Raw genomic sequence first — 57,671 nt, forward strand, 5'->3', positions numbered from 1 at the left:
GACATCTTCCGGCTTCAGTCGTTCCGGATTTCCTTCGAGCAGGTTCAGTTTTTCGCTGATCGAGGACATGTAGGCCTTGGCGGCTTCAATCCGCTTTTGCACTTCGGCCCGTGCCCGCTGTTCCAGAATCTGTTCGCGCAGCTGCGCCTTGAGCGCGTCGTCGAGCGGCGGAACATTGCTGGTCGGTGCGGGGGGGGGCGTCAACGGCAGCGGATTCTCGGGGGTCCCGAGAGCTGGAGCTCCCGCTTTTTCCGCAGCGGGCATCTTCTCTCCGGCAGCGGGAGCGTCGGCAGCGGGTGCTTCTGCGGCCGGTTTGGCTTCCATCTTGGGCTCGGGAGGAGTTGCGGGAGCGGCCTCCCCCTTGGGTGCTTCGGCCTTCGCGGGCTCTGCAGGCTGCGATGCATCCGCAGGCTTGACCGGGTCATCCGATTTCGGCGCGGGGACACCCGGCTCAGCGGCGGCCGGCGCTGCTGCGTCTGTTGCCGGTTTTTCTTCCACCGTCTCGTTCTGTACGAAGGCAACGGGGATCAGCTGCTCAAAGTTCGGGATAAATGAAGTCTCCTTCTCGGCAGGAGCCGGTTCTGCTTTCGGCTCTTCTGCAGCAGGTGTTTTCTCCTGCTTCTCAGTCGCCGGGGCGGATTCCGTTTTCTCTGTCTTCGGGGCATCTGCAGCGGGTTTGGCGTCTTCTTTGGCCTCCGGGTTGGCAGGAGCCTCGTCAGCAGACGGAGCTTCCATGGCCGGAGACTTTTCCGGAGTCGCCGGAGGTGTCAGTTCCGGTCCGTCCAGCTGCAGATTCTTCAAGTGATCTTCCGTGGTCGGCACAGCCCGGAGGAAGCGATCCTCGTACAGCTTCTGGATCTCTTCCTCGGTCACTTCACCGAGTTGATCCTTGACGTCATCGGCGGTCGCTTCGAAGTAACCGATCTGCACGCGGTGCGGCTGAACGAAGCCGGGTTGTCCTTCAGCGATCCGACCTTCCGGAGTCCGCCCCGGGAAGTTCGTTCGGTACTGTTCGAAGAGGGCCTGCAGTTCCGCCGGAGAAGGTTCGATCGAAGAATCGACGAAGTCGTTCACCGGGACAGCCGCCACTTCCACGGACTGGCGAACGTTCAGCTGTTTGTAGAATTCCCACAGGGTTTCGGGAGTGACCAAATTTCGGGAATAGAGCAATTCAAGTGCGCGGCGGGCTTTCAGTTCGTTGCGGAGGTCGGCCAGAATTTCCGATTCCGGAACCCGCATCTGCTTGCGGACCTTGGTGAACTGTTCGGCCGTCAACTGCTGCCGGGTCAGCTCATTCAAATACTCGATCACCGCTTCTTCTGTAACGACAATTCCCAATTTATCGGCTTCCCGGCGAAGAACTTCACCAAGAGCGATTTCTTCATCAGAGACTTCACCGTTCCGCGAGCCGAAACTGAAGAGGTAACGAGGGAGGTGGTAATAGTAATCGAACTGGTTGTCGCCGGCCGATTCATGAAACGCCAGCTGCATGAACTGATTGGCGACGTGGCGTTGCCGGCGCAGCTGAGAGACCTCGGCGGCAGAGAGGTTTCCTCCCTGCATGTAAATGACGCTGGGTTCACGCGTGTAATATGTGATCACCAGACCCACAGCGGCACCGATGAGTGCACCAGAGAGGCCCCATTCGGTTCCCTTGCCCTTCCCCATGCCCGAAAGCCAGGCGACAACACCGACCGAAGCTGCCAGAAACAGCACGATCATCTTGGTGTTCATCCGGCTGGGGTCAGAGACCGCGTCCCCAAGAACAAAGGTCAGCAACGCCAGGCCGGTGACGACCACCATGAAAACCCGGTCGTATCGCCGAAATACTGTAAACGGTGAACTCATCCCTGTTCCTTTGATTAATGCAGAAACCGTCCCCGCCGACCGAACATCCGTCGCCGAAAAAGTCATGTTCGGGACGCTGCAGAAATCCACCGCTCTCACAATGGACTCTTGACAATTCCGCGAATCATCTCTTAATGACATCTCGCGGTCACGCCGAGGCAGCTTGCTTTTTCCGGATCGACAATCAGGAAAAAACTGGAAAAGTGGGGAACTTTCCCATTCCGCGGCGCCCCATTTTAACCGGGGGGGTGATAGTGGCAAGCCTAGTGACAGCAGGGGATTGTGTGACGCAATTGTCGTCGTTCAGAGAGTTTCGAGCGGTCTAACAGGGACGCTCAACCGCTCGCCGTGGCGGGAATTCAGCAAGATCGATTGGTCGGATGGTGAGCACGCAGAAGAAGAAAAAAGGACTGGTCATCGTCGAATCTCCGTTTAAAGCCCGCAAAATTGCAGGTTTTTTGGGAGGCGATTACGAAGTTCTGGCGAGCATGGGACACGTCCGTGACCTCCCCGAAAAGGCGGCCGACATTCCCCAGGAACTCAAAGCCGAGTCCTGGACCCGCCTGGGGGTGAATGTGGGAAAGGCCTTCGAACCGCTCTACATCATCTCGCCCGAAAAGAAGAAGACGGTCAAAGAGCTCAAAGATTCCCTGAAACAGGTCGACGAACTCATCGTCGCGACCGACGAAGACCGTGAAGGCGAAAGCATTGGCTGGCATCTGGTCGACATCCTGCAGCCGAAGGTTCCCGTCAAACGGATGACCTTCTCGGAAATCACCAAGAAGGCGATTACCGATGCTTTAAAGAATACGCGGCAGCTCGACATGAATCTGGTCGAAGCTCAGGAGACCCGCCGTATTCTGGACCGCCTCTACGGATACACCCTCTCACCGCTGCTGTGGACTAAAATCCGGCGGGGGTTGTCGGCTGGCCGCGTGCAGAGCGTGGCAGTCCGGATTCTCGTGCAGCGCGAACTCGAACGGCTCGCTTTCCGCAGCGGAACCTACTGGGACCTCAAGGCCAATCTACAGACCAAAGCCGGTGAAGGATTCACCGCGCAGCTGACGACCGTCAATGGCCAGCGTGTTGCAACCGGCAAGGACTTCGATGAGGCGACCGGTCGCATTCAGGACGGGGCCAACGTGCTGTTGCTGGGTGAAGCGACCGCCCGCGAACTGCAGGCCCGGCTGAAAGCCGGAAGCTGGAAAGTCGCTGGCGTCGAACATCGTCAGCAGACCCGCAAGCCCCCCGCGCCGTTCACCACGAGTACGCTGCAGCAGGAGGCCAATCGCAAACTCGGCCTCAGCGCCCGGGAAACCATGCAGGTCGCCCAGCGGCTGTATGAAGACGGGAATATCACCTACATGCGTACCGACAGCGTGTCGTTGTCGCAGGAAGCGATCACCGCCGTGCGGTCCCGCATCGAGAACAGCTACACCTCAACATTCCTCAGTCCACAGCCGCGACAGTACACCAACAAGACGAAGAACGCGCAGGAAGCTCACGAAGCCATTCGTCCGGCCGGTACCGACATGAAAACCGCCGACGAACTCGGACTGTCAGGTCGGGAGGCCCGCCTGTACGACATGATCTGGAAGCGGACCATCTCAACGCAAATGGCCGATGCCCAGTTGCGGTTTGACACCGTGACGTTGGCTGTCGGCGACGCCGAGTTCCGGGCCACGGGGCGAAAAGTGGAATTCCCCGGTTACTTCCGGGCGTATGTCGAAGGTTCGGATGATCCGGAAGCAGCGCTGGAAGATCAGGATGCCGTGCTGCCGGAAATGCAGGAAGGACAGTCGGTCGACTGCTCTGAAGTCGATGCCCTGTCGCATGAAACCAAGCCCCCCGCCCGCTACACCGAAGCGACGCTCATTCGCAAGCTGGAACAGGAAGGGGTCGGTCGGCCGAGTACCTATGCGAGCATCATCAGCACGATTCAGGATCGGGGCTATGTGCGCAAGGCCAGCAATCAGCTGATCCCCACGTTCACAGCTCTGGCAGTCACCCGACTGCTGGAAACGTACTTCCCCAAGCTGGTCGATACGCAGTTCACCGCCCAGATGGAGCAGTCGCTGGACGATATCTCAAATGGGGAAGCTCAGCGGCTCCCCTACCTCGAGAATTTCTATAACGGTGACGAGGGGCTGAACCAGCAGGTCGAGTCCAAAAAGGAATCGATTGACCCCCGCGATGCCTGTACCCTGAAACTGGAAGGGTTAGCGCCGGCGGTCCGGGTCGGTCGCTATGGCCCCTATCTGGAAATGGAAGATGGGGGAGAAGTGGTCAACGCTTCTCTGCCGGAAGACATTTCACCGGCCGATCTGAATAATGAACTCGCCCAGAAACTGATCCAGCTGAAAAAGCAGGGGCCACAGTCTCTGGGGATGCATCCGGAAGATGGACTTCCCATCTTTCTCCTGTCTGGGCCGTTTGGCCCCTATCTGCAGCTGGGTGAAGTTCAGGAAGGGGGCCCGAAACCGAAGCGGGTCTCAATTCCCAAAACGCTGGATCCCACGGATGTCGATTTGGACAAGGCCATTCAGCTGCTGGGGCTCCCGCGGCGACTGGGGCATCACCCGGAAGACAACAAGGTCATCAATGCGGGAGTGGGACGATTCGGGCCCTATGTCCAGCATGCCGGGCGGTACAAATCGCTTGGCAAGGAAGACGATGTGTTGACGATCGGACTCGATCGTGCCGTCGAACTCCTGAAGGAAGTCAAAGGCCGTGGCGGTGCGACGCCGCTCAAGGAACTGGGCAGCCACCCGACGGAGGAAAAGCCGGTCGCCATTTTCGAAGGACGCTATGGTCCTTACGTGAAGTGTGGCAAACTGAACGCCACGATTCCCAAGGAGACCGATCCGCAGACAGTCACGCTGGAACAGGCGGTTCAGTTGCTGGCTGAGCGTGAAGCCAAGGGGGGCGGCAAGAAGACAAAGAAGGGGGCCGCCAGGAAAAAGGCCGCTGCCGACGATGCGGCTCCCAAGAAGAAGGCCGCCGCCAAGAAGAAAGCGGCGAAGAAGAAAGCCAAAAAGAGCGCTGAATAGGTCGCCGGTGATTCAGAGCCCGAAACGTCAGTGAGGGCTGAGCTTCCGATCGTTCAACTTGAACTGAAGCGAGTTGCCATGCAGGTCATTATCACTGCCGTCGGACCGGATCACAAAGGACTGGCGGATCCGATCGTGCATACGGTGACGCAGTCGGGCGCCAACATCCACGAAATCCAGATGTACGATCGCGATTCCGAGCAGCTGTTCGCGATGCTGCTGCGGATGGAATGGCCGGCCGATTCGGAACCGGTCGCCTCACTCCGAGCACGCATGACCGAGATCGGCTCTCAAAAGGGGTTGACGATTCGGGTCTGGTCCCGCGATGAGCATGCCCGTCCTCCCCGGATTGCACTCTGCACCACCTATCGACCGGAACCGCCGCTGGCGATCCTCCGCGATATCCGGGACAAGCGGCTGCGGGCGACCCCTGCGGTCGTGATCGGAAACCGCAACTCCTGTCGCGGCGTCGCGGAGCAGTTCGGCGTCGACTTTCACAACATCGGCAACGCTCAGGGGGATCCTGACGACACCCGCTTTGTGCAGCTGCTCGATGAATACGAAGTCGACTATGTGGTGTTAGCGCGGTACATGCGCATCCTTCCACCCCGGCTCTGCTGGGAGTTTGCGGGGGGGAGAATCCTGAATCTCCACCACGGCCTGCTCCCCTCGTTTCCGGGGTTCCGTCCTTATCATGATGCCTATGGGCATCACATGCTGACTTACGGGGCGACGGTCCACTTCATTGTCCCCGAACTGGACGCCGGCAATCAGATCATTCATCAGTCGACGTTCACGGTGACACCGGGAACTCCGCTCCCTGAGATTCTTCGACTCGGCGAAACCGATAACGAGCCGCGATGTCTTTCCGAAGCGGTTCGACGTGTGATCGATCGTGAAGTCGAGCTCCATTTTCACCGTGTGATTCGCACGGCGCGGCAATAGCGGTGGGGCGAATGACGGGCAGCCCTCGCTGACGCTTCGGGCTCTGATACGTTTCGGATTCGGAAACGCGATGGGGGTTTCAATGATCTGAGGCGGTGGCGAGTACGCCCGCTTCCGCCTCAATGTTGATGACGATCGACTTGAACGCCGGCGTCTTCGAGACCGGATCGACCGCCCGGGGGATCAGCACGTTCGACTCGGGGCAATACATCGCTGCGTTCCCCGGATGAATGTCATATGGCCGGACCCGCTGCAATCGCATTTCTCCGGTCGAATTCCAAAGCCGGACCGGCTGGTCTTCCACCAGCCCCATGCGCTCCATGTCTTTCGGACTCATCAGAATGATGTCGCGGCGGGTCTGGTTGCGGTACAGGTCTTCCGTCTCATACACGACCGTGTTGAACTGCCCTTCACTGCGAATCGTCATCAGCCGCAACTGGTTCGGTCCCAGTTCCACCGCAGCGGGGATTGAGACTGCGTGAAATTTTGCTTTCCCGGAGGGTGTCGGAAACGTCGGTGTCGGCAGAGACCGTCCGGGGATATGAAACTCCTGTTTCGTCTTCCCGATGTCGCGAATCGGTTCCAAACCCGGAATCATGTCGGCGATCAGTTCCCGAATCGCCTGATGGCTTTCCAGCTCTTTCCAGTTCACAGGCCCATCTTCACCCAGCACGCGCCGGGCAATTTCCGTCAGCAGTGAGACTTCGCTGCGCGGGCCGGAAAACCGGGCAGGTCCCCCTTCGCTCAGCCGCACGAAGCTGAACATCGATTCCTGCGTGGTCGGCTGCTCTTCTTCATCGCGGGGCCGCACGGGGAAGATCAACGTCTCTTTGGCCCGTCCCCAGGCATGCGTCGTGTTCAACGTCGTCGACATGTAAGCAATCATGTCGAGCTTGCGTAAGGCCTGCTCGGCATACGTCGCATCCGGGTTCGAACCGAACAGGTTTCCGCCCAGGCAGAGAGCGGTCTGCATCTCCCCCCGGTCGGCGGCATCCATGCAGGCCATCGTGTCGAGACCGGGAGTCTTCGGCATCGGGACGCCCAGCCGTTCTTCGAATCGCTTCAGCAACGAAAGCTTCAGCGTCGGTGTGACCCCGACACTGCCGATCCCCTGCACATTGCTGTGGCCACGAATCGGCATGAAGCCCGCGTTCGGTTTGCCCACCATGCCACGGAGCAATGCGAGGTTCGCGATCATCTGCACATTCTCCACACCGTGCAGGTGATGCGTGATCCCCATCGTCCAGCCGAAGATCACATTTTTCGCCTGCTGGTAAAGGTTGGCGAGTTCTTCGATCTCCCGCTTCGCCACACCCGATCGCCTTTCAATCTCCTCCCACGTCGCCTGTCTCACGGTGGCGACAAATTCGTCGAAGCCTTCGGTGGCCGACTCGATAAATTCGCGATTCGCTCCGTTGCGTTCCAGGAGAAGCTTGGCCACGCCGGTCAGCAGCGCGATATCACCACCGATCTGCGGCTGCAGATAAAGGCTGGCGATTTCCGAACCGAAGAGCAGGCTGCGGACGTCACTGGGGACGCTGAAGTTCGTCAGGCCGACTTCTCGAATCGGGTTCACGACCACCACGTGCCCGCCGCGTCGGCGGATTTCCATCAGTGAGCGCATCAGGCGCGGATGATTCGATGCGGGGTTGCCTCCAATCAGGATGTAAAGATCGCAGCCGTTCAGATCTTCGAGCCTGATCGTACCGGTGCCGCTGCCGACAGCGCTGGCGAGCCCGACGCCGCTCGCCTGATGGCAGTAAAATGAGCAGTTGTTGACGTAGTTGGTGCCGAACAGTCGCGAGAACAGCTGCAGCAGGAATCCCGCTTCATTCGAAGAACGACCACTCGCATAAAAGAAGCTGTGCTCCGGGCCGGAGCTGCGGAGCTTGTCCGTCAGCTTTCCGATCGCCTCGTCCCACGAGATTTCCCGATAATTTGTGTCGCCCGGCCCCGCATACATGGGGAAGACGATACGGCCACAATCTTCGAGCTGCTTGGGGGTCAGCGAGCGGAGTTCGTTGAAGCCGTAGCGGGCGATGAATTCGGGCGTGATCCCGGCCTGCATATCCGAAACCATTGCCTGAAATGATTTCTTGCAGACCTCGGGGAAGTGTCCCCCTTCGTTCACCATTCCTCCGGTGACGCCCCCCATCCCAAGAGCGCAGGTCTTGCAGGTGTTCTTGGACCGCATTGCCTTCCAGAGCTTCCACCAGCCGACCCGATTGGCCATGCGAAAGGTGTATGCAATGGCCTTCCAGCCGCCACCACTTCTGACCTTCATCGTCTGCCCCGTAGTTGACGGACACAAATTGCAGTGGGCTGAATGTCGTCTGCCTGTCTGCGGATTGCCCCTGCCCTGCGATTGAGGTCGACTTGCGTGTGCGATCGACCGGTCATCTGTTGAACAGCCTGCAGCCTGTCGTCAGGCCCGGTTGTCAGAGAACGAGTCTAGCGGATTGTCCCCGGATTCGTCAGGTGACCGCAGTCGCCCCTCAAATCCGCGCGGGCACACCTGATGGCTGCTGCTGGGTGACACAGTGGATCGCCCCCAGCCCCCAGACCAGATCGCGGCAGTTGATACCGACGACCTCCCTGCCCGGAAACAGCCGGGAGAGAGTCCGCAGCGCTTCCGCATCGCGCTTCCCCCCATACACCGGCACCAGCACCTTGGTGTTGATGATCAGGAAGTTGGCGTAACTGGCCGGGAGACGAACTGCTTCGCCGTCATCGTCGAAGTAGACCGGTTCGGGCATGGGGATCGTGACGATCTCAAACGGTCGGCCGTCCAGATCGGTCAACGTCTGCAGGCGTTCCAGATTTTCCTGCAGCGGCTGGTGGTTCTCGTCTGTGGTGTCTTCTTCGATGGCGGTGACGATCGTCCGGGGTCCGACGAACCGCGTGATGTCATCGATGTGCCCATCGGTGTCATCGCCGATGATTCCATCGCCCAGCCAGAGAATTTTGCCGACGCCCAGATAATCCTGAAGCCGCAGTTCGATTTCCGCCTTCGACAGCTGGGGATTCCGGTTGGGGTTCAGCAGGCAGGCTTCGCTGGTCAGCAGCAGCCCTGCCCCGTTGACGTCGATCGAGCCCCCCTCAAGGATCATGCCGCCGTTGAAGATCGGCTCGTCGAACTCGCGGGCAATTCTGCCGGGGACTTCGTTGTCGAGATCATAAGGAGGATACTTGTCCCCCCAGGCGTTGTAGCCCCATTTCGTGAGGGCTCGTTCCGTCCGGCCATTCCGGTCACGCACCACATAGATCGGTCCATGATCGCGGACCCAGGCATCGTTGGTCGGGTTGTGATGAAACCGGACCCGGTCCAGGCGGGCCCCGGCAGCGCGCAGCACCGCTTCAGTGGCAGCCTGCATTTCCGGCCCCGAGACGTTGATCCGCACCAGCTGCGAGTCCGTGATGTGCCGGGCCAGCTCGCCGAAGATGGCCGGCACCGGCTCAAACGCTCCGGGCCACGATTCCTCTTTGTGCGGCCATGAGAGCCAGACCGCTTCCTGGGGTTCCCATTCGGCGGGCATGCGAAAACCAAGTTGGGCAGGCGACTGGAGGTTCGACACGATGGCAGGCTGCTGAAGAAAGAGTTTGGTCAACAAACTGCCATTGTAGACTGCCTTTCAGGGGAAGCCAACGAATGTGAATCCATCCGCATCGCCGTAGGGCTTCCCTGTTTCAGCGACTCGCGGTGGGGGTGTCAGGATTCAAGGACTTCAACCGGTACATTTCATTCAGCCAGATGATTTCCGGTAGAGCCAGTTTTCAGATATATGGCTTATCGGCAGTCGCCGTGAATGCGCCGGAGTCTTCCAAAATTTCGAAGTTGAGGACCACAGGGATTAATCGCACATTCCTCTCGCCTGGGGAGATCCCTTGTCCAGTTGAAAGAGGTCGAGCGGCAGTGATATTCATGATTTGATAATCGCCGCTCGTGATTCGGGGAGCCTGGATGGGATTGAATTCGATGACCGTTTGCCCCTCAACTGCACGGAGGGAACTTCTTCCCACGTCGGCAATGATGCTCCCATCTCGTCCGACCAGCAGTTGACTTTGCTTGACGGGATCATTTTTCCTCGGATTCCAGCTTCGCCCTCCCACGGTTCTGCCTCTCTTCTCAAGATCGATCAAATAGTAAAGGGGCTCACTCTGGAGTTCCTTGGGGATATCGATTTGAAAAGTCACCTCCGCCGGTTGTGGAGGTTCGGTCGGCACGACAAGTTTTTCCGCCATGACTGATGATGCCCGCCCCGCACTATCCCATTTGACCTTCCATGCAAGGTATTCCCCCCAGGGCATCTCGACTCCGAACAGGATCTGGTTGCTGGACGGGAGAGGGAACTCGACCTGTGCCTTTCCACTGGCATCGGTGATGAATTCACCGCGATCACCGTCTTTGAACAGTGCGTTATAGGCTGCATCGGACTCGAGTTCTTTCTTGACACCCCCGTTATAAAAAACGGGAAGTCCTGCTGCGGGTGAAGATCCTTCGTCATCCTTGATCGCCTGCAGCTCAAAAGTTCGCGGCACATAACCCTCTTTTCTGGCCTGTTTCCATAGGTCAGACGATTCATCAAAATTCATCTTGAGGGGCTTGCCGGGCCGGAACAGATACGACTTTATGTACTTGAAATCCCGAAGTTGAGGATTGTCGCCCTCTGTTTTGAAAAATTGAATCTGCAGACTCAGCTCCGAAGTGTCCGCGACAGGCAGGACCGCCAGGGCGGTTCCCGGCGAGGTCCCCTGATCCTCAGCCCCGTTATGATCCCCCTCGACTTTCCCATGCTCATCAAAGCGGAATTGGCATTGGCTAGTCGTTTGCCACCACTGCTCGTTTCCGATTTCGATGGCATTGTGGAGTTGAAGCAACACTGCGAAGCCCAGCTCTTTTCGTTGAAAGTCCGGCGGAGGTGTCAGGCTGATTTCAACGGTTTCTGTGGGGACTGTTTTGGGGCAGACAATCGTGAAGGTCCCGTTTTCAGGCCGATTAGAGAAGTTCTTTTCCATCGCGAATCGGACGGTACTTTGATCGGGTAACGGAATCATGACATTGACGAAGAGCCGGTAGGCGCCGAAGCGGAACAGGCCTAGATCTGCGATCCCTTCCGAGTTCGACTGTGCAGTCGCGGACAGCCCAGGAGGATATTCCGCGACTCGTGAGACTGACGTGGCGGGCGAGTCTGGTGGAACGGATCCTCCAGCAGACAACGTCACTTCTCCCTGAACCGGCAATCCCTCCGGATCGACCAGCTTGACGATCACCTTTCCCCAGTCTGAGGGTGTGGCGGATTTCTCTTCCACCGGAACTGGTGCCACAGCGGGAGCAGGCATCTTTTCCACTAAACCAGTCAGGAATGCCTTCTGGTCAGCGAGCATGGCTGCCTGAAACTCACTGGCTCGTTGCTGTGATTGCCAGATCAGGGTGCAGGCCGCCAGCATAGCGACGGTCATGATCCCAGCCAGCAGATACGTAATGCGTTGACTCATGATGGTCTCCTGCATCGCATCCCACCACAGGCGGTTGGCGATCTGGTTGACGTTGCCGAATTTCGTAATGACCTTTTGTCGGGCAGAACCCAGATCCTGGGTGCGAAACTGCTCCCGCTCCAGCGAGCATTGCAGATGGTCTGCCAACTCATCATGAATGTCCTGCCGCAACGAGGCCGGTTCCCCGTCGCGGGGGTCCGGAAAATCAGTAGCCAGGTCATCGAACGAGTCTGGTGTCATGCCCTCGCCACTTGCTGTGGATGCCCAATCAAACCGCAATGAAATCCTGCCCGAACTCGCTCCAACGACTCAGCTCAATCCGTATTGCAAGCCGAGCACACCATCGACGGCGCCGGAAAAGGCCTGCCATTCGGTCCGCTTGGCCTGTAATGCCTTCCTGCCCGCAGCTGTAATGCGATAGTACTTGCGCCGTCGACCGTCGATTTCGGTCCAGTACGATTCGAGTGTCTTCTGGCGCTCCAACCGGTGAAGAGCCGGATACAGGCTCCCCTCCTTCAGCTCGAAGTGCCCTCCCGATCGGTTGAGGACTGTCTGCACAATTTCATAGCCATAGCTGGGGCCTTGTGACACGACCTCCAGCATCAGCATTTCGATTGTTCCCGCGAGGAGTTTTGTATCCATCTCCAGGTCTCTCCGAACTAATGCATTGCACGCCTAGGTATATATGTAGACCCGCGAGGTATGTTCTGTCAAGAGGATAAAGAAAAGCTCGGCGGGCAAGCCGGTGCTTCCAGCACTTGCGAGGGCGTATCAGAAAACCGCCGACGCTCACGAAGGCTCGTGATCCATTACGTGGCCGACCCTGATGTGTTCTTCGGGCGACTTACTCCGCTCATTTTTCTGGCGCAGGTTCCGGCAACGGAACGCGAGCGAGCGCCTTCTGCAGCAGCGCGCGGATCTCGGGGAAGCGATCCGCAGCGAGTGGAGATTTCTCAAGCGGATCGTTCTGAATGTCGTACAGGTTTCCGGTTTGCACTGCCGATGTTTGACCTTTTCCGGGATGGAATTCGTAGAACGAGTAGAGCTTGAAGCGTTGATTTCGGGCGGCGATCGAACGGGGAACAGGTCGGTGGCCGATGCCCGGATGCGTGTAGGCAATCAGCACCGATTCACGTGGCGTGTGCGGTGTTCCGAGCAGCGGTGGAAGAATGCTTTGGCCATCGAGGGGACTCGCGTCTGATGCTTCCGAGGGGGCGAGGCCGGCTGCCTCCAGCAGAGTCGGGAAAAAATCGGTGAGGTCGACCAGTTCCTCGCACACCTGTCCGGGGGAAATGGTTCCCTTCCAGTTCACGATGAGCGGAACGTGGGTTCCACCGTCAGTCGGAAAGCCTTTTTCGCCCGCGATCTGCTCGCCTGAAGCCAACTGCGAGGTGATGCCGACGCCGGTGCCGTTATCGCCGAGAAACAGGATGAGAGTCTGCTCACGAATTCCCAGTGCATCGAGTCTGTCCACAACGCGTCCCACGTTGCGGTCCATGAGTTCGACCATGCCCTTGAAGTATCGCGGATCGGTTTCTGTCCGCTGGGAAGGAGTCTTCCACTCAGGGCTTTGTGGCGTCGGCTGGTAAGGAGCGTGAGGCAGGATCATCGGATAGTAGGCGAGGAACGGCTGGCCACTGCCGTGCGCTTTCGTTATGAAATCGATGAGAAACTCCACGCAGAGATCGGGGCCGTACTGGTCTTCTGCTTTGAGGACGCGAATCTCTCCGTTGGCCGAATCACGTTCCGCGAAATCGGCGTTGGCATGTCCGCTGCCTGCGTGAATCTGACGACCTTCCACGTGGAGGTGCCAGAGCCGGAACGCATCGAAGCCTGCCTCGTGCGGACTTTGGCCCCCTGTCCCCTTCCAGCCATCGAGTTGCCATTTTCCGGTAATCCCGGTGCGATAGCCCGCCTGCCTGAGTTCCTGAGCAAATGTCCGTTCGCCGGGGGGGAGCGCTGCCCAGGCGGTGTAGTTGCGATAGTTGTATTTCCCCGTCAGCAGTTGAACGCGGCTGGGAGTGCAGAGCGGCTGCGAATAGCAATGTGTAAACCGGGCACCGTTGTGAGCGAGTTGGTCCAGATGGGGAGTGCGATAGCTCGCCGCTCCATAGCAGCCCAGGCATTCCTGACCGAGATCGTCAGCCAGAATCAACACGATGTTAGGACGGGTGGCTCCTTGAACATTCGACCATCCGCAGCAGAAAAGCAGGATGCCGAAGAGCAGGCACATTGGACCAGGAATTGGAGATGGGCTGCGAACACCGCCAGCTGTTCCCTTCCCCGGAAGATGCGAGGTTCTGGTGTCGGAGAAAAGGCTCTGGGTTGCTTTATCTCCCGTGATTGGACCAACCCGCGTGCCTGAACTGTGCTTGGAAGATAGCCCTGAATTTCCAATTGACATCGCCTGCCCCGCTCTGAATGAAAGTCATGGAACGCATGCTGAATCACAACGCATCTTTGCCCGGAAAAGCTCAAGGTGTTGTAAAATGTTGCGTCGCCAGACTTCGTTCTTCAGAATCGATGGGTTCGTCCGGAGTGGCCCGACACGCATTTCAGCAGGGTCAAGTTATCCCGGTCCGGAGCAGAGCACAATCGCCGGCTAAACGGTCGTCCAGAAATGCTTCAAGGCCCTCAATCACGAGGGCCTCGAAGTTTGACAGCGTCAGGAGATTCGCGATGTCAGGCTCCGTGGTCGACAATCTTGACCACTTCGACTTTCATGCTGCCGCGGGGGAGGGCGATTTCGACCTGATCCCCGACCTTCTTACCCGTCAGGGCCTGAGCGATCGGGCTGGTGGTCAGAATCTTCATCACCGGGCCATCGTAGTCTTCTTCGCCAGGGCCGACGAATTCGTAGGTCTCTTCCTCATCGAGATCGAGATCCTTGATCGTGACCGTCGAACCGAAGGTGACCTGTCCTTTGGGCATGTCGGCCTTGTCGACGACATAGCAGCTGGCCAGCTTCGATTTCAGCGAGTTGATCTTTGCTTGAACACGACCTTGCTCTTCGCGCTGGCCGTGATATTCGGCGTTTTCTTTCAGATCACCCTCAGCGCGCGCGTCGGCGATATTTTCAGCGATCTGAGGCATCACCACATCTTCGAGGTGGCGAATCTCTTCACGAATCTTTTCATATCCTTCGCGCGTAATCGGTTGCAGGTCCATCTCGGAGTCCGTGTGAAATCCTCGGTGAGTAAAACGAAAACCCACGAGTCCAGAACTCGTGGGATCAGAAACAGTTTGGCCATTCCAAAAATAAGCACGGGAGGCGACTGCCGCGTCCCGCGCTCATAATGACTGTGTTAATGCATCGCCGACCGGTTGTCCATGCCGCTTTTGAAGCCGGATGGATTCGAAAGCGAAACCGGGGCCGTTTGCAGGGCTTTCACGCTGCGTGCTGGCGAAGCGTGCGGAGAATTCTTTCAAATTCCGCGTTGTTGGCGAACGGCACCACGATCTGCCCGCTCTCTTTCGATTTCAGTTTGATTTCAACGGGCACGCCGAGCAGATTCCGCAGCTGTTCTTCCAGCGACTGCACATGGTTGGTGCGGGCCGCGTCTGCCTCGCCGATCGGGATGGTTTCCGGTTCCTGCGTTCCGGTCATCTGGCACGCATCTGCAGCGGGCGGATCGCAGGACACTTGCGACAGTTCCGGAGGACTGGCCTGTTCGCACGAGGTCGAGCCTTCGGTCGACGGGGAGGCGGCCGGCGTTTCGGCCACTTCCGGAGTGGAGTGCTGTTTATTCAGGATCTCGCGGACGGCTGCTTCCGTGGCCCGGACCGAGAGCTGTTCCGCCTGAATCCGGCTGCTCAGCTCCAGCTGGTCCCCCTGGGGCAACGAGAGCAGCGCCCGGGCATGTCCGGCGGAGATCTTCCCGCCGTGCAGGGCATTCTTGACCGGATCGGGGAGCTCGAGCAGTCGCAGAATGTTGCTGACGGCCGAGCGGCTCATGCTCAGCTGCTTGCCGAGTTCTTCGATGGTGCACTCAAAGTGGGTCAGATACTCACGGAAGGCCTGAGCCTTTTCCAGATCGTTGAGGTCTTTCCGCTTCAGATTCTCTTCCAGCGCGAACTCACAGGCGGTCTTGTCGATCACGTCGACCACCCGGCAGGGGACGGTCGGAAGCCCTGCCCGCTGGGCGGCCTGCCAGCGTCGTTCTCCGGCGATCAGCTGAAAGCCGTTGTCGATGGCGCGGACAATCAGCGGCTGGAGAATGCCGTGTTCCTTGATGCTCGAAGCGAGTTCGCCGAGAGCTTCGGGATCGAAGTGCTGCCGCGGTTGAAACGGGTTGCGGACGATCTGCCCCGTCGGGATCTCCCGCAGGTCGGAAGTTACTGCGCGATCGGTCTCTTCGTGCGAGGGGGCTCCCCCGCCAAGAAGGGCGCTCAGACCGCGGCCCAGGCGACGTGTTGCCGGTTGGGATGCAACTTCAATCATGGGGTCTGTCTCCGTACAGACTTGAGGAAAAAGCGACAAATCCTTTGCCGCGCTGATTCAGAGCAATCGAGTCGGTTCCACCAACCCGTGCCTGACTATTCTCGACATGGGGATGCAGAAATCTGAACCACACTCTCTCAGGAAGCGGGGAGTGCACGTTTCCGGAGTCAGGTGTGACAGACAGTCAAAAGGTGGAAACTGGGTAAGCAGCGAGGGGGAAGCCCCGCAGCGGCTCCCTGCCTTCTCGTATCGGACTCCGCTGTTCTCCTCAGGGGAAGTTGCGCCTCGCCCCGCCAGGTTCCCCGAGGACGGACCAAACCAGGCGGTGCACCGACACATTCATCAAAAAGGAAGACACCCACCGTGCTCCGATGGGTGTCTGTCGATTGATGCGAAAACAAGGCGGCGATCGTTGATTACTTCGCCGGCACGGCGACTTTGCTCTTGGCGGCATCTTCCGTAGCGGGAGCTCCCAGCAGCTTCTTGAGTTCTGCGGTCAGGTTTTCACCCCGGGCTTTCATCGAGACCACATTCCCCTTCTGGTCGAGCAGAATCGCCATCGGGATCCCGGTGATGCCGTAATGCTGGACCAGCGGGTTTTCCCAACCCTGCTTTTCCGGATCATTGCTGAACAGGGTGACCCACTCGATGTCCTGATCGTCGAGGAACTTCTCAAGGGCCTGCTTGTTGTCGTCAAGGCTGATGCCGACTACTTCGAAACCCTTGTCGTTATAGGCTTCGTACATTTCCTTGACATGCGGAAGCTCCTGCAGGCAGGGACCGCACCAGGTGGCCCAGAAGTCGACCAGCACGACTTTGCCTTCCAGCGACTTGATATCGAAGGCGTCCCCTTCAATGGTGGTTCCGGAGATTGGCAACGGCTTACCCGGCAGGGACAGCAGCCGGGCTTTGGCTTCGGTCATGGTGATCAGCCGTTTGAACCGTTCATCATTCCGTGGCTTCAGGGCGGCACCGAGCGATTCATAAGCCTTCAAGGCAGAGGCCGTATCGAGATTCTCGAGCTCCTGAGCGGTTTCCATCAGAGTCTGGACCGCAAAGCCGAGGCTTTCGTTGTCGGTCGCCGGAGCGTTCTTGACGGCGCTGACCAGTTCGTCGATGAGCTTGGATCGCTCATCCGGGGACATTCCGGGAATTTTGGCCACGCGGGCGGCGATCTCCTGCTGTGTCACCATCCGCTGGACAGCGGGGCGTTTGTCATTCCGGAGTTCATCCAGAAACTTCTGCTGCCGGGCCACTGCGGCGTTGTCACCAAACTGCGGAAGGATCGAGAGAATCTGCAGACGCAGCGCCGCCGTGTTGATGAACAGCTCCTCTTCGATCTGCCGAGACAGGACGGTCGCGAGTGCTCCATCGAGTTTCGTCAGGTGCGCACGGACACCATCGGGGGTCCGTTCTGCCGGAGGGGTATTGGCCAGCCGCTGAATAAACAGCAGCAGAACTTTGGAATCATTCCCTTCCGGAACCGCGAAAGGATCAGCCTCAGCCTGAGCGGGTTGAGCGGTCGTTGCCGGAGGAGCTTTCTCAGCGGTCTCAGCCTGTGCCCACACCATCGGGGCGGCCGCCAGAAGTCCCGAAAAAACCGACAGGCACAACGCGTGACGCAACATGTTATTCTCCTGGAAACCCAGTGCCCGACCGCCATCTCAGTCGACTCAACTGAGAGAAAAGGCGAGCGGAGGTCGCGCCCGTTCGGCACGAATGGAATGAAATCACATCGGGGACCAGTCTGTCGATCCTGGTTCCCCCACCGGAAACTCTGTTCAATCCTAATGTGCCGTGCGCCATTCGGATATGGGGGAACCGTCCGGCTCCCCCATTTTCCTCAGTTGCAGGCTCAAGCCTCGTCGAGAATGTCGACAGCCTCAAACCGTTTGCCCTCAAGCATTTCCAGGCTTGCCCCGCCCCCCGTGCTGACGTGGGTGACCTGGTCTGCAAATCCGAGCTGCTGGATGGCGGCAGCACTATCGCCACCTCCAATAATGCTGACAGCGCTGGAATCGGCAATCGCCTGAGCGACCGCCTTGGTTCCGGCGTCGAACGGCGGCATTTCGAAGACCCCCATCGGGCCATTCCAGATCACCGTCGCAGCAGAGCGGACGATTTCCGCATAGTTTTCCGCCGTCTTCGGGCCGATGTCCAGCCCTTCGAAGCCATCGGGGATTTCGCCTTTGGCGACAATCTGCTTGTTGCAGCTGGCCTTGAAATCGTCTCCGCAATGGGTGTCGACGGGCAGCACCAGTTTGTCTTTGCCGCTGGCGATCAGTTCGTTGGCCAGCTCCACCTTGTCCGGTTCGACAAGACTTTTGCCCACCTTGCCACCCTGAGCGAGCGAAAACGTGTACGCCATCGCTCCACCGATCAGCACTTTGTCGCAGATTCCCAACAGGTTCTTGATGACCTTGATTTTATCAGAGACCTTGGCGCCCCCCAGAATCGCGACGAAGGGCCGCTTCGGATTGGCCAGCGTGTCGCTGAGGTACTGGATTTCTTTCTGCACCAGAAAGCCGGAGACCTTGGGCTTGTTCCCCATGGCGAGCGGGACGGCGTACATGCTCGCGTGCGGGCGATGGCAGGTGCCGAAGGCGTCGTTGCAATAGATGTCGCCAAAGCTTGCCAGTGTTGCCGCGAACTGTTTCTTGGATTCGAGCTGCTCCGGGGTCGCCTTTTCGTCCTTGAGTTCTTCTTCGGGGTAGAACCGGACGTTTTCCAGCACGACCACACCCCCGGCCGGCAGGGCAGCCACTTTGGCTTTCGCGTCCGCGCCGACCGTGTCACTGGCGAAGGCAACCGGTTTGCCCAGCAGCTTGCCGAGCCGTTCGGCCGCCGGCTTGAGGCTCATTGCGGGAACGACCTTCCCCTTCGGGCGGTCGAGATGGCTCATGAGGACGAGCTTTCCCCCGCGGTCCAGTACGGAGCGGATCGACGGCAGGGCCATTTCGATCCGGCGATCGTCTGTGATTGCCTGATTGTCATCGAGCGGGACATTGAAGTCGACCCGCATCAGCACGGTCTTGCCTGCCACATCAACGTCGGCGATGGATTTTTTTGCCATCCTGAGTCTGTCCTTACCGTTCCAATCGCGGCCGAGTGCAGGGCCGCATTTTTTCCTGATGAACTGCCGACGACGAGGTGCGACCAGCCCATCTGGCGGTCGGATTCGAATTGCCGGTCCTCCGCGAATCGTATTGCACTACGCCGGGAGTGCCAAGTTCACCGTAAACTGGCCCTCATCCCCGTCGGGCAAGCCCTTCCCCTTCCCGAGGATCTTCTCTTTCCGTGAGTAACTGCGCATACTGTCCGCCAACGCGTTCTGTTACCGACCGCCTGATCAATTACAGGTTTTTCTCTCCATGCCCGCAACCGCCGTTCAGACTTCGACTCTTCCCCTGTCTCAGATTGCCGCCGACTGGCTGATTGTGGGTGTGACGACCGACGCGGAGTTTTCTCCCCGGCTTCAGGAACTCGACGGGGCGCTGGAGGGGGTACTCACCCGGCTCAAAGAACGGGGAGACATCAAGGGGAAGCTGGGGGAGCGGACCTATCTCCCCGCGCCGACCGGTCTCGCGGCGGACCGCCTCCTCCTGATCGGCATCGGTCCCAGTTCGGAAATCACACTCGCCCGGTTTGAACAGGCCCTCATGATCGCCTGTCGGAAAGCGGCCGGACCCACTGAGACATCGATTGCCATTTCGATTCCGGAAACGGCGCAGAAGCATCTCGGTTTGCATCGCGCTGCGGAACTGGCGGTTTTCTGTGCGATCGTCGGTTCGACGACGGCTGCCCTCTATAAAGGTGAGCGGGACAAGCAGCCGTTCACGTCCATCACCCTGGCAACGACCGCCGAAGATCCCATCGAAAATGAAACCCTGCAGCGGGGAGCGGTCCTCGCCGAGTCCGTCAATCTGACCCGCGAACTGGTGAATCGTCATCCGGAAGACATTTACCCCGATTCGTTCGCGACCGTGGCCGCCAATGCCGCAGCCAGTCACGGGATCAAGGGCGAGATTCTCGATCACCATCGTCTCGCTCAGGAGCGGATGAATTCGCTGCTGGCCGTGGCCCGTGGCAGCAAACATGAAGCCCGGCTGGTCGTTCTGGAATATCAGGGGGCTGGCCCGGATGCTCCGTGGCTCGGCCTGTGTGGCAAGGGGGTCACCTTCGACAGCGGGGGACTCTCGCTGAAGCCTTCTCCCAGCATGCTGTCCATGAAGGGGGACATGGCCGGAGCTTCGACGGTGCTCGGAGCGATGATTGCGATTGCCCGGCTGAAGCTTCCCGTCAATGTCTTTGGAATGATGGGACTGGTTGAAAACATGATCGGTCCTCACGCATTCAAGCTGGGTGAAGTCCTCACCGCCCGCAACGGAACCACGATTGAAGTTCACAACACCGATGCCGAAGGTCGGCTGGTACTGGCGGATGTCCTCTGCTACGCCGCTGAGCGGCAGCCGAAGGCGCTGGTCGATCTGGCTACGCTGACGGGAGCTTGTCTCGTGGCCCTCGGTGAAGAGATCGCCGGCGCATTTACGAATCAGCAGGCATGGTGTGACGAAGTTCTGTCGGCCGCCAAACGGGCGGGCGAAGAAGTCTGGCAGCTGCCGATGCATGACAGCTTTGCCGACCAGCTCAAGGGGGACTTCGCCGACATCCGGAACATCGGCGGCAAGTGGGGCGGGGCCATTACCGCAGCCAAATTTCTCGAGAAGTTTGTCAACGAGATTCCGTGGGTCCATCTCGATATTGCGGGTCCCAGCTTCGCCGAAAGCGGCAAGGCCTCGCGCGATATCGGAGCGACCGGATCATCGGTGCGAACGCTCGTGGAACTGGCCGAGCACTTCTCGGAATGGCGGGGCGTCTGAGCAGCGATGACAGTCAGTTGACACCCTGCAGGGGAATTGGAGAATGAATCCGGGTGATTCATCCTCTTCTGCTGCGGGGGCGGTAATGCTGCAATGGGTGATGCGAGCGATCTGGGGCCTGGTCTTTGGCCTGTTACTGTTTCCCTCCTCGTCCGGTGCCGGAGAGATCCGCAAGTGGAAGGACAGTACCGGTAAGAACACGATCGAGGCTGAGTTGGTTTCCCGCACAGAGACCAAGGTCAAACTGCGCGGCACCAACGGCAAAACCTACGAGATTGAGATCAGTAAGCTGAGTGAAGCGGATCAGGAGTTCCTCAAGGCGGGGGAAGCGAATCCGTTTCAGGAAGTTCCGGATGACGCCTTGAAGGCCCGGGTCAGGTCCCGTCTGCCGGCGTCCGTTCAGAACAGGATGCAGGCCGGGAATAGTAGCAGTGGCGCCGAGAGTGTGGTCAGCGAGCCAATCAATTGGCTCAGCGTGAAGAAACTCAGCCTCAAGTCGAGCCCGGACTGGAATTATGCCCCACAGCCGGTGAAGCTGAATTTCAAACCCAAGGGGTTTCCGCTCCCCAAGCTCCCCTTCCCCCACAGTCTCTTCGACCTGGTCATTAATGCCAAAGCGCAGCGAGGGGTACTGTGTTCTCAGGGGGGAGGACCGAACTGGAACACGGTGATCACCGTTGTTGATCTGTCTGCGGGACGGGTGATGACTAGTGCGACCTTACCGGAAAATCTCGTCGTCCTTTCCATTGATGACACCGGGCGATCCCTGCTGGTCAAGCCTGGGGCGTTTTACCAGGCTGACAAGTCAGAACTGCTGCTGTACACCCTCTCCGGCAACGAACTCACTCTGAAGCATCGGGCCTCGATTGCTCCGCCTGATCAGCCGGGGTTTTCCCACGTGGAGTTCGCCGAGTTCGCCGGAACCGACCGGATTGCGGTGTTGAGTTCGAACGGCCAGCTCAGCCTGTGGGACGTCAATTCCTTTTCTCCCGTGGCCGAGCTCCCATTGGGGATTGTGGCCCGGGCCGCCTTGAGTCCGGACCGGCAGACCGTCGCCTTTACCGACAACAAGGTGCTGGGGCTGCTGGATGTGAATACGGCCGAGCTGCTCGGGACGGCGCCGATGGCAGACGGAATGCTCCCTCAATCGCTGTCGTTCGGGCCATCGGGAGATCGTCTGGCGGGAATCGGCGGGGAACGGACGGTGATCTGGAACCTGAGCGACGCGAGTGTCATCAGCGATTTTCCGCTGCTCCGTGCGGGGGGCGAGGCTGCGCTCGTCAAGGATGACTTTCTGCTGGTGGGGCACCAGAAACTCTACGACATCTCAAATCAGATTGCGTTGTGGAACTACCTGGGGGGGCAGAAAGCTGCTTCGGCCGGGGGGACCACATTCTTCGCGGTGCAGAATTCCGGCGAAAACGGGATGCTGATGGTCGGCGAGTTGCCGCATCAGAAAGCGGTCGACGCCCTTGAGCAGGCCCAACAGCGGAGTGATCTGTTTGCCCTCAAACCGGGAGGGGAGATCGCTCTGGACCTCTCTGGCCTCCCTGCAGATCTCCGCGACACTGTTCAGCAGGATTTCACCAGCAAGTTGGCCAAATACCGGATCTCGATTCGCGAAGGAGCCCCCGCCACACTCAAGGCGGGCATCCGGCAGCAGAACAAACAGCAGGACTACATCATATTCGGGAAAGGGCGCGAGTCCTTCAGTGTGAACGAGCAGATCTCGTTTGCGCAGATTATGGTCGATGGCAAGATCGCCTGGGGCCAGCAGGCGAGTAATGTGCCGGCGGGGGTGAGGACCAAGGAAGGCGAGAGTTTTCAGGATGCTCTGAACCGGATCACGGAAAAGCCGAACGTCAAATTCTTTGAGAACGTGAGGTTGCCGCAGGTCGTGCAGCGCAACAGCGGGGGGCCGACCGACAGCCAGTTTCTCGGAAGCTCGCGGGTTTCCGCCAAGGGTGTGCAATAGGCCGAGTTGCGACAATCGGCACTTCGTTGAAATCTTCCGGTCTGGGGGCGGGCTGGAAATCTGCAGTCAGACCGCCTAATTTTCGCGTTTCAGCCCCTATCGGCGCATTTTTGGTTCACGATCCAGGAGTCCAGTGGTGTCTCAGCTCGGCCTCGACAGTTTCAAGAAGCAGCACGATTTTCTGATCGGCATCGACTCCGATGGTTGTGCGTTCGACTCGATGGAAATCAAGCACAAAGAGTGCTTTATTCCTCCGTTCATCAAGTACATGAACCTGCAGGCGGCCTCGAAGTACGCCCGTGAAGCGGCCGAGTTCGTCAACCTGTACTCCAAGGACCGGGGAGCCAATCGCTTCCCCGCCTACCTGAAGGCGCTCGACCTGCTGGCGGCCCGCAAGGAAGTTCAGGCCCGTGGCGTGAAGATTCCGAAGCTGCAGGGGGTCCGCGACTGGATTCAGCGTGAGACGAAACTCGGGACTAAGACCGTTGTCCCCGAAGCCGAACGGACGGGCGATCCGGACCTCAAGCAGGCTGCGGAATGGTCGGTTGCCGTCGACAAGGCTGTGGCCGATCTGGTGCACGGCGTCCCCCCCTTCCCCGGCGTGGTGGAAGCCCTCAAAACCATGCAGAAGCAGGCGGACCTGATCGTCTGCTCCGCGACTCCCAATGCCGCGCTGCAGAAGGAATGGGCCGAGCACGATATCGATCAGTACGTGCAGGTCATCTGCGGACAGGAAGTGGGCAGCAAGAAAGAATCACTCTCCGCCTGCCAGAAGTTCGGTTACGTCGGCGACAAGATGCTGATGATCGGCGATGCCCCCGGCGATCAGAAAGCAGCCGAAGCGGTCGGTGCCCTGTTCTACCCGATCAACCCCGGACATGAAGAAGACAGCTGGGCCCGCTTCAATCAGGAAGCCTGTGCCAAATTCTTCGCCGGGACGTTCAAGGGTGAATATCAGGCCAAGCTGATCAAGGAATTCGAGAAATACCTCCCCGAGCATCCTTCCTGGTAATGCTGCGGACGGAAACGAAAGAACGGAGCGCCCCTGGCAATCGTCAGGGGCGTTTTTTTGCGCTACGATAGGAAGATGGATTCCAACGAACGTTATCGCAAGCAGATCCTGTTCTCCGGGTTGGGAGAAGCAGGCCAGCTCCGGCTGCAGTCGGGCCGTGTGGCGGTCCTCGGCTGCGGGGCCCTCGGCTCGGTCATCGCCGAAACACTGGTCCGCGCGGGTGTGGGGGCGGTCCGGCTGCTCGATCGGGATTTTGTCGAACTCTCCAACCTGCAGCGACAGGTCCTCTACGATGAAGAGGACATCGCGCAGAAGCTGCCCAAAGCAATCGCTGCAGCCCGCCAGCTGGAACGGATCAATACCGGCATCCGGCTGGAACCAATCGTGGCCGATGTGACGGCCGCGAATATTCTGGAGCTGATTCGCGATGTCGACCTGGTTCTGGACGGCACCGACAATTTTGAAGTCCGCTTTTTGCTGAACGATGCCGCACAGGAGACCGGCACCCCCTGGGTGCATGGCGGCTGCGTGGGGAGTCAGGGTCAGGTGATGGCCGTCATTCCGGGCAGACCCCCCTGTCTGCGGTGCCTGATGCCCGAGATTCCCCCTCCCGGGGCGAGCGAGACGTGTGACACCGCCGGTGTGATCGGACCTGCGGTTCAGATCGTGGCGTCGCTGCAGTGTGTGGCAGCATTCAAGATTCTTTCCGGGCAGGCGGAGTTGATCCGTCCCGAGTTGACCATTGTCGATGTCTGGGAAGGAACGCTGCGTCAGATCAAGCTGCAGTCGCTGGTCGGGAACGCGAGTTGTCCCTGCTGTGCTGGAGGGGAACGTCTCTGGTTGCGGGGAGAGCGGGGTTCACAGACGACAGTGCTGTGCGGCCGCAATTCGGTCCAGGTCTCCGCGCCGGCCGGGACAAGGCTGCAGCTCACGGAGCTGGGGGAGCGATGGAAGCTGGCGGGGGAGGTGCGGAGTAATCCGTTTCTGGTCTCGTTCCGTCCGCGCGACTCGCAGCATGAGCTCACCGTCTTTGCGGACGGTCGCATGATTGTGAGTGGGACGGAAGAGGCCGCTGAAGCCCGCGCGCTGTACGCTCGCTGGGTCGGGCAGTAGGAACGTCGAGGCGATCAGTGAGAGGAATCGACCGGAAGAGCTGGAGCGCCGTGGGCACCCAAACTCAGTCGGCTCTATTCAGAGAAATCCAGCACCTGTTTGGGCTTGTTGTCGAGCTCCGGTGTGGCGGCTTTTTCAGCACTGCGCTGGACCGTTCCCATTCCCAGAATGGTCAGCAGGAGAAACGCACCGACTCCGAGTCCGAGCAGAAGGAAGCCGACACTGCGGTCGACGCTGCCGTTGGTGAGGGTGTCACTTTGCATGGCTCAACTCCGGAGGCACAGCAGCGCTGTTGTTTCCAAGGTCAGGAGGAAATTTCCGCAGCAGCGCCCGGAATCGCACATCGCGGAAGTTTGCTTTGCGAGGCCCAAGACACAACCGGGATTCGATGGGCGTCCCAGCCGAGAGTCGAAAATCCTGGAAGTTCAAGTCCATCGCAATTGAGATGCCGAATCAGAACGCATCGGCTGAAAACTCGACCACGACTGGACTTTTGCAGAGTTTCAAGCAGTTTTCGTGCGGCGGCGTGTTTCACCTGGGAAACACTTTCCGTCCGTCTTGTTCCGGAAAGACAACAAACTGTTACGAACACGTTGCGGTCTGTTTGGGGTCGGCAAGTGTTAAAATCGATGCCGTTGACCATGACACCGCCGCAATAGAACAGTTGGGGATCCAATGAAAAGGTCGCTCCTTGCAGGACTTTGTGCCCTGACGTTACTGGCCTTCCGTCCTCTGTGTCTCACCGACGCCAGTTTCTCGGCGGACCCCGCCGAACCGCCTGCCGCCGGAGCGCCGCAGACCACAGCGCTCGAACGATTGAACGGGGTCATTGGGAAGTGGCGGGGAATCGCTCAACCGCGACGGGGATCAGCACAGGGAATCTGGAAGCAGGAGAGCGAATTCGTCTGGGACTTCTCGGACCCCGCCGATCCGGCGATCCGCTATGTGGTCAGCGGAGGCCAGTTGGTGACCGCAGCTCGCCTGCGGTGGCTTCCGGCTGCTGACAACTATGAGCTACGCGTCACGGATCCGCAGGGGGGAGAATCCGTTTATCAGGGGAACTGGGAGGGAGAACGACTCCCCCTCACCACACAGCCGGATGCCGACGGAACGCGGTGGCGCATCACCCTCTGGCCGTTGAATGAGAAGCGGACCCTGGTGCTCCACGAGAAGTCCCTCCGCAACGGCGATCAGTTCGTGCGGATCGCCGAGGTCGGCTACACCCGCGAAGGGACGCGACTCGCCGAGCGGGAAGGAGGCGGGCGGGAATGTCTTGTCACCGGTGGGACCGCGACGATCGCGGTGACGTATCAGGGAGAAACCTATTATGTCTGCTGCTCCGGGTGTCGACAGGCGTTCGATGAAGATCCCGCCCGCGCCATTGCGCGCTATCAGGAGCGTCTGAAAAAGCGAACGGGGTCCACCGCCAGTCAGAAATAAATTCGCTCACACTGACCGGGCTGAGTCGATATAATTTTTCCTGCTATGAGCCGCCGCCCCCGCATTCTGATCATCGAAGATGAAGAGGCCATCGCCAATGGCCTGCGCTTCAATTTCGAAGCGGAGGGCTATGATCCGGTCGTCATGGGAGACGGCCCCTCTGCACTCAATTATTTTGACGAACACCCGCGCGAAGTCGATCTGGCGATTGTCGATCTCATGCTGCCGGGAATGAGCGGCTACGAGATCTGCCGGGCGCTCCGCGATCGTGATCAGCGGGTTCCGATTCTGGTCCTGAGTGCCCGGACGCTGAGTGAGGACAAATCACACGCGTTCGATTGCGGCACCGACCAGTACATGACAAAACCCTTCGCACTTCCGGAACTGCTGAGCCGGGTGCGAAATCTGCTGTTGCGGCATCGCCAGATTGAGCAGGTTTATACTTCCAGCCAGCGCGACGACTTCAACTTCGGCACCGTGCATGTGAACTTCCGGACGTTTGAAGTCTCCCGCGGAGACGATGTCAATTCGCTCACCACGATGGAATTGCAGCTGCTGCGCTACTTCATCGAGCACGAAGGAGCTGTGCTCTCCCGGACCCGCATTCTGAAAGATGTCTGGGATCAGGGGGCGGAAGTGACTTCCCGCACGATCGACAATTTCGTGCTCAGGCTGCGGAAGTACATCGAAGAGGATCCGGCCAACCCGCGGCATCTGCTGTCGGTACGCGGTACCGGGTACCGTTTCGTTGCGGAGCCGTAGCAGGCCCGGTGCAGGCGACGCCGACCCGTACAGGAATCGTCCGCCGCACGGGACGTTGCGGCGGGTGCATCCGTCAAACTCTCTCTGGTAAGAGCACTTTTCCCGCACGGCATGTCAGGTGGCAATTCCCGCTCTCTGCAGGATCTTGAGCCAATCACACTTCCCCGGTACAGGATTTGATATCACTCTTCCGAAACAACTGTTACAATCAACCAGCGACGGGCAGGAGAATCTCCAATGATGTGGCGTGTCAGTCTTCTGTGCTGCGCGGTCGCTGGTGCGCAGCTTGCGGATGGAGCCTGGGCTCAGAATCCTGCCAGCGGGGGGGGATGGCGGACCAACACCGGCAGCGGCTATCGCGGCGGTGGCGGCTGGAACCAATCCGTTCCCGAAGTCTACGGGCCCACCGGTCGACGCTACGGACCGACGCAGGCCGCTTATCAGTATCAACTGCAATATGGTCGCCCCTGGAATGGTGGTCAGGGGCTGCAATACGTCAACGGGTTCCCCGGCGGCGGGGGTGGGCACGGCGGCTATGGTGGTTTCAGCCCGATCATCGCCCCTTACTTCGATTTCCCGCTGGGGGGAGCTCAGCCCTATTTCAATTACTTCCCGTCAAATGCCTATTACGGCACTGTGCCGCCACCTCCACCGGTGCTACCGAATGGACCATTGAACCCGACGTGGCCGGTCAATCCGCAGCTGCAACCGATTCCCTCGGAAGCGCAGATCAATAGCCCCCCCCTGAATGCGGGGAACATGGGCAGCCTGCCGGCGCCGACTCCGATCATTGAACCGTCAACGCCGGCCGCTCAGCAACAGAGCCTCCAGCTGCAGGCTCAGGGGGACCAGCAACTGCAGCAGCTCAGTTATCTGGCAGCTTCGGAACGCTATCGTCGGGCGATTGACGCAGCCCGGGACCGCGTGGAACCTCGCTATCGTCTGGCGGTGACGCTGCTGGGGAGAGGCCGTTATCTGGAAGCAGCCGACCAGCTCAAGCTGGTGCTGGCAATCAATCCTCATTGGCCGAAACAGGCGGAATCTTTCGATCAGGTGCTGGGGCATCAGAACGCGCTTGAGAAGCTGCGAATCCAGCAACGGGTTTCGGAATGGGTCCGGCAGGATGTTCGTGATCCGAATCGCCTCTTCCTGCTGGCGGTGGTGATGTATCTCGAAGGGGATCCGCAGTTCAAGATTCCGGTCGATTCCGCCATCCAGATTGCCGGGCCGGAGCCTCATCTCGTTGCCTTGCAGATCCCCCCACGGGGGCCTGCCGATATTCAGCCGTTGGCGGCGCAGCCGACGCCGCACCACCCGCATCAGCAACCGACTCAGCAGCACCCGATACAACAGCCCGCACCACAAGCGCAGCCGCAGGGGATGCCGCAGCAGATGATTCCCGTACCGCCGCCGCAGTCGCCAACCGGAACCCCGCCGGGGGCAAATCCCGTCTTGCCACCCCTTCCTCCACCACCCGAGTTCCAGAAGCCCAAGCTGGAGCCGGCGCAGCCCGCAGGACAGCAGGTCTCGACCCCTGCCCCCTCGGAAGCGCCGAACGCGACAGAGCCCGAGCCGACACCTGCGGGCCCCCCTCCGGCGAAGCCTGCAGCTCCGTCGAAACCGCTGAGTCCCCCCGCGGCAGACGCCGCCAAAGAGGACCTGCCGGGGCCGATTCTGCCGCCACGAACGTAGTCAGTTCACCAGAATACAATCCTTGGCAGTCCGGGCTGAGGGTCCCCGTTTCGGCTTCCCCTCTCTACGGTCGTCATGTCCATTCCCGAAATTCGCGTCCGGACATTGACGACTGCAGCGCTCAATGACGCGGGGAAGTTTGTCCTCTACTGGATGAACGCCCAGCGACGAACCGCATGGAATTTTGCTTTGCAACGGGCGGTCGACTGGGCTAAGGAACTCCAACGACCGCTGGTGGTCCTGGAAACCCTGACCATTGACCCGCGCTGGTCGAGTGATCGTCGACACGGCTTCGTTCTGCAGGGCATGGCTGACAATGCCGCCGCATTGGCCAACAAGCCGGTGCTGTACTACCCGTTCGTCGAGCCTCGTCGCCATGAGGCACAGAAGCTTCTGGAAACGCTTGCACAGCAGGCCTGCGTGGTGCTGACCGATGACTTCCCCTGTTCTCCGATCTCCGATCAGGTGACCGCTGCATCGGAGCATCTCCTGGTGAAGTTTGAGGCAATCGACTCCAACGGACTGTTACCGTTGCGGGCCACGGACCGCGACTTCCCGACCGCCTACGCCTTTCGCCGATTCCTGCAGAAGCGGTTGCCGGAGCACCTGCGGCAATTCCCGAAACCCGATCCCTTCCAGCGCGTCCAGCTGCCTCGGCTCAATGCGTTGCCGGAACAGGTGCTGCAGCGCTGGCCCGCCGCAACCTCTGAGCAATTGACGGGACGTGCAGACATTCTGTCAAAGCTCGATCTGGAAGGCACGATTGGTCCCGCTGCAAGCACCGGTGGAGCCGCAGCGGCGTCACGCCTGTTAAGCAAGTTTCTTGCTGAGAAGCTGCACCGGTACCACGAGCACCGCAACGATGTGGACGATCCCGTGGCCAGCGGCCTGTCACCCTTCCTGCACTTTGGCCATCTCTCTGCGCATGAGATTTTCGATCGATTGAGTCGTGCAGAGGAATGGACTGCGGATCAGCTTGAGCAGACATCACGCGGTGCGAAAGAGGGGTGGTGGGGAATGAGCCCCGGCGCCGAGAGTTTTCTCGATCAACTGACCACATGGCGGGAACTCGGCTACAACATGTGCGTGCACCGCCCGGACTACGATCAGTACGAGTCGCTCCCCCTCTGGGCTCGTCAGACTCTGGCAGACCATGAGAATGATCCCCAACAGCCACGTTATTCCCCGCAGCAACTGGAGGGTGCCCGAACGGGTGATGAAATCTGGAATGCCGCGCAGCGACAACTGGTGCGTGACGGACTCATGCACAATTACCTGCGGATGTTGTGGGGGAAGAAGATTCTGGAATGGACCTCATCCCCCCGCGAGGCACTCGACGTCATGGTCGAGCTGAATAACAGGTATGCGATCGATGGCTGCAATCCCAACTCGTACTCCGGAATCTTCTGGGTGCTGGGACGCTACGATCGGGCCTGGGGACCGGAGCGTCCGGTCTTTGGCAAGATTCGCTACATGTCGTCCGACAGCACGCGTCGCAAACTGAAGCTCAAAAACTATCTGCACAAGTATGCGGAATAGGCTCGTCGACGAAGGCAGCATTGGTCGTCAGCGGCGGGCGATTGTCAGCACCTTGGCCCCCTGCACGGCCCCCTGCTTCAGTTCGACCAGCGCGCGATTTGCCTGTTCCAGCGGGTAGCGTTCAATCTGCGGCTGAATCGGGATGCGGGCGGCGATCGGCAGAAACTCTTCGAGGTCGAAGTGTGTCACGTTCGCCACGGTCTTGATCTCACGTTCCATCCACAGATGTTTGTGATAGCTGAGCTGCAGCAGCGCGGACTGGTCGTGGTCCTCTTTCCGAATTGCGTTGATGACCAGTCGGCCCCCGGGTTTCAGAATCGCGAGTGCTGCCAGGACAGGAGTCCACGCAGGGGTCGTGTCAATGATGGCGTCGAGCGGTTCGGGAGGAGTGTCGTTGATGTCGCCGGCCCAGTCCGCTCCCAGGGAGCGGGCAAAATCCCTCACGGAGTCCTGCCGTGCGAAGGCCACAATGGGGGAATGAGGGAACAGAAAGCGGGCGACCTGCAGCACCAGATGGGCAGACCCTCCAAACCCCATCAGCCCTAGCGACTGGCCATCTCGCAGCCCCGTGAGCTTCAGGGCCCGGTAGCCAACCGCCCCCGCACACAGCAGCGGGGCGGCAGCGTCGTCGGAAAACACCTCGGGAATGCGGCAGGCATAGTTTTCATGAACGACCATCCGCTCGGCATAGCCACCGTTCGCATCGCGGCCCGTCGCCCGGAAGCCGGGGCTGAGGTTCTCGTCCGGCCGACCTGTCGAGTGAAAGATCCACCCGACACCGACGCGGTCACCCAGTTGAAAACGCTCCGCTTGAGCCCCCCTTTGAATCACGCGGCCGATGACCTGATGGCCCGGGATGATGGGGAGTCGCGGAGGAGGGGTGCGACCTTCGATCTCATCGAGTTCGGTGTGGCAGACTCCACAGGTCGAGACCTGAATCAGAATTTCCTGTTCCCCGGGAACCGGATCAGGAACCTCTTCCAGCTGCAGCGGGGCAGGTTCTGAAATGAGCGAAGCGAGCCGGTGCAGCCGCATGGCTTTCATGTCGACTCCTCTGTCAGCAGACCCTGCAGACGATCCAGCAGTTCCGCCTGCGCTGGATTGATCTTCGTGCGGGCGGTCACGACATCAAAAAAATCAGCGCGATCCACTTCGGGAAATGTCAGCTGGCGTCCTGATCGAGTGGGCCACTCCAGGGTGACTTCGTTGCTGCGGAGGGTATGGGGGTCGCAGTCGCCGCTGAACGCCCAGGCATGAACATGCTTCCCTCCTTTCTGAACCACATGACCCAGCTCGAGGAAGGGCGGGACAGGCAGGAAGCCGGTTTCTTCCTGAAATTCACGCTGGGCAGCGGCCAGTAATGTTTCGTCTTCGGCGGGCTCTCCTTTGGGAATCGTCCACGCTCCGAGATCTTTCTTCTGAAAGAAGGGGCCCCCCGGATGGACGAGCAGGACTTCCAGCAGTCCCCTCGGCTGGCGGTACATCATCAGCCCTGCGCTCAGTTTGCCTGCGGGCACGTTATGTCTCCAATGGACGGGGAATCACTTGAAGGTCATCGGGTCGAGAGCGTGTTCTGCTTGCTCCGGAATTCGGAGAATAGGCCTTCACACCACGGGACAACCGACCGGCCGTGTGCCGGACTATTCAAACAGTCGCTGCGACCCGCGTGGCTCCAGCCGCTTGGTCAGGTCCTGCCTCCAGGCGTCCGCCAATTCCGGCAGATCGGCGAGATCCCACGCCTCGTTGTTCGGAAAGTCTCGGTCGAACAGTGCCCGATTGGCTCTGGCGATGGTCCAATCGGGGTGCAGTCTTTGAACCAGTTGGCAGGACATTCCCGCCTCGAGCTCGCCCGGCTGCAGCACGCGCAGATACCATCCCGTGCGGCCATTGCCGGCGACAAGTTTTGGAAGATCGATCCGGTCCCATTTTCTCGAGAGCTTCCAGCAGGGTTGCCGTGGCTGCGACACCTGCAACAGCACGGTGCCGACCGACCAGAGGTCGCCGACACAGACGGTTTCTTCCGTGATCCCTGAGAACGTCAGATTCTCTCCAAATCCTCCGCCCGACATTTCCGGCCGTCCCAGGAGGTCCCGCCATTCCGGATAGTGGTCCGCCGAGTAGGCCAGAACCGCCTTATCAATTCCGCCGTGAAACCGTCGATCCGCCTGTTCGTCCCCTTCCAGTCCGAGCGGTTGAACCGCGACCGGTCCTTCGACCGGGGTCTTGAAAATGGCGCTCGTCCAGGGCTTGAGGGGCTGCTGTGCCGGATCGGCGTACGTCTCGGCGCGGCCACGTTGAACAGAGACAAGTGTCGGCATTTGAAATCCTGCTTTCCCACAGTCAGCACGCCCGGCGTCCCCAGAGCCGGTGATCTCGACATTAGAGCAGGTTGCCCAAGCCGGTGCCCGCGCAGCTCCCCTCAGCCGCGTGAATTCTGTCGTGGGAAGAGGCCACTCCCCCGGTTGTTGACCACCAGGCATGATCTGGAATCAGCAGGAACCGATGCCAGCGGTGAGTGTCCTGCTGTGGAAACGGATTCCCGCAGTAGGCATTCCAGCCGGAATCACTGGAGACAGAATTTCGGGCAGGCAGAAGCTGTTCCGATCTTGCCCGCCGGGAGCGACCGGTTATTGTTCCATGTTCCTGATTCTGCACCGTTTCAGGCATTCCCCCGGACAACGTTTGAAGAATTCGCGTGAGCACGTCGCCCCTGAATCTGACGCCCGCCGACGAGTCCCCACTGGCGGAGCGCTATCGGCTGGCGCTGGAGTTCCTCTACAGCCGACTGAATTTCGAACGGGCTCCGGACACCGCCAAATCGCTCTATGATTTCAAGCTCAACCGAATGGTGCGGCTGCTGGAGGCCTTGGGCAATCCGCAGCAGCAGGTGAAGACGGTTCACGTCGCCGGGTCCAAGGGGAAGGGGTCGACCTCGACCATGATCGCCCGCATCATGGAACAGACCGGAGCGAGGGTGGGACTCTTCACCTCTCCTCACGTGACACATTTTGAGGAACGGTTTACAGTCAATGGAGAGCGTCCATCGCAGGCGGCCGTGCTGGGCCTCTATGATCAGGTGCGAGTTCTTGTAGACCGCTTTGATCAGCAGGACCCCGAAGACCGACTGACATTTTTCGAGTTGGTCACCGCGATGGGGTGGCTTCACTTTCTGCAGCAGCGTGTCGATCTGGCGGTGATCGAAGTTGGCCTCGGCGGCCGACTCGATTCCACCAATATCTGTTCTCCGCTGGTGACGCTGATTACGAGCATCAGCCGTGATCATATGCGTCTGCTGGGGGACACGGTCGAACTGATTGCCCGGGAGAAGGGGGGCATTATCAAGCCGGGAATCCCGATGGTCACTGCTGTGATGGAAGCGGGGCCGGCTGCCGTGATCGATGAGATCGCCGCCGAAAAGGGAGCACCCGTCGACAGACTGGGAGTGCAATTTCGCATTCATGCGGAGCCGCTCACTCCTCCGCCGCATCCAGTCCCCCCGCTCTTCTGCTTCGATTATGCCGATGACCAAGTTGCGTTTCAGCGGCTTGAATTGAACATGCCGGGTGACCATCAGGCCCGGAATGCAGCCTTGGCTGTCCGGACCGCAGTGCGGCTGCGGGAGTCAGGTTTTGTGGTCAAGGAGGCTGCCATTCGTGCCGGGTTGAAAGCGGCCCATTGCCCGGTGCGGGTGGAGGTTGTTTCCTCCGACCCGCTGATGATTGTTGACGCGGCGCATAACCCCGCCTCGATGGAGGCTCTCTGTGCAACACTGCGAGAGGTCGCTGCTACGAAGAAGATTGTGATCTTTGCCTCTTCCAGAGATAAAGAAATCGGGGCACTGCTCCGGGTACTGGATCAGCACTTCGATGAAATCTGGCTGACACGCTACGTGAACAACGCACGTTCTGCCCAGTTGCCGGAACTGGAAAAGCTGGCGACAACGCATCTCACGCGACCCTGGCGGAGCTTCGAAACTCCGGGAGAAGCTCTTGCGTTTGCCAGAACACATCACGCCCCGGGTGATCTTGTCTGCATCACCGGGTCATTCTTTCTGGCTGCGGAAGTGCAGGAGATTCTGGAAGTGGACAGGTCTCAGCACCGTGCCGGAGTCTGAGTGGGGAGGCCCCGCACGTCGAGCTGTGTCGCACACCCGCCTCCCGCAGCGCGTTCGGACGGAAGGCCGAAGCTTTACCGCGCTTCATCATGAAGGTGGAAGTCGTCGATCTTCTTATGCAGCGTGTTCCGGTTGATGCCGAGCCGAGTGGCCGCCTTGGTCTGCGTTCCCTGGCAACCGCGGAGTACCTGCAGAATCAGCTCGCGTTCCACAAGGTTCATGACCGCCTCGTGGCATTTCCCCTCTTCCGCGACCTCGCTCAGGCCCCGCGCCACGAGTTCGGTGCAGAGTGACTGCAGTTCCGAGCGTTCGATCCGGCCGAGTCGAATGGGAGCCTCTCCCCGGACGTGCGAGGGAAGAAGTTCAGAACCGAGTTCGTTTCCATCGGCGAGCACGATGGCCCGCTCAATGTAGTTCTGCAACTCCCGGACATTGCCCGGCCACAGGTACGACTTGAGATAGGTCAAAGCCTCGCTGGCGACGGTCGGTGTGGGACGCTTGTTCGCTGCCGCGTAGCGGGCCACAAAGAAGCTGACGAGTTCCGCGATGTCTTCCCGACGCTCGCGGAGTGGTGGAACGTAGATGGGGAGGACGTTCAGCCGGTAGTAGAGGTCTTCGCGAAACGCGGAAGTCTCTACCATTTCCGCCAAGTCCCGATTGGTCGCGGCGATGATACGGCAGTCTACGCTGATCGTTTTGGTATCGCCGACTCGCTCGAACTGATGCTCCTGCAGCACCCGCAACAGCTTGACCTGCAGCGTATGACTGACGGAGTTGATCTCATCGAGGAAGATCGTGCCTCCATGCCCCGCTTCAAACCGACCAGTGCGATTTTCGATGGCGTTTGTGAACGCCCCTTTGACGTGTCCAAAGAGTTCGCTCTCGAGGAGGCTCTCGCTGAGGGCACCGCAGTTGACCCGCACGAAGGGACCGGAGGCCCGCGGACTCAGTTCGTGAACCGCCCGAGCGACGAGCTCCTTGCCGGAGCCGGTTTCACCGAGGAGTAAAACGGTGGCGGAACTGTTGGCGATTTTCCGGACATGGCGAAACAGGTCGCGCATGACCTGACTGGAGCCAATAAAGCCCTCAAACGGAGGGGCATCCTGGTGAGGAGGGAGTTCAGGCATTTTGAACGCTCTGCGAGAAAATGTCGCAATGTGTGCGCTGATTGTAGGCATGGATTGTACTTTTTTCCAGCGAACAACTCGTGCATCTCTGTAGATGTGAAGTTCAGCCTGGATTGGCTCGGTGTTGCGCGCACGTCGGGCACGTCGTGCGTAGAAGGGGGGCGAATTGAGCACGCGAAGGGGCGTTCACCCAGCCCGCAGCAGCCCAGCCCGCAGCAGACGGAGCAGAGGCAGACGGAGCAGGGGCAGTCGGAGCAGGGGCAGTCGGAGCAGGGGCAGTCGGAGCAGGGGCAATGGTTGCTGCGAAAGAACAATCAGTCTGCCAGGGTCGGTGTATCGCAAGAGATTTTGTGGCCGACATCCAGTCTGCCTGGTTGAGAAGGGCTCTCTGAAGCGATGGCCCTGTGAAAGCGATGAGGCCGGCGGGCGACCGATGTTGAGGGCAGTCGCACGCCGGCACTCACATATTCAATCCGCAATCTGGCAAAACCGACCTAGTTCGAAACGAGATCGAAGTTGTACTCGTTTCGACTCGGTTCGACGGTCACGCTGAGTTCGGTGTCGTCGTTATAGCGCTTCGGCACGACCTCCTTCTGCTCGGGAGTGACGTGCACTTTGTCGTTCTCGTCCGTCGTCAGGTTGGCGGCGATGAACGTCGTAATACGAACTTCATGGTCTCCCAGTAATGCTCCCTTTGTATTTCCGTGATATTTCAGCTCGTACTTTCCTTCGTTGTTGGTTCGGCTGAATGCAGGACGACCGCCTGCTTTGGGGAAGAAGGCGACACCCGCGCGGGGAAGCGGTTTCCCATCCATCGTGACCGTCCCCTTCACGACCCCCAGATCCGGACCCTTTTTCCAGCAACCAACATTCAGACAGAGTACCGGCAAGCACGACAAAGCCATCAGTAAACGACTGCGGGACATTAGCGTACTACTCCTGAAGGATCTGAAACGAAAAAGCGGTTCGCAATTCTCGTAAATAACGCTGGGATACCGGCAGATTCGCCTGCCGGTCCGGGCCATTGCCACGAATTGTCATCAATCGGGACAGATTTCCAATGTGATGGAGGGGCCTGCTCCGAAAGATGAAAAATGAGGCAACTGCATTCACCTTGTGGTTAAATTGGCTGCAGAGCGATCGGCCCTCTTTCGCCTCTCATTCGGCGAGAGTGCCGGGGAGAAATTCTTAGAAGTCTCCGACGACTTGTCCGTCCCCTCGGGCCAGCAGTCGCTGGAAGGTTGCGTTGACAGCTTCGTTATTTCGTCCGGAAGACCCACGCAGGATGTCAGGTCGCTGGTCGATATTGTTGCTGATAAAGCGGACGGAACCATCGCCTAGCAGGAACTGTGCGCCAGCGTCGTGTTCGCTGCTGAATCCGTAACGGCAGTCGGCATTCTGATACGCCCCCTCATCGGTGGTAATACAGGAGGCATTGATCACGACATACCCCCCGCCTCCCACCTGCACATAGCCCTGATCGGTCGCAGCGGAACTGCTCCGGCACCCGGCCCAGGTTGTTCCCATCTGTCGTAAGCCGTTGGAGCTGTAGGGCGTATTGAAGGCTTTTTCCCCGACGAAGATGGTGTTGGAGAGGCCGTCGGTAATGTCCCGCAGAGGAGCTCCGTAGTTCCGCCACATCGGGCCATTCGTAAGAGGTCCGGCGCTTCCATTCAATGACGCCCAGCCACTCCCCCAGCTGGCAGCGTAGTTGGAGTTTCCCAGCACGTAGGCAGGGTTTCCGCTTCCTGCGTTCCCGAAATTGTAGCCGTCTCCGGCAGCGGGGGCGACGCTGCTGGGGCAGCGATACGAGCTGATCGGCGTCCCCAGCAGAGAGTACTTTGTCGCATGGCGAGCGACAGCCCGGTCTTTGTAAAAGCCGTCCCGATCCTGACCGACCCAGTTGTTGGGGTCGAGTGCGGTATACAGCCCGCTCTGATCCATGTAGGGGAGAATGTACGTCTGCCAGCCCCAGTTCCCGAGATTCGACCCGTTGCCGGGCCAGTTAATGAACAGCATGGGGAGTTGCTTGTGGACATCCGCGTAATTGTGCAGCGCCAAACCGACCTGTTTCAGATTGTTTTTGCATTGCGATCTTCTCGCCGCTTCTCGCGCCTGCTGCACGGCAGGGAGCAGCAGGCTGATCAGCACTGCGATGATGGCAATGACGACCAGCAGTTCAATCAATGTGAATCCCGACCTGTGGCGCGTACGCATAATGGTCTCCTAGGGGGCAATTGATCACAGAAAGAAGAACTAGAGATTTCAAGACTTGTGGAATATCTGGGTTCGAATGACCCAGCGCAGAACTGCGCTTGGGATGATTTGCCTGGCTTCGGAACTGATGTGTTTGTGTAGTATCATCGCGGATTGACCACTTATGTATTGAAGTTCACTGATGTTGCTTGGAGGGAAATCGCGAAAAAGTGTGAAAATGTTTCTGGGTTTTGATTCGAAGCTGTGGTGTGGCTGCATTTCTGGCCGGATTCAGCTGAAAACTCCGGAATTTCTTCCAGCCTGGCCCCCTGAGCCTCAATTGGTATTTTGGACTTCATTCAAGCAGCTGCACTGAAACCTGATGCCGACCGATCCTCGTCAGAGTCAGTTTGTCTCCCTGTACGTCGACAGCCAGCGGACAATTCGGCGCGTGATTCGACTGATGGTGCAGGATCCCAAGATGTTTGATGACGTGGTGCAGGCCGTGGCGCTCCGTCTGTGGGAGCTGTTTGATACGTATGATCCGGATCGTCCCTTTGAGGCCTGGGCGCGCGGCGTGACTTCCCGGGTGGTGCGGGAGCTGAACCGCTCCGAGCGACGGGCTGGTCCTGTCTTTTCGCCGGAAGCGGTGGCGTCGATTCTGGATGCGTTTGATCGAAATGAAATCAGTGGTAATCGGCCTGCGGAGCAGATGGAAATGCTGGAGCAGTGCCTGAGGAGATTGTCGCGAGATGATCGGCAGTTAGTGATTCAGCGATTCCATCAGGCTTTGCCTGTCGCGGAAATCTCAGTCCAAATTGGAAAGTCGGTCGAGAATACTTACAAGATTTTGCAGTCCATCAACCGTCGACTCGGGGAATGTGTGAGGCGTCGCCTGCTCACACCGGCTGTCGACCTGCAGGGCCCACGACAATGACAGCCAACACTGGAGACGATGCCGTGCGCGTGGGGCGTCTGCTCGACGGGACTCTGTCCCTGGCTGAGCATCAGCAACTGGTCGATGAGATTGCGAAAAGCCCGTCGCTGGCTGATGAAGTCGTCCGGAGTCTGATTGTCGACGATCTGCTGGCGGAGCATGCTGAGGCTCGTCACGACTCCGCGCATGCCAGTTGGATGACGGCGTTTGTCGCGGGCGAAAACGTTCCCTACAGCAACGCTTCCGCGGCACCCCGGGTGTCGCGAAGGAGTCGCTGGGTGGGGGGAATTGCGCTCGCCCTGGTGTTGTTGGGGCTGTGGGGGGTGCGGAGATTTTCTGCCGAAATTCGAGACGGGATGGTGAAGTTTTCCGTGGCTTATTTCGGCGGAAAAGTGCAGACCAACTATGTTCCCGTCGCACGGGTGGCCCGTTCCGTCAATGTGGAGTGGGGGAAAGATCAGCGTCGCTGGTCGGTCGGGGACCGGATCTATTCCGGCGAAGAACTGGTGCTGAATGCGGGGCGGCTGGAAGTGATTTTTGATTCCGGCGCTGTGATGACGCTGGTCGGCCCGGCAGGGCTGCGTCTGCGGTCGCCCACCTTCGTCGAGTTGAGCCACGGGACCACAACAACCCGTGCGGATTATACCGTCAGGCGGGAGTTCCGGATTGTCACTCCTGTTGCGGAAGTGGTGGATCTCGGGACCGAGTTCGGTGTAAGGATGCAGCCCGATGAAGGGGCAGAAATCGTCGTTTTCGAAGGGATTGTCGAGCTGATTCCTGTCTCCAGGGATGGAGAGCGGAAAGATTACTCGCGCCGGCTGATGGCGGGACAGGCGGTCAAGGTCGACCGGAGTGGAAAGGTCGAGCGGCTGGTTGCAGTCACGCGTGACACTTACCCTGCCGGTGACGGGATGTATCACGTGCAGCTTTCCCGTCCCCCTGTGATTGCGGGAATCTCCGATAATCTCCGGTCCCCTTCGAGTAAGAAGTTCTATCAGATCCAGCATGGCGCCTTGCGTGAAGACGCCAAGACGCATGTGGACCGCACCTTTGAGTGGAACGGTGTGACGACGGAAGGAATCCCCCGTTTTCTTCTCGGGGCGGATTACGTCATGACGTTTAACGATGACAAGGATCAGGAGTGCCCGTTAATTACCGTGAATGTTTCCTGTCCCTGTGATCTTTACGTGCTGTACGACAACAGGATGGAGATTCCCGAGTGGCTGCAGCGGGATTTCAGTGACACCGGGGCCGTCATTGGCATTGATGAAGGCCAGCTGTCGCTGGAAAAAGGCCCCGGGCGGGGGATCGACCGGATCTGCATGGTGTGGCGTCGGCGACTCTATGAAGCCGGTAGCTACACACTGGGACCTGTGGGAGAAGAACTGGTCCCTTCCAGTGATGACTCCCAGCCCTCTCAGCGGACGATGTTCGGAATTGCCGCGCAGCCTGTTTTGGCTGACTGATCTCGGTTTCCGACGTAATTCTTCCCCGATTCTCTTCCAATCCGGGGACCGGAAACATCAATAGAGGATGATAAGACCCGGCGGATCTCGTGAATTCACTTCGACGTGGGTTCTCAGAAAGTCGGTGATGCCGCCCGGGTTACTGCAAGTTCAATCTCCCGCAGGTTTTGCGAGTTCCTTCCTCAATCTCTGCCAGCTGTGCGCCGGTGCAGTGGGAATTGCCATGCCTCAAAAATTCTCCTTGAAGAACATGCTTCAGGACGTCAGTCGCTGTTTCCGCAATCGGCTGGGACGGTTCGTACCGGGACTGCTGGTGGGAGCAGGGCTGGTCGCATGTGGTGGTCTGTCGGGAGCGATCGCGGCTGATGCCACGCGTCCCTTGAGCTTTGAACGGGACATTCGCCCGATCTTTCGGGCCCATTGCTTCATGTGCCACGGAGAGGCGGGACATACCGAGGGCTCGCTGGATGTGCGCCTCCGTCGACTGCTGGTGACAGGCGGTGACTCCGGAGCCGCCATTGTCCCGGGTAAACCCGATGAGAGTCTGCTGATTGAGCGGGTTCGCAGTGGGGAGATGCCACCGGGAAAGGAAACAGCCAAAGTCACGCCGGCTGAACTCGCAACTTTGGAACGCTGGATTGCTGAAGGGGCCCTGACTGCACGGGCCGAACCGGACAGCCCGGACAAGATTTCCTTCGTGACGGAAGAGGACCGCGAGCATTGGGCCTATCAGCCGATTGTTCAGCCTGATGTCCCCAAGGTCCAGAATGCCGCACGTGTCCGAAATGAAATTGACGCATTTGTGCTTACGCAGCTGGAGGGAAAATCGCTGACGTTTTCCCCCGAGGCGGACCGGGTCTCTTTGGCCCGTCGGGCGGCTTACGATCTCACGGGGCTGCCACCAACCCCCGAACAGCTTCAGGCATTTGTCAAAGATCAGCGGCCCGATGCGTATGAGCGATTTCTCGACGGACTGCTGGAATCCCCCCGTTACGGGGAACGGTGGGGGCGGCACTGGTTGGATGTCGCCGGGTATGCGGATAGCGAAGGCTATAATGAATCCGACCTGGTTCGCGCCGATGCCTTCCGCTATCGCGATTACGTGATCCGCGCGTTCAATGCCGACAAGCCGTTTGATCAGTTTATTACCGAGCAGTTAGCCGGCGATGAGCTGATTGATCCGATCCAGGGTGACCTGACTCCGGAGCAGATTGAAAAGCTGACCGCCACCGGCTTCCTGCGGATGGCTCCCGACGGGACTGGGACAAAAAACGACAACACAGAGCTGGGCCGCAATGCGGTCATCACGGAAACAATCAAGATTGTTTCCAGTTCCCTGCTGGGGCTGACGGTTGGGTGCGCGGAATGCCATGATCATCGTTTTGACCCAATTCCGACCGCAGATTACTACCGGATGCGGGCCATCTTCGAACCAGCCTTCAATCCTGAGAAGTGGCAGCGGCCGGAGCAGCGGCAAATCGTTCTGTCGACTCAGGCGGAACTCGAAGAGATCAAGCGTCTCGACCGGGTGGCCAAGGGGATCGAAGAGGCGTACAAGCCGGTCTACAAGGAATACCGCGACTGGTTGTTTGCCCGGGAACTCGAAAAGGCCAAGCCAGAGGTGCGCGAGGCGCTCATTGCGTGGGACAAGGATCCGGCGTCATTGACCGAGGAGCAGAAGCAGCTGCTTGATAATTACCCGGCTCTCAAGCTGGCAAAGGAATACACCGAAGGTTACTCAAACAAAGTCCGCGACCTTCTTGCGGGGTATCAACGCAAGGTTGAATACGTTGAGGTGCTGCGAGGCATTGCCGCCCAGGCCGCCAGTGTCCGGAAGCTCGCTCCTCCGAAAGCGTTCATTCGGGCGCTGACAGAGCCGGCGAATACTCCGCCTCCTCCGACATTTATCTTCATCCGTGGCAATTATGCAAGCAAAGGGGAGCAGGTCCAACCGGCTGGTTTGACCATCGCCTCTCAGGGTGATCCTGTCCAGTTCCCCATTGACGATCCGGCGTTGCGAACCACGGGTCGACGGCTTGCGTTTGCCCGTTCGCTCACGACGGGCGAGCATCCGCTGGTCACGCGTGTTCTGGTCAACCGCTTCTGGATGCATCACTTCGGCCGGGGACTGGTGAACACACCGAGCGACTTCGGGAGTCAAGGAGACAAGCCGACACATCCTGAACTCCTCGACTGGCTGGCCCGCAGGTTTGTGGCGGATGGCTGGAGTCTGAAAAAGTTCCATCGGCTGGTGATGACTTCCGAAACCTACCGGCAGTCCTCCCTGCAGAATGAGCAGGGAATGCTGGTGGATGCCGAGAATTCGCTCTACTGGCGGATGCCACTTCGCCGGCTTGAGGCGGAAGCGGTGCGGGATTCGATTCTGGCGGTGTGTGGCAATCTGAATCTGAAAGAGTACGGCCCGCCGACGCCCGTGGTCCTCGATGGCGACGGACAGGTCGTGGTGGGGACAGGGAAACTGACAGATCCTGAGGAGCTGCGGCGAAGTGTGTATGTGCAGGTGCGACGCTCCACTCCGACGTCGATGCTCGACGCTTTCGATTCTCCTTCAATGGATCCCAACTGCGAGGCGCGTCGCACTTCGACCGTCGCGCTGCAGTCGCTGGTGCTGATGAACAGTGAATTTGTGCTGCAGCAATCAGAGCGTTTCGCCCAGCGGGTGATGAATGAGGGAGGGGGCTCCCAGCAAGAACGAGTGAAGTACGCCTGGAAGCTTGCCTTTGGAAGCGATCCGCGACCGGACGAGGTGCAACTGGTCAGCAAATTCCTTGAGGAGCAGACCGCAGCCTTGCAGGAGAGGAAGCAGATTCTCGGCGCGAAAGATCCGGCTGAAGTGGCGCTGGCGAATTACTGTCAGGTGCTCCTGAATTCCAACCAGCTGCTGTACGTCGATTGATGCAGCAACTGTCGATTCGTCTGCGGCCGATTTGTTTGGGGAGAAGAAATGTCGGGTCTAAACGATACACATGCGAACTGCTGTCTGAACCGCCGCCATTTTCTGGGAGCGGGGGCCTTTGGGCTGGGGGGAGTCGCGCTCGCGAGTCTGTTGCAGAGCGAAGGACTGGCTGCCGACGGACCAGAAAAACCTCCATTAGAGCCGGTCAAATTCGATTTGACGCCGAAGAAGCCGCACCATGATCCGAAGGCGACGGCGATGATCTCGCTGTTCATGGGGGGCGGGCCGAGTCATATCGATCTGTTTGACCCCAAGCCGCTGCTGAAGAAGTATCACGCCCAGTTCATGCCCTCCGATGTCGAAATCAAGTTCGATAGCGCCGGCGGAGCGTCCAAGGTGGTAATGGCTTCCCCGTACAAGTTTGAAAAGTATGGTCGGGCGGGAATCGACTTTTCCGAGCTGCTGCCCGAGACAGCCAAGATCGCCGACGAGATGACGCTCGTCCGGTCGATGAACCTGAAAGGAATCCGCAACCACGTCGCCGGGATGCAGGCGATGACATTCGGGCGAAACAGCTCGACCCGTCCCTCGCTGGGGAGCTGGTTGACGTATGGACTCGGTGCCGAGACGCAGGATCTTCCCGCCTTTGTCGCCATCATGGCGGACAAACCGCCGGGACCGCCGATGTGGAACAGTGCCGGCATGCTCCCTGCGATCTATCAGGGGACGACGGTCCGGAATACCGAGCCCCGGATTCTGAATCTGAATCCCCCGCCGGCGTTGCAGGGCCGTCCACAGCAGTTGCAGCTTTCACTGCTGGAACAGCTGAATCGCGAACATGCTGAGTCGCGTCCGGGAGAGCATGACCTGCAGGCGCGGATCGCGAGCTATGAGCTGGCAGCCCGCATGCAGACGGCAGCGACCGATGCGTTTGACCTGTCGAAGGAGACGAAGGAGACGCGTGAGCTGTATGGGATCGATGAGCCGCAGACCAAGCTGCTGGGTGAAGCCTGTCTGGTCGCCCGGCGTCTGGTTGAGCGGGGAGTCCGTTTCGTCCAGATCTGGTGGTACGAATGGGATATGCACGAGGACATCTACAATGTGCTCCCGAAACGCTGCCGCCAGTCCGATCGCCCCTCATCCGCCCTGGTGCAGGATCTGAAGCGTCGCGGAATGCTCGATTCCACGCTCGTCCATTGGGGTGGAGAAATGGGTCGGCTCCCGGTGATTCAGGATCGTGGCGAGGGGATGAAGACCGCCGGCCGCGACCACAACACCGATGGATTCAGCATGTGGCTGGCGGGTGGTGGGGTCAAGCAGGGGCACATTCACGGAGCGACCGACGACTTCGGCTTGTACGCTGTTGAGGGAATCGCCCATCACTATGACTATCTGTCGACGGTGCTGCATCTGTTTGGACTGGACGTCAACAAACTCACCTACAAGCAGGGCTTCCGCAATGAAACTCTGCTGGATGGACAGCCAGGTCGCGTGATGCACGAGTGGCTGGCCTGAACGGGCGCGTGTAATTAGCGTTGAATCCGGGCGTTGACCGTGATCTCGGCGAGGGGAGCAGGACAGGTTGGCACCGGCTGCACTTCCCTGCCCGCAGCGCGTATTCGTGTGTTGAAAGTCTCCTCTTTACTCGTTAAGGAGCGCGCGTCGATTATCCAATCGGTTTGCTCTCAAATCACGAAGACCCTCCAGAACGAAATGTTGTGGAGGGTCTCGTCGTTGATCAAGTTGTCTCTTCGGATCACACCGTTCACAGTAAGAAGCTGGAGAGCAACTGGCGATTAGTGGACACACCAGCTGAAGTGGTGGTTGTGTCCGTACACAAATTCCTGCGAGACCAGGTCTCCATCTTCACAGATCGCCTGCAGGACGTTGGGGTTGCGGTGTGAGTGCACCGGGAAGGTCGTGCTGTAACCTTCATGCACGGTTCCGAGGTACCGCCCGTCAAGAAAAATCTTGAGGCATTCGCTGCTGTGGTTGGAGACCGTCAGCGAATTCAGGATATCGCGAGTCGTCTCTCCCGCAGCCAGTGCGGCAGCGGTATCTTTCTCCCGCTTTTCAGCAGCGGCCGCTTCTTTGTTCAGCTCTTTCACTGTGGCCGGATCTTTGGTGATCAGGGCCAGCGCTTTCAACTCGGTGGAAATTCCGCGCATCTTGGCCAGCTCCAGCGCCTCCTTTGAGACATCATCCGCTGTCACGGCGGCTTTCTTTCCGGAGACCGCTTCCGCGACAGCCAGACTCTGGGCAGCGAGCGCCAGTTCCACGGGGTCCGGTGTCAGGCGGGCCCGGTGAATCCGGTGTCCAATGTCATTCAGAAAGTCGAGCGGAACTCCCAGATCCTTGGGGAAATTCACGGTACAGGCCCGGCAGCTGCAGGCTGTCCGGTCCTTGATGGACGAATGAACTTCCGGTCCCGCCTCCTTGGCTTCAGCCGGAGCGTTGGCCGGCTTCGCATCGTCCGAGCGGACAATGTCACTGAAGAAAACTCCGGCGGTACACAGAGTCGCAGCCAACATCGCAAACTTTTTCATGGCAGTTATCCCAGTTTTGGTGAAGTCGGTGCGCACCTGAATGACCCGCGAAGGGTGCCACCAGTGATGTGAAATGCAATTGGCCCTCGAAACTCTGAACGGCACCCAGCTGATCGTCGGACAGGATTTTCCGGAGAGATCATTAATGTGGGTTCGCCCTCATCAACTGGTCACTGGCCCCGGGCCATTGAGAGCAGGTTGCTCTTTCCAGTCCCCGCGCAGCAAGCGTTTCGTGTGGTGAAACGCTGATATCCGCGTGGCAAGGAGGGAGCAATCCAAAATCAAAATGCTCTCGAAGTGATGTGCGCATTAAAGCCCGGCTGCCAGACGGACGCAAGGATCAGTCAGTCGGAATGTGATAGGGGGTCGTCGGATATCGAAGGATTGAATCGCGTGCGATTCAATTGGCGATGGGACATCACGATGGGGAGCCCAGCGCAGGTGACTCTTTCCCGTCCCCGAGCAGCTTCATGTGGGGAACGGCGCACTCCCATAGCGCGAGAGCGGGGCAATCCACAGTCAAAATGCTCTATTGAGGAACATCAGCCCCGTTCAGCCCTTTCACAGCGAATGTGTCTCGAAATTTCAGGTACACAAACGAGCCCGCGAGGATCAGCACTCCCAATATCAGAAACGCGATGATGCGATAGAACTGATCCAGATGTGCCAGATCGAGCAGGAAGATCTTGCCTGCCACAATCGCGAACAGTCCCAGGCCCACAAGCCTCAGGTTCTTCTGATTTTGGATCAGACCAGCCAGCACCAGTCCCAGCGCGAATGTGGCCCATAAAATCGAAACCCCTCCGTGGCGCAGGCCATCGACATAGGTCTTCAAAAACGAACTCCACTCCAGCGTGGTGAACAGAAACGTCATGGCGAGCGTACACCAGCCGAAGATCTTGCGTGCTTCCTGTAAGGAGTTGCTGCGTGACAGCAGCCAGTATCCCCCGGACAAGAACACGATCACCGATCCGAAATCGAGAAGCCGGAGCGCTGCATCCCGCGCGGAGTAGTTCCCCTCATAGGCCAGACCGTGTGACAGATTTGGGATCCACAGGGGGAGGTCGTAGCGGAACAGTTTCCACAACAGGCAGACGGCAAAGATGCTGAGAACCGCCAGGGAGATATCGCTCTTGCGGCGGACCGCATTGAACAGCAGGACGCCCCCCATGCCTGTCCACAACACGGTTAGCAGCGGTTGTGTCAGCGGGGTATAGAGTTCGCCGACCGTCCGCAGGAACTCGCAGTGAAGAAAGACGAACAGCGTGCCGAACATCGTCCAGCCTGCCACCTGCCCGGCCAGCTCTCCGGAAATCCCGCTTGAAAGATCATTCTCCGGGTGGATGAGCTTTGCCGCTGCGCTGGTCGGTCGACTCAATAACCAGCCTGCACCACCGAAAGTGGCAATCGTCGTCCCGTAGGCCACGATCCGCTCCAGCAACTGCTTGAGGAAATCATGCCATTCCAGCGGTTGAGTCGGTCCTGATTGCAGATAATCGGAAGGAAGGTCCAGCAGTCCAAACCGGAACAGCACGATTCCGTAAAGGAGATAGGAGATCTGCCGGAGAAACTCGCTCCCCACTTTTCCTCCGATCCAGAGCAGGACGAGGGCCAGCACCCCCCAGGTCATCGTGATCCAGCTGGCTGACAGCAGGAGCGGGACGGTGATAATCAGAAAGAACGCCGACAGTCCGCTGAAACTGAACAGCAACTCACGGTCGACCAGTTGTCGTTTCACAAAAATGGCGACATGCAGAGCATAAAAAAGTGCGAGTGAAATCGTCACCACCGCGACCCATTCGGATGAGTAGCTGCGGGTAATCAGCCGATGTGAAACCAGATAGAAGAAGCCCGCGTTCGTCAGCAAGGCCAGCAGATCGAGGAGATTTGATTTTGTCCTGTTGACGACCTTGTACAGGAAGGTCATCGATGAGAAGAGAACGAAGAAGGCCACCGCAAAGGGCATGAACTCCCAGAAGCGGTCATGCGTGTCGGTCTGCAGCGAAACAAGAAACAGGGCTGAGGTACAGAAGAAGGCGAGATAATTGACAATCGGCCAGTTTTTCCAAGAGCAGGTAGCGAGGACTCCCAGCCCCAGAATCATGAGATAGCCGAACAGGACCGGTTCATTGACGTTGGCGGACGAAAGCATGACGGGAGTGCCGTAGCCTCCCAGCACCCCCAGTACCGCCACCAGAACCGAGCTGAAATGAATCGAGATTCCACCCGCCAGCGCGGTAATCAGTGCCATCAATACAAATGCCAGCGGCACGGGAATGAGATGGTAGAAGTTCGCCGCCGCAAAGACGGAGAAGTACAGCGTCGCCAGTCCACCCCCCATGAGCCCCTGGCCGAACAGATGGTACTTCCGGCCGAGTAATCGCGTCCCGGCCCCCAGCAATCCCAGGCCGGTCAGCGCGGCGACAATGACTCGAGCTGTCTCACTGATCAATTGCCGGTCAACCGAATACTTCACGAAGAAGCCGATCCCGACCACGAGGATCAGGATGCCGATTCGCAACAGCCATTGGCTGGCGACTGCAAACTCGACGGACACTCCTGCCGGAAGATGCTCTTCTCCCACGATGATCCAGTTCCAGATGCGCCGGAGCGCTGCCCGCCCGGCCTGTTCAAAGCGGCTCGGAGCTGCATGCGGGCGGCTGGCCGGACCCGGTGCGATCGGTGCCGGAGTGAAGGAACTCCACGGTTTCGACTCGGTCGAACACGCCGCGGTGGGGACGGGAGGGGGGATCTCTACGGGCCGTTGGACAACCGGAGGTGCGACCGGGGGCGGAGCGACTATCGGATGAGAATGTCCGGGAACGGGAGCGGAAGTGGACGTGATGATCGGCGACTCGGCGGCTCGAGGTGTCTCAGCGACGGGCAGTGGAGAGACCTCTCTGTTGCGGCCCCCTGCCCCCGTCAACGTACGGATTTCTGCTTTCAGTTCGTTCACTCCCGTCTCGTGATCCCGCCGCAAACGCTCCAGTTTGAAGTAGTTCAGGATGGGGAGAATCAAGGTAACGGCAACGGACGCAACCAGGAACAGAAATCCGAAAAGGAGTTCCAAGGGAACCTCCATCTGGCAGGGGATGAGCTGTGGTGGCTGACCTGATGTCTGTCGACCGACGTCCGCAGGGGCCATTCAACAGGCGTTCTCCTGGTAAGAAGCTCACGCCAGAATCTGGAATTTTTCAGGGAGTGGAGCGGCTGCCGTTCGTGTTCGTGTGGCTTGTTGTATCAACACTGCCAGTCGACGCTTGCGACGAGAACGTTTTTACCGTTGCTGGGCACGTTCCCGCCGCGCGGATGTGGGACGTTCACCTGACAAACCGCGGACGGTGTGGGTCATGGAAAGAGCAACCTCCGTTAGGAAGCGGGCCCGGTAGCGCTCTCTCCTCGGGTATAAAACCGCTTCCGGTAGGCTGCCGGTGTCATGCCAGTCACTTCGCGAAACCGCTTGGTCAGGTGACTCTGATCGGAATAGCCGACATCGACTGCAATTTCGGCAAGTGATTTCGAGGTGGTGGTCAGCAACCGCTCCGCAGCCTGCACCCGCACCTTTCGCAGGTATTGCATGGGAGTCATGCGGAGCAGCTGCTGGAACCGTCTGTTGAAATGCGTCGATGAGAGGCCGGCGAGGATCGCGGCATCGTGCATCGAAATCGATTCGGCGTATCGTTCTTCGATCAATTTGACGACCGGCAGGAGTTCGTAGACATAATTCTCCAGTTGCTTCTGATCCTGAATGCGGTACATCGCGCCGGCAATGCCAACGACTTCCCCGCTGGAACTGAATAACGGGGTCTTCGTCGAGACATACCAGCGGGGAAGGTGGCGTCGGTGCGGGACCAGCCAGATTTGCCCCGGCAGCTGGCAGCGGGATTCCATCACTCTGCGGTCTTCGCTGACATATGCTTCCGCCAGCAGGGGAGGATGGAAGTCCCGATCGGATTTTCCAATCGCCTCGGATTCATCGGTCAGGCCATGATTCTCAAGGAACAGATGATTCACCCGGACGAAGCGGCTGTAGCGATCTTTGGCGAAAAAGTAGACATCTGGCAACGCCCCGAACAAATCCATGACAGAAACTGCCAGCGGATGAGATTGAAAAAAATTCTGCTGAAATTCTGTGGTCTGTTGAGAGTTCATGGTCAAAACGTACCAAGCAAATCGATGATGATTCAAGAATGATCGAGGCTTCCACCTTATAATGGGGTCGGTTGCTCTGGCCCTGTGTCTGCACCACGAGATGGTCGATCGATCAAATTGACCGCAGCGCGTGGCGAAACAGGAGAGAGCGGCAGGGGGATGCTCTACCAAGACTGTCCCGTTTTCGCCTAGGGTCGCTGCTCGAGAGGATGCCGGCATCGTGAAAGTTTTTTTGCGAATCGTGCTCATTGTTCTCATGGCGGGGGCGAGTTCCGCAGCGGAGCCTGTGCGGTTCAGTCGCGACATTCTGCCGCTTCTGTCGGACCGCTGTTTCCATTGTCACGGCCCCGACGGGTCGCATCGGGAAGCCGATCTCAGGCTCGACCTGCGGGAAGAAGCACTTGCGGATCGCGACGGCTCTCCGGTCATCGTGCCGGGTGATCCGGCTGCCGGGGAATTGCTGAATCGGATCACCAGCACCGATCCCGATGTGCAGATGCCACCCCCCAGCTCTCATCGCAAGCCGTTTACTTCGGAAGAGGTCGAGCTCCTGAAGCGCTGGATTGCCGAAGGGGCCCCCTGGGGAAAACATTGGGCCTTCGAGCCCCCCACCCGTCCTGAAGTCCCCGCCGGGGCGAGCCATCCCATTGACGCGTTCGTGGAACAGTCGTTGGCCGCTCATCAACTGCAACCGGCACCGGAAGCCCCTCGGCACGTGCTGCTCCGGCGACTCTCCTTCGACCTGAATGGATTGCCCCCCACGGCGGCCGAAGTGGACGCTTTTTCCAGAGACACCCGTGCGGAAGCCTATTCGGAAGTCGTGGACCGGCTGTTGGGGTCTCGACGCTACGGTGAGCGGATGGCGATGTGGTGGCTCGATGCCGCCCGCTATTCGGACACCGACGGCTTTCAGGCTGATGCGACCCGGCAGAATTGGCCCTGGCGGGACTGGGTGATCGACGCCTTCAACCGCAATCAGCCGTTCGATCAATTTACGATCGAGCAGTTCGCTGGAGATCTCTTGCCGGATGCCAAGCCGGAACAGATTCTCGCCACCTGCTTTCACCGGAATCATATGACCAATGGGGAAGGGGGACGCGAACCTGAAGAGTCCCGCATCGATTATGTGATCGATCGCGTGAATACGACTGGAACAGTCTGGCTCGGTCTGACTTTGGGCTGCGCTCAATGTCACACCCACAAATTCGATCCCATTTCCCATCAGGATTACTACAGCCTGTTCGCTTTCTTCAACAGCATCGACGAGGACGGCAGAGCGGGAGTGAATGCCAAGCCGTATTTGAAATACCGGTCTCCCTACACGGCGGAGACATGGTCATTCTCCCAAGCCTTGGTCAGCCAGCGTCAGCAGAAGCTTGATGCCGTGCTCAAACAGGCGGAGGTGGAGTTTGAAGGCTGGCTGCTTGAGAAAATTGCTGAAACACGTCCGGGATTTCAGCCTTGGCACATGCTGCGACCACACGAACTGCGTTCCACCGAGGGAACCATTCTCACAGAGGAGGGGGAAGCGATCATTCAGGCGTCCGGCCCGAATCCCAGCCGGGATGACTATCTCATTGCCGCGCGGAGTGACCTGCCGCGGATCACAGCGCTGAAGCTGGAAATCTTCCCGCATGCGTCGCATGTCGACGGCAAATTGTCACGCGGAGGCGATGGGGAATTCGTGCTGACCGATGTCAAGCTGCAGGTTCGTCGACGAGGACAGTCTCAGGTTCAGGATCTGGAAATTGCCTCGGCCATTGCCGACGCCGAGGCGGAGCTCAAGCCGAAAGAGCCCGGAAAAATCGTCGACACCCTCGATGATGATCCTCGCAATGGCTGGACGACCCGCTCACATGATCCGCATCAGCCGCATGTGGGAATCTTCGCCCTGGCGGAGCCGCTGATTCTGGATGAGGATCAGGAGCTTGTGTTCGTGATGTTGCAGCGGTCCACCGTTGGTGATGCGAATATCGGAAGGTTCCGGCTTTCGGCAACCGATCAGCCGGCACCGGGAATTCATTCGCTGAAACCGATGCCGCTGGAGCAGCTGGTGTCGGCCCAAATTCAAAGTGTGCAGGATCTTCCACAACCCTTGCGAAAGCGGCTGAAGGAGCAGTTCCTCAGCGATTACGAGCCCTATCAGGTTGCAAAAAAAGAGCTCGATCTGGCGACCTCGCAGCATTCCAGCCTCAAGAAAATTCAGGATGAGTTGAACGTGATGGTCCTCGCGGAACGCGAGAACGCTCGCAAAACCTTCATCCTGCAGCGCGGCGTCTGGGATCAGCGGGGCGAAGAGGTGAGTCGAGCCGTCCCGGCGGCGATCCTCCCCTGGGAGCCTGCACAGACACAAACCCGTCTCGACCTCGCGAACTGGATCCTGTCGCCCGAAAATCCGTTGACTGCCCGCGTGATCGTGAATCAGCTGTGGCAGCTCTGCTTCGGAAAAGGGCTCGTCAGAACACCGGAAGACTTTGGATTGCAGGGAGAGCGGCCGACGCATCCGGAACTGCTCGACTGGCTGGCGGTCGAACTCGTCGAGAAAGACTGGGACATCAAGCACATGCTCAGACTGATCGTGACCAGCCGGACCTATCGTCAGGACAGCCGGTTGACCCCCGAACTTCTCGAACGGGATCCGGATAATCGTCTGCTGGCCCGCGGGGCGCGCTATCGGCTTCCCAGCTGGATGATTCGGGATGCGGCTCTGAGTACCAGTGGACTGCTGACCGACATTCTCGGAGGGCCACCGATGATGCCCTATCAACCGGAAGGTGTCTGGGAAGAAATGTCGATGGGGAAGTTCAGTTACAAACCGACGCAGGGAGCCACGCAGTACCGTCGAACACTGTATGCCTTCTGGCGCAGGTCGTCTGCCCCGACATTCCTCTTCGATTCCGCACAGCGTCGCGTCTGCGAAGTCCGCCCTCAGTTAACGAATACTCCTCTGCAGGCACTCACGCTTCTGAATGACCAGACGTTGCTCGAAGCGAGTCGACGGTTGGCACAGCAGTCGGTCCGGCTGGGCCACAACGCAGATCAGCAGATTGAATATCTCGTAACGGCCATTCTCTCGCGCAAGCCGGAGCCTGGGGAACGGGCTGTCCTTTCGCGGGCGTTGCAGCAGGCGGCAGATTATTACACCCGGAATCCTGAAGAGGCCCGGAAGCTGCTCGAATTTGGTCAACCCGAGCGTGAGCCGGAATGTCATCCGGAACGTGTCGCCCCCTGCCTGATTCTGGCGAGCATGATTTACAATCTTGACGAGGCCATCACCCATGAATGAATCGTGCGAGTCACATCGGCTGCCGGAAACTCTGAGTGAGCAGACGCGGCGCTATTTTCTGGGTCGCGGTATGGGAGTCAGCCTGGGGGCCGTAGCGCTCAGTCTGCTTGATCAAACTGGCGCCGCAGTCGCCAGCCCCGGTGAACAGGGGCCCGGTTTGCCGACACTCCCACATCGTCCACCCCGTGCGAAGAACGTGATTTTCCTGACGCAGTCGGGCGGACCGTCGCAGATTGAACTGTTCGATGAAAAGCCGGGACTGATGAAATGGGCCGGACAGGAGCTCCCGGAAAGTGTGCGGCAGGGGCAGCGTGTCACCACCATGACTGCCAAGCAGCAGCAACTGGTGATGCCCTCGCGGACGTCGTTCGGCCGCTATGGACAGTCGGGCGCCACGCTCGGAGAGTGGCTGCCATATCATACGCAGGTGGCGGATGATCTCTGCTTCATCAAGTCGATGGTGACGGACGAAATCAACCACGCTCCCGCGATGACGAAGTTTCTGACAGGTCATCAGCTGGCGGGGCGGCCATCGCTGGGAGCCTGGACGAGCTATGGTCTGGGGAGCGAAAACCGGAATCTGCCCGACTACCTCGTGCTTCTGTCCCGGATGAAGCGGGCCAGCGATCAGCCCCTCTACGAACACTACTGGGGAAGCGGATTTCTGCCGTCACGCTACCAGGGGGTGAAGCTCCGTAACGCGAAAGACCCTGTGCTGTATCTCCGCGATCCGGAGGGGCTCCCCCGGGAGGTTCGTCGTGGGATGCTCGATCAGCTGCAGGAGATGAATCAGCTGCGACTGGAGCAGACAGGGGATCCGGAGATCGAGACCCGCATCCGACAGTATGAGATGGCCTGGCGCATGCAGACGAGCGTTCCCGAACTGACGGATCTCAGTGACGAGCCGGAATCGACGTTCGAACTCTACGGGAGCGACTCCCGTCGCCCGGGGAGTTACGCGGCGAACTGCATTCTCGCCCGCCGGTTGATTGAACGGGGCGTCCGCTTCGTGCAGCTGTTTCACCCGGACTGGGATCATCACAGCCGACTGAGTTCCTGGTGCGTCTCCCGTTGCCGGGATACCGATCAGGCGAGCGCAGCCCTGGTGACCGATTTGAAACAGCGTGGTCTGCTGGATGACACCTTGGTCATCTGGGGGGGTGAGTTCGGCCGCAGCGTCGTCGGGCAAGGGAAATGGGACAGTCCCGAAGGGGGCCGTGATCACCATCCTCGTTGCTTCACCATGTGGATGGCGGGAGGTGGGACGAAGGCGGGTCTGACGTACGGGGCAACCGACGACTTCAGCTTCAACGTTGTGGAAAATCCAGTCCATGTGCGGGACCTGCATGCCACGATCCTGCACCTGCTGGGGATTGACCACGAGCGGTTCACGTTCCGCTTTCAGGGACTCGATTATCGCCTGACAGGTGTCGAAGAAGCGCATGTCGTCCATGACATTCTGGCATAGCCTTGTTGCCGTCGACAATAAAAAGGCTCTGATCACGCGTGGATCAGAGCCTTTTGGCTTTCAGTCGGAGTCTCATGTTTGCAGGGGCGTTCAGAGCTGTTGGCGCCCTGCTCTGAATGCAGAGCCCCCTTGCTCGTGATCCTTTCCGTGGCTGCTGCGCAGGGATTGGAGCGAGCAGTCCTCGCTATGGCTCTCAGCGCCCGTTTTTATGGCGTGGCCTTGGCCTTTTTCTGGCGGGAACGCTGCTCAGAGCGGTCGGCACGTTGCTGGGGATGATCGAGTTCCTCCTGCAGATCTTTGAGGACGGTTCCCTCCTGCTGTTTCAGCCAGGATTCGTAACCCTTGTTGCGACCCCCGGTATAGCGGTAGGCGTCAAACTCCTGAAACGTTCCGAGAATGCGGGGGTCTCCCTCTTCCTTCAGCAGTGCAATCATCTGGCTCCGCAGCTCTTTCAGCACATCCTGATAGGCGAGTTCGTGAGCGAGGTTCTGGACGCAGTCCGGATCCTCCGCGAGCGAATACAGTTCGTCGGGCAGACGTTTGCCGAAGGAGAGGTCAAAGTAGTATCCCCCGAGGGCCTTGAGGACTTCTTTCGTCGGACTGGGGTCAACGTTCCCGAAATCGGTTTCGGGGTCCCCTGCCGGCCAGCGCTCCGGATGGAAGTTGTGGACGTAGAGGTAATCTTTCGTCCGGATGGCCCGCACGGGGTAGCCCTGGTCGTGCACGCGGCCGATGTCATGCCGTTCCTTGCCGACCAGCATGACGTCCCGATTTTCGATCCAGCCCGAGTCTTTCGACCGCAGGATGTTGACGAAACTGCGACCGGTGATCTGCTCGTGCTGTGGCAGGCCCGCGAGTTCGAGGAAGGTCGGTGCAAAATCGCGGACGTTGATAAAGTCCTCTACCACCCGTCCCGGCGACACTTCTTTGCCCCAGCGGATCGCCAGCGGCAGATGGAATGCGTCTTCGTGAATCTGTCCCTTCACGTAGGGGAACGGCATCCCATGGTCCGACGTGACCACGACGACGGTGTTGTCGAGCTCGCCTGCTGCTTCCAGTGAGGCCAACACCTTGCCGATCTGGGCATCGCCCCATTCGACCTCGACCGCGTAATCCAGGAGATCACGACGAACGATTTCGGTATCAGGCAGATAAGCGGGGACTGTGACCGACGCCAGCTGCTTGCCAAGACGCTCGCCGGAATTCCATTCATATTTTCGATGCGGCTCCTGAAACCCGATCCAGAAGAAGAAGGGTTTGTCGGTGGGACGCTGTTTCAGGAAGTGGGCGAAATTGGAGGCGTAGTCTTTGTTCGAAATGCTGTTGGTGGGAACGTCGGTCGTGAATTGGTCAAAAGACGGACCGGCCGGGTTACGAGTGCGTCCGCTGGTCTGGAAATCACCCGGTCCCCACCCCTTGCCAGTCAACCCAATGCTGTAGCCTCCTTTTTCGAGGAGATCCGGGAACGTTTCGAAACCGGAAGGGAACAGGCCGTTGTGTGAGACTGCCTCGCGCAGCTGCCACGTATTTCGACCCGTCAGGATACTTGCCCGGCACGGGCTGCACTTGGGGTTCGAAGTGAACGCGTTCCTGAAGTACACCCCTTCCCGGGCGACTCGGTCGTAGTTCGGCGTCTGGATCCAGGGACAGCCGGCAATGCTGGAATGGCGGGCACCTCCCCAGTCGTCAAAAATAATAAACAGAATATTGGGCCGCGCTGCAGCTTCGGCGGCGTGCAGGGAATTGCACAGACCGCAGAGCAGGAGCAGGCTTGCGAGCATTCTTGTCATGGGGCAATCTTTCTCAACGCTGAGCTGCTTTATCCCAGGGGGCAGCGATTGGAGGTGTTTCAAAGTAACGTCCGTCATCGACCAGTCGCGGATCTCCTGTCCGCTGCAGTTCATCGAGGAGCTGTTTTTCGAGTGCAGCACGAGCTTCCGCGTACGCCGGATCGCCCGCCAGATTCTTTGTCTGATGCGGATCGGCCTTCAGGTCGTAGAGTTCTTCCCGGGGACGCTTCCCATAGACCCAGTTGAAGTGCTGCTTCCAGAGCGGATCGTTCCGTACTCCAACCAGCCACGCTTTCATGGGGCCAGCATCTTCATCGGGGAGAGTGACGACGGTCACCTCAGTCAGTTCTTCGGCTGTCGGTTCATTGCTACCATCCAGACGATAAGGGTCGCCCAGCGGCCAGCGATCGGGACGGAAGTTGATGATGTACAGAAAGTCGTGGGTTCGCAGAGCACGTTGCGGATAGGGAGCATAATCGGCGCGGGCATTGCCGACGTGACGTTCCCGTCCGGTGAAGACCGCGGTCCGCTGCGGGTCGATCTGGCCGGACTGCTGCGATTTCAGAAGCGGGACGAGGCTGCGGCCGGTCGTTCGCTCGGGAATCGGGAGTCCAGCGAGTTCCAGCAGTGTCGGGGCCACATCGGTCAGACTGACGAGATCGTCCACAACCCGTCCGCCGTTGGCTCCTCCCCAGCGGATGGCGAGGGGCACACGGACTCCGAAGTCGTACAGATTGCACTTTCCGTGTGGGAATCCTCCCGCTCCATGGTCGCCGCTGATCACGATCACGGTGTTGTCGAGTTCCCCGATCTCTTCCAGTCGCTGGACAATCAGGCCCAGGCTCGCATCGAGTGCAGCCACTTCACCGAAATTATCAGCCAGATCCTGCCGTACCTCGGGCACGTCAGGGAGGAACGCGGGCATTTTGCCCTGCAGTTGATCGGGATCAATTCCCCAGAGAGCGAGTCCCGAGCCTTTCACCCATTTCCGGTGAACATTGGTGGGGCCGTACCAGTAGAAGAACGGCTGGTCTGCCTTGCGGTCGGCCAGAAAGTCATTGAAGTTCTGGCGGACCTCCTGATAGATCTCTTCCTTGGCAGCTTCGAGGGGCTTGCCAGCGGCCACCATTTCAGTGACATGCTGCGAGAAATGATTGATCCGCCGCCCGGCGTTTTCATAGGCGTGATCCTTCCCGCCGATGGGAGCATCGACCGGGTTTCCCGGGCCCCAGACCTTGTACGACTTACCGATGTGATACCCGGCATCCCGCAGCAGTAACGGAAACGCGGGGAGTGTGCCGTCCCATTGGCCCCGCAGAACGGAACCACGTCCGGTTCGCCAGAAGTGCTGCCCGGAGATCAAAGCGCTCCGGCTCGGTGTGCAACTGGGGGACGACACAAAGGCGTCACGAAAGAGGACACCTTCGCGGGCAACCCGGTCGAAGTGGGGTGTCCGCACGACATCATTGACGGTACCGG

At 59.1% G+C, this 57,671-nt stretch carries 39 protein-coding genes (2 of these 39 running past the window's edge); 17 read left to right on the forward strand and 22 right to left on the reverse strand.

Annotated features, from left to right (window positions below):
* Positions 1-1,848 carry the 5' portion of a hypothetical protein gene (locus SH664x_RS05215; protein WP_437205638.1) on the reverse strand. 858 nt of this gene lie to the left of the window's left edge, so the window shows 1,848 of its 2,706 coding nt (coding positions 1-1,848); it begins with the start codon at positions 1,846-1,848; its stop codon lies beyond the left edge, outside the window.
* A gap of 380 nt (positions 1,849-2,228) precedes the next feature.
* Here SH664x_RS05215 and topA point away from each other — a divergent pair, with 380 nt between their 5' ends.
* Both topA and SH664x_RS05225 read left to right on the forward strand, forming a co-directional pair.
* Complete coding sequence (topA, locus tag SH664x_RS05220; RefSeq protein WP_437205640.1) at positions 2,229-4,898, forward strand: type I DNA topoisomerase; 2,670 nt, start codon at positions 2,229-2,231, stop codon at positions 4,896-4,898.
* A 78-nt stretch (positions 4,899-4,976) separates the two neighbouring features.
* Complete coding sequence (locus SH664x_RS05225) at positions 4,977-5,843, forward strand: formyltetrahydrofolate deformylase (protein WP_437205642.1); 867 nt, start codon at positions 4,977-4,979, stop codon at positions 5,841-5,843.
* 79 nt (positions 5,844-5,922) lie between these two features.
* On the opposite strand, the gene SH664x_RS05230 is transcribed toward SH664x_RS05225, so the two are convergent.
* From SH664x_RS05230 to SH664x_RS05270, 9 genes are all read right to left on the reverse strand, one after another.
* Positions 5,923-8,127, reverse strand: a complete 2,205-nt coding sequence (locus SH664x_RS05230) for an FdhF/YdeP family oxidoreductase (protein WP_437205643.1) — start codon at positions 8,125-8,127, stop codon at positions 5,923-5,925.
* A gap of 211 nt (positions 8,128-8,338) precedes the next feature.
* Complete coding sequence (locus SH664x_RS05235) at positions 8,339-9,379, reverse strand: agmatine deiminase family protein (protein WP_437205645.1); 1,041 nt, start codon at positions 9,377-9,379, stop codon at positions 8,339-8,341.
* A gap of 238 nt (positions 9,380-9,617) precedes the next feature.
* Positions 9,618-11,579, reverse strand: coding sequence for a hypothetical protein (locus SH664x_RS05240; protein ID WP_437205647.1), 1,962 nt, complete (start codon positions 11,577-11,579; stop codon positions 9,618-9,620).
* A 69-nt stretch (positions 11,580-11,648) separates the two neighbouring features.
* Positions 11,649-11,981: a PadR family transcriptional regulator gene (locus SH664x_RS05245; RefSeq protein WP_437205649.1), complete on the reverse strand. Its 333-nt coding sequence runs from the start codon at positions 11,979-11,981 to the stop codon at positions 11,649-11,651.
* A 211-nt stretch (positions 11,982-12,192) separates the two neighbouring features.
* Positions 12,193-13,497, reverse strand: coding sequence for a sulfatase-like hydrolase/transferase (locus SH664x_RS05250; RefSeq protein WP_437205651.1), 1,305 nt, complete (start codon positions 13,495-13,497; stop codon positions 12,193-12,195).
* 524 nt (positions 13,498-14,021) lie between these two features.
* Entirely contained in the window at positions 14,022-14,507 is a 486-nt protein-coding gene (gene greA / locus SH664x_RS05255) for a transcription elongation factor GreA (RefSeq protein WP_437205653.1), read from the reverse strand.
* Between the two features lie 220 nt (positions 14,508-14,727).
* On the reverse strand, positions 14,728-15,780 hold the full coding sequence (locus tag SH664x_RS05260) for a ParB/RepB/Spo0J family partition protein (protein ID WP_437205655.1): 1,053 nt from the start codon (positions 15,778-15,780) through the stop codon (positions 14,728-14,730).
* 416 nt (positions 15,781-16,196) lie between these two features.
* The gene (locus SH664x_RS05265) at positions 16,197-17,408 is read right to left on the reverse strand and encodes a TlpA family protein disulfide reductase (RefSeq protein ID WP_437205657.1); all 1,212 of its coding nucleotides are present in this window, start codon (positions 17,406-17,408) and stop codon (positions 16,197-16,199) included.
* A 227-nt stretch (positions 17,409-17,635) separates the two neighbouring features.
* Positions 17,636-18,853: a phosphoglycerate kinase gene (locus tag SH664x_RS05270; protein ID WP_437205658.1), complete on the reverse strand. Its 1,218-nt coding sequence runs from the start codon at positions 18,851-18,853 to the stop codon at positions 17,636-17,638.
* Between the two features lie 298 nt (positions 18,854-19,151).
* Here SH664x_RS05270 and SH664x_RS05275 point away from each other — a divergent pair, with 298 nt between their 5' ends.
* From SH664x_RS05275 to SH664x_RS05290, 4 genes are all read left to right on the forward strand, one after another.
* Complete coding sequence (locus SH664x_RS05275; RefSeq protein ID WP_437205660.1) at positions 19,152-20,660, forward strand: leucyl aminopeptidase; 1,509 nt, start codon at positions 19,152-19,154, stop codon at positions 20,658-20,660.
* A 43-nt stretch (positions 20,661-20,703) separates the two neighbouring features.
* Positions 20,704-22,635 (forward strand): SHD1 domain-containing protein, encoded by a 1,932-nt coding sequence (locus SH664x_RS05280; RefSeq protein WP_437205662.1) that lies wholly within the window; start codon positions 20,704-20,706, stop codon positions 22,633-22,635.
* Positions 22,636-22,771: 136 nt separating this feature from the next.
* Entirely contained in the window at positions 22,772-23,647 is an 876-nt protein-coding gene (locus SH664x_RS05285; RefSeq protein ID WP_437205664.1) for an HAD family hydrolase, read from the forward strand.
* Positions 23,648-23,722: 75 nt separating this feature from the next.
* On the forward strand, positions 23,723-24,760 hold the full coding sequence (locus SH664x_RS05290) for a ThiF family adenylyltransferase (protein ID WP_437205666.1): 1,038 nt from the start codon (positions 23,723-23,725) through the stop codon (positions 24,758-24,760).
* Positions 24,761-24,834: 74 nt separating this feature from the next.
* Here SH664x_RS05290 and SH664x_RS05295 read toward each other — a convergent pair whose 3' ends face one another.
* The gene (locus SH664x_RS05295) at positions 24,835-25,023 is read right to left on the reverse strand and encodes a hypothetical protein (RefSeq protein ID WP_437205668.1); all 189 of its coding nucleotides are present in this window, start codon (positions 25,021-25,023) and stop codon (positions 24,835-24,837) included.
* 412 nt (positions 25,024-25,435) lie between these two features.
* Here SH664x_RS05295 and SH664x_RS05300 point away from each other — a divergent pair, with 412 nt between their 5' ends.
* The 4 genes from SH664x_RS05300 to SH664x_RS05315 all read left to right on the forward strand — a co-directional run bounded on the left by SH664x_RS05300 (position 25,436) and on the right by SH664x_RS05315 (position 30,193).
* Positions 25,436-26,200, forward strand: coding sequence for a hypothetical protein (locus tag SH664x_RS05300; RefSeq protein WP_437205669.1), 765 nt, complete (start codon positions 25,436-25,438; stop codon positions 26,198-26,200).
* 45 nt (positions 26,201-26,245) lie between these two features.
* Positions 26,246-26,962, forward strand: coding sequence for a response regulator transcription factor (locus tag SH664x_RS05305; protein ID WP_437205671.1), 717 nt, complete (start codon positions 26,246-26,248; stop codon positions 26,960-26,962).
* 237 nt (positions 26,963-27,199) lie between these two features.
* Positions 27,200-28,654, forward strand: a complete 1,455-nt coding sequence (locus SH664x_RS05310; protein WP_437205672.1) for a hypothetical protein — start codon at positions 27,200-27,202, stop codon at positions 28,652-28,654.
* A 75-nt stretch (positions 28,655-28,729) separates the two neighbouring features.
* Complete coding sequence (locus SH664x_RS05315) at positions 28,730-30,193, forward strand: deoxyribodipyrimidine photo-lyase (protein WP_437205673.1); 1,464 nt, start codon at positions 28,730-28,732, stop codon at positions 30,191-30,193.
* Positions 30,194-30,220: 27 nt separating this feature from the next.
* On the opposite strand, the gene SH664x_RS05320 is transcribed toward SH664x_RS05315, so the two are convergent.
* The 3 genes from SH664x_RS05320 to SH664x_RS05330 all read right to left on the reverse strand — a co-directional run bounded on the left by SH664x_RS05320 (position 30,221) and on the right by SH664x_RS05330 (position 32,511).
* A complete protein-coding gene (locus SH664x_RS05320; protein WP_437205674.1) occupies positions 30,221-31,237 on the reverse strand; it encodes a zinc-dependent alcohol dehydrogenase family protein in 1,017 nt (338 codons plus the stop codon).
* Positions 31,234-31,710 (reverse strand): NUDIX domain-containing protein, encoded by a 477-nt coding sequence (locus tag SH664x_RS05325; RefSeq protein WP_437205676.1) that lies wholly within the window; start codon positions 31,708-31,710, stop codon positions 31,234-31,236. The genes SH664x_RS05320 and SH664x_RS05325 overlap by 4 nt, the downstream gene beginning before the upstream one ends.
* A 123-nt stretch (positions 31,711-31,833) precedes the next feature.
* Positions 31,834-32,511 carry an MOSC domain-containing protein gene (locus SH664x_RS05330; RefSeq protein ID WP_437205678.1) on the reverse strand — a complete coding sequence of 226 codons (678 nt, stop codon included), beginning with the start codon at positions 32,509-32,511 and terminating at the stop codon, positions 31,834-31,836.
* Positions 32,512-32,888: 377 nt separating this feature from the next.
* Between SH664x_RS05330 and SH664x_RS05335 the strand changes: the two genes are divergently transcribed.
* Positions 32,889-34,307 (forward strand): bifunctional folylpolyglutamate synthase/dihydrofolate synthase, encoded by a 1,419-nt coding sequence (locus SH664x_RS05335; RefSeq protein ID WP_437205679.1) that lies wholly within the window; start codon positions 32,889-32,891, stop codon positions 34,305-34,307.
* Between the two features lie 74 nt (positions 34,308-34,381).
* Here SH664x_RS05335 and SH664x_RS05340 read toward each other — a convergent pair whose 3' ends face one another.
* From SH664x_RS05340 to SH664x_RS05350, 3 genes are all read right to left on the reverse strand, one after another.
* Positions 34,382-35,434 (reverse strand): sigma-54 interaction domain-containing protein, encoded by a 1,053-nt coding sequence (locus tag SH664x_RS05340; RefSeq protein ID WP_437205681.1) that lies wholly within the window; start codon positions 35,432-35,434, stop codon positions 34,382-34,384.
* Between the two features lie 494 nt (positions 35,435-35,928).
* A complete protein-coding gene (locus SH664x_RS05345; RefSeq protein WP_437205682.1) occupies positions 35,929-36,360 on the reverse strand; it encodes a carboxypeptidase regulatory-like domain-containing protein in 432 nt (143 codons plus the stop codon).
* A 262-nt stretch (positions 36,361-36,622) separates the two neighbouring features.
* A complete protein-coding gene (locus tag SH664x_RS05350) occupies positions 36,623-37,651 on the reverse strand; it encodes a DUF1559 family PulG-like putative transporter (protein ID WP_437205684.1) in 1,029 nt (342 codons plus the stop codon).
* 361 nt (positions 37,652-38,012) lie between these two features.
* Between SH664x_RS05350 and SH664x_RS05355 the strand changes: the two genes are divergently transcribed.
* From SH664x_RS05355 to SH664x_RS05370, 4 genes are all read left to right on the forward strand, one after another.
* Complete coding sequence (locus SH664x_RS05355) at positions 38,013-38,567, forward strand: sigma-70 family RNA polymerase sigma factor (RefSeq protein WP_437205686.1); 555 nt, start codon at positions 38,013-38,015, stop codon at positions 38,565-38,567.
* Complete coding sequence (locus tag SH664x_RS05360; protein WP_437205688.1) at positions 38,564-40,033, forward strand: FecR domain-containing protein; 1,470 nt, start codon at positions 38,564-38,566, stop codon at positions 40,031-40,033. The genes SH664x_RS05355 and SH664x_RS05360 overlap by 4 nt, the downstream gene beginning before the upstream one ends.
* A gap of 223 nt (positions 40,034-40,256) precedes the next feature.
* Entirely contained in the window at positions 40,257-42,950 is a 2,694-nt protein-coding gene (locus SH664x_RS05365) for a DUF1553 domain-containing protein (protein WP_437205690.1), read from the forward strand.
* 48 nt (positions 42,951-42,998) lie between these two features.
* Complete coding sequence (locus tag SH664x_RS05370) at positions 42,999-44,465, forward strand: DUF1501 domain-containing protein (RefSeq protein ID WP_437205691.1); 1,467 nt, start codon at positions 42,999-43,001, stop codon at positions 44,463-44,465.
* 281 nt (positions 44,466-44,746) lie between these two features.
* Here SH664x_RS05370 and SH664x_RS05375 read toward each other — a convergent pair whose 3' ends face one another.
* The 3 genes from SH664x_RS05375 to SH664x_RS05385 form a co-directional block, all read right to left on the reverse strand.
* The gene (locus tag SH664x_RS05375; protein WP_437205693.1) at positions 44,747-45,496 is read right to left on the reverse strand and encodes a hypothetical protein; all 750 of its coding nucleotides are present in this window, start codon (positions 45,494-45,496) and stop codon (positions 44,747-44,749) included.
* A 529-nt stretch (positions 45,497-46,025) separates the two neighbouring features.
* Positions 46,026-48,641 carry a DUF2339 domain-containing protein gene (locus tag SH664x_RS05380; RefSeq protein ID WP_437205695.1) on the reverse strand — a complete coding sequence of 872 codons (2,616 nt, stop codon included), beginning with the start codon at positions 48,639-48,641 and terminating at the stop codon, positions 46,026-46,028.
* A gap of 224 nt (positions 48,642-48,865) precedes the next feature.
* Positions 48,866-49,579, reverse strand: a complete 714-nt coding sequence (locus SH664x_RS05385) for a helix-turn-helix domain-containing protein (RefSeq protein WP_437205697.1) — start codon at positions 49,577-49,579, stop codon at positions 48,866-48,868.
* Between the two features lie 289 nt (positions 49,580-49,868).
* On the opposite strand from SH664x_RS05385, the gene SH664x_RS05390 reads away from it, so the two are divergent.
* Both SH664x_RS05390 and SH664x_RS05395 read left to right on the forward strand, forming a co-directional pair.
* A complete protein-coding gene (locus SH664x_RS05390) occupies positions 49,869-52,934 on the forward strand; it encodes a PSD1 and planctomycete cytochrome C domain-containing protein (RefSeq protein WP_437205699.1) in 3,066 nt (1,021 codons plus the stop codon).
* Positions 52,927-54,402 carry a DUF1501 domain-containing protein gene (locus SH664x_RS05395; protein ID WP_437205700.1) on the forward strand — a complete coding sequence of 492 codons (1,476 nt, stop codon included), beginning with the start codon at positions 52,927-52,929 and terminating at the stop codon, positions 54,400-54,402. Before SH664x_RS05390 ends, SH664x_RS05395 begins: the two co-directional genes overlap by 8 nt.
* Positions 54,403-54,608: 206 nt before the next feature.
* Here SH664x_RS05395 and SH664x_RS05400 read toward each other — a convergent pair whose 3' ends face one another.
* Both SH664x_RS05400 and SH664x_RS05405 read right to left on the reverse strand, forming a co-directional pair.
* A complete protein-coding gene (locus SH664x_RS05400; RefSeq protein ID WP_437205701.1) occupies positions 54,609-56,192 on the reverse strand; it encodes a sulfatase family protein in 1,584 nt (527 codons plus the stop codon).
* 13 nt (positions 56,193-56,205) lie between these two features.
* A protein-coding gene (locus tag SH664x_RS05405) for a sulfatase family protein (RefSeq protein WP_437205702.1) crosses the window boundary here: on the reverse strand, positions 56,206-57,671 show its 3' portion. 148 nt of this gene lie beyond the right edge of the window; the window shows 1,466 of its 1,614 coding nt (coding positions 149-1,614); the start codon falls outside the window, past its right edge — the gene reads right to left on this strand; it ends in the stop codon at positions 56,206-56,208.

Origin of the sequence: Planctomicrobium aquicomposti (assembly GCF_051466325.1) — a bacterium.
In the GTDB taxonomy this organism is placed as follows: domain Bacteria; phylum Planctomycetota; class Planctomycetia; order Planctomycetales; family Planctomycetaceae; genus Planctomicrobium.

What these genes read in the sequence shown, in the direction of transcription:
- topA (WP_437205640.1), top strand. Translation starts at nt 2,229, where the DNA reads ATGGTGAGCACGCAGAAGAAGAAAAAAGGACTGGTCATCGTCGAATCT.
- SH664x_RS05225 (WP_437205642.1), top strand. Translation starts at nt 4,977, where the DNA reads ATGCAGGTCATTATCACTGCCGTCGGACCGGATCACAAAGGACTGGCG.
- SH664x_RS05230 (WP_437205643.1), bottom strand. Translation starts at nt 8,127, where the DNA reads ATGAAGGTCAGAAGTGGTGGCGGCTGGAAGGCCATTGCATACACCTTT.
- SH664x_RS05235 (WP_437205645.1), bottom strand. Translation starts at nt 9,379, where the DNA reads ATGCCCGCCGAATGGGAACCCCAGGAAGCGGTCTGGCTCTCATGGCCG.
- SH664x_RS05240 (WP_437205647.1), bottom strand. Translation starts at nt 11,579, where the DNA reads ATGACACCAGACTCGTTCGATGACCTGGCTACTGATTTTCCGGACCCC.
- SH664x_RS05245 (WP_437205649.1), bottom strand. Translation starts at nt 11,981, where the DNA reads ATGGATACAAAACTCCTCGCGGGAACAATCGAAATGCTGATGCTGGAG.
- greA (WP_437205653.1), bottom strand. Translation starts at nt 14,507, where the DNA reads ATGGACCTGCAACCGATTACGCGCGAAGGATATGAAAAGATTCGTGAA.
- SH664x_RS05260 (WP_437205655.1), bottom strand. Translation starts at nt 15,780, where the DNA reads ATGATTGAAGTTGCATCCCAACCGGCAACACGTCGCCTGGGCCGCGGT.
- SH664x_RS05265 (WP_437205657.1), bottom strand. Translation starts at nt 17,408, where the DNA reads ATGTTGCGTCACGCGTTGTGCCTGTCGGTTTTTTCGGGACTTCTGGCG.
- SH664x_RS05270 (WP_437205658.1), bottom strand. Translation starts at nt 18,853, where the DNA reads ATGGCAAAAAAATCCATCGCCGACGTTGATGTGGCAGGCAAGACCGTG.
- SH664x_RS05275 (WP_437205660.1), top strand. Translation starts at nt 19,152, where the DNA reads ATGCCCGCAACCGCCGTTCAGACTTCGACTCTTCCCCTGTCTCAGATT.
- SH664x_RS05280 (WP_437205662.1), top strand. Translation starts at nt 20,704, where the DNA reads ATGAATCCGGGTGATTCATCCTCTTCTGCTGCGGGGGCGGTAATGCTG.
- SH664x_RS05290 (WP_437205666.1), top strand. Translation starts at nt 23,723, where the DNA reads ATGGATTCCAACGAACGTTATCGCAAGCAGATCCTGTTCTCCGGGTTG.
- SH664x_RS05295 (WP_437205668.1), bottom strand. Translation starts at nt 25,023, where the DNA reads ATGCAAAGTGACACCCTCACCAACGGCAGCGTCGACCGCAGTGTCGGC.
- SH664x_RS05300 (WP_437205669.1), top strand. Translation starts at nt 25,436, where the DNA reads ATGAAAAGGTCGCTCCTTGCAGGACTTTGTGCCCTGACGTTACTGGCC.
- SH664x_RS05305 (WP_437205671.1), top strand. Translation starts at nt 26,246, where the DNA reads ATGAGCCGCCGCCCCCGCATTCTGATCATCGAAGATGAAGAGGCCATC.
- SH664x_RS05310 (WP_437205672.1), top strand. Translation starts at nt 27,200, where the DNA reads ATGATGTGGCGTGTCAGTCTTCTGTGCTGCGCGGTCGCTGGTGCGCAG.
- SH664x_RS05315 (WP_437205673.1), top strand. Translation starts at nt 28,730, where the DNA reads ATGTCCATTCCCGAAATTCGCGTCCGGACATTGACGACTGCAGCGCTC.
- SH664x_RS05320 (WP_437205674.1), bottom strand. Translation starts at nt 31,237, where the DNA reads ATGAAAGCCATGCGGCTGCACCGGCTCGCTTCGCTCATTTCAGAACCT.
- SH664x_RS05330 (WP_437205678.1), bottom strand. Translation starts at nt 32,511, where the DNA reads ATGCCGACACTTGTCTCTGTTCAACGTGGCCGCGCCGAGACGTACGCC.
- SH664x_RS05340 (WP_437205681.1), bottom strand. Translation starts at nt 35,434, where the DNA reads ATGCCTGAACTCCCTCCTCACCAGGATGCCCCTCCGTTTGAGGGCTTT.
- SH664x_RS05345 (WP_437205682.1), bottom strand. Translation starts at nt 36,360, where the DNA reads ATGTCCCGCAGTCGTTTACTGATGGCTTTGTCGTGCTTGCCGGTACTC.
- SH664x_RS05350 (WP_437205684.1), bottom strand. Translation starts at nt 37,651, where the DNA reads ATGCGTACGCGCCACAGGTCGGGATTCACATTGATTGAACTGCTGGTC.
- SH664x_RS05355 (WP_437205686.1), top strand. Translation starts at nt 38,013, where the DNA reads ATGCCGACCGATCCTCGTCAGAGTCAGTTTGTCTCCCTGTACGTCGAC.
- SH664x_RS05360 (WP_437205688.1), top strand. Translation starts at nt 38,564, where the DNA reads ATGACAGCCAACACTGGAGACGATGCCGTGCGCGTGGGGCGTCTGCTC.
- SH664x_RS05365 (WP_437205690.1), top strand. Translation starts at nt 40,257, where the DNA reads ATGCCTCAAAAATTCTCCTTGAAGAACATGCTTCAGGACGTCAGTCGC.
- SH664x_RS05370 (WP_437205691.1), top strand. Translation starts at nt 42,999, where the DNA reads ATGTCGGGTCTAAACGATACACATGCGAACTGCTGTCTGAACCGCCGC.
- SH664x_RS05375 (WP_437205693.1), bottom strand. Translation starts at nt 45,496, where the DNA reads ATGAAAAAGTTTGCGATGTTGGCTGCGACTCTGTGTACCGCCGGAGTT.
- SH664x_RS05380 (WP_437205695.1), bottom strand. Translation starts at nt 48,641, where the DNA reads ATGGCCCCTGCGGACGTCGGTCGACAGACATCAGGTCAGCCACCACAG.
- SH664x_RS05385 (WP_437205697.1), bottom strand. Translation starts at nt 49,579, where the DNA reads ATGGATTTGTTCGGGGCGTTGCCAGATGTCTACTTTTTCGCCAAAGAT.
- SH664x_RS05395 (WP_437205700.1), top strand. Translation starts at nt 52,927, where the DNA reads ATGAATGAATCGTGCGAGTCACATCGGCTGCCGGAAACTCTGAGTGAG.
- SH664x_RS05400 (WP_437205701.1), bottom strand. Translation starts at nt 56,192, where the DNA reads ATGACAAGAATGCTCGCAAGCCTGCTCCTGCTCTGCGGTCTGTGCAAT.